65 protein-coding genes, 1 pseudogene and 1 riboswitch (1 of these 67 only partly in view) are annotated in these 57,671 nt (G+C 35.5%); of the genes and pseudogenes, 6 read left to right on the top strand and 60 right to left on the bottom strand.

Annotated features, from left to right (window positions below):
• From DET63_RS12175 to spoVFB, 19 genes and pseudogenes are all read right to left on the bottom strand, one after another.
• Positions 1 to 327 carry the 5' portion of a helix-turn-helix domain-containing protein gene (locus tag DET63_RS12175; RefSeq protein ID WP_002088056.1) on the bottom strand. 585 nt of this gene lie to the left of the window's left edge, so only the first 327 of its 912 coding nucleotides appear in the window; the start codon lies at positions 325 to 327; its stop codon lies off the left edge, out of view.
• A 21-nt stretch (positions 328 to 348) separates the two neighbouring features.
• Complete coding sequence (locus DET63_RS12170; RefSeq protein WP_000574107.1) at positions 349 to 1,134, bottom strand: DUF3388 domain-containing protein; 786 nt, start codon at positions 1,132 to 1,134, stop codon at positions 349 to 351.
• Positions 1,135 to 1,272: 138 nt separating this feature from the next.
• Positions 1,273 to 1,521: a DUF3243 domain-containing protein gene (locus DET63_RS12165; RefSeq protein WP_000114449.1), complete on the bottom strand. Its 249-nt coding sequence runs from the start codon at positions 1,519 to 1,521 to the stop codon at positions 1,273 to 1,275.
• A gap of 76 nt (positions 1,522 to 1,597) precedes the next feature.
• Entirely contained in the window at positions 1,598 to 2,311 is a 714-nt protein-coding gene (ymfI, locus tag DET63_RS12160; protein WP_113936842.1) for an elongation factor P 5-aminopentanone reductase, read from the bottom strand.
• Positions 2,312 to 2,428: 117 nt separating this feature from the next.
• On the bottom strand, positions 2,429 to 3,715 hold the full coding sequence (gene yfmH, locus DET63_RS12155; RefSeq protein ID WP_002014592.1) for an EF-P 5-aminopentanol modification-associated protein YfmH: 1,287 nt from the start codon (positions 3,713 to 3,715) through the stop codon (positions 2,429 to 2,431).
• On the bottom strand, positions 3,716 to 4,990 hold the full coding sequence (gene yfmF / locus DET63_RS12150) for an EF-P 5-aminopentanol modification-associated protein YfmF (protein WP_113936841.1): 1,275 nt from the start codon (positions 4,988 to 4,990) through the stop codon (positions 3,716 to 3,718). It lies immediately after the preceding gene.
• 210 nt (positions 4,991 to 5,200) lie between these two features.
• Positions 5,201 to 6,160, bottom strand: a complete 960-nt coding sequence (locus DET63_RS12145) for an ABC transporter permease (protein WP_002066758.1) — start codon at positions 6,158 to 6,160, stop codon at positions 5,201 to 5,203.
• Positions 6,161 to 7,219, bottom strand: coding sequence for an ABC transporter permease (locus tag DET63_RS12140; protein WP_002088061.1), 1,059 nt, complete (start codon positions 7,217 to 7,219; stop codon positions 6,161 to 6,163). It abuts the gene before it with no gap.
• Positions 7,212 to 8,744 carry an ABC transporter ATP-binding protein gene (locus tag DET63_RS12135; protein WP_113936840.1) on the bottom strand — a complete coding sequence of 511 codons (1,533 nt, stop codon included), beginning with the start codon at positions 8,742 to 8,744 and terminating at the stop codon, positions 7,212 to 7,214. Before DET63_RS12135 ends, DET63_RS12140 begins: the two co-directional genes overlap by 8 nt.
• Positions 8,745 to 8,852: 108 nt before the next feature.
• Entirely contained in the window at positions 8,853 to 9,929 is a 1,077-nt protein-coding gene (locus DET63_RS12130) for a BMP family lipoprotein (RefSeq protein WP_002066754.1), read from the bottom strand.
• Positions 9,930 to 10,019: 90 nt separating this feature from the next.
• Complete coding sequence (locus tag DET63_RS12125) at positions 10,020 to 10,745, bottom strand: GntR family transcriptional regulator (protein ID WP_002088063.1); 726 nt, start codon at positions 10,743 to 10,745, stop codon at positions 10,020 to 10,022.
• Positions 10,746 to 10,978: 233 nt separating this feature from the next.
• Positions 10,979 to 11,080, bottom strand: a riboswitch (purine riboswitch).
• A 202-nt stretch (positions 11,081 to 11,282) separates the two neighbouring features.
• On the bottom strand, positions 11,283 to 13,667 hold the full coding sequence (locus DET63_RS12115) for a DNA translocase FtsK (RefSeq protein ID WP_002014584.1): 2,385 nt from the start codon (positions 13,665 to 13,667) through the stop codon (positions 11,283 to 11,285).
• Positions 13,668 to 13,881: 214 nt separating this feature from the next.
• Positions 13,882 to 14,085 (bottom strand): YlzJ-like family protein, encoded by a 204-nt coding sequence (locus tag DET63_RS12110; RefSeq protein ID WP_002088064.1) that lies wholly within the window; start codon positions 14,083 to 14,085, stop codon positions 13,882 to 13,884.
• Positions 14,082 to 14,831, bottom strand: a complete 750-nt coding sequence (gene tepA, locus DET63_RS12105; RefSeq protein ID WP_113936839.1) for a translocation-enhancing protein TepA — start codon at positions 14,829 to 14,831, stop codon at positions 14,082 to 14,084. The genes DET63_RS12110 and tepA overlap by 4 nt, the downstream gene beginning before the upstream one ends.
• Positions 14,832 to 14,933: 102 nt before the next feature.
• Positions 14,934 to 16,604 carry a ribonuclease J gene (locus tag DET63_RS12100; RefSeq protein WP_002014581.1) on the bottom strand — a complete coding sequence of 557 codons (1,671 nt, stop codon included), beginning with the start codon at positions 16,602 to 16,604 and terminating at the stop codon, positions 14,934 to 14,936.
• A 608-nt stretch (positions 16,605 to 17,212) separates the two neighbouring features.
• On the bottom strand, positions 17,213 to 18,091 hold the full coding sequence (dapA, locus tag DET63_RS12095) for a 4-hydroxy-tetrahydrodipicolinate synthase (RefSeq protein ID WP_002014579.1): 879 nt from the start codon (positions 18,089 to 18,091) through the stop codon (positions 17,213 to 17,215).
• Positions 18,092 to 18,102: 11 nt separating this feature from the next.
• Positions 18,103 to 19,335, bottom strand: a complete 1,233-nt coding sequence (gene dapG / locus DET63_RS12090) for an aspartate kinase (RefSeq protein WP_002137918.1) — start codon at positions 19,333 to 19,335, stop codon at positions 18,103 to 18,105.
• A 23-nt stretch (positions 19,336 to 19,358) separates the two neighbouring features.
• The gene (asd, locus tag DET63_RS12085; RefSeq protein WP_002014577.1) at positions 19,359 to 20,405 is read right to left on the bottom strand and encodes an aspartate-semialdehyde dehydrogenase; all 1,047 of its coding nucleotides are present in this window, start codon (positions 20,403 to 20,405) and stop codon (positions 19,359 to 19,361) included.
• A 149-nt stretch (positions 20,406 to 20,554) separates the two neighbouring features.
• Positions 20,555 to 20,743 (bottom strand): annotated as a pseudogene (gene spoVFB, locus DET63_RS12080) (dipicolinate synthase subunit B); the annotation flags it as partial.
• Positions 20,744 to 21,143: 400 nt separating this feature from the next.
• On the opposite strand from spoVFB, the gene DET63_RS12075 reads away from it, so the two are divergent.
• From DET63_RS12075 to DET63_RS12065, 3 genes are all read left to right on the top strand, one after another.
• Positions 21,144 to 22,004 carry a hypothetical protein gene (locus DET63_RS12075; protein ID WP_181777912.1) on the top strand — a complete coding sequence of 287 codons (861 nt, stop codon included), beginning with the start codon at positions 21,144 to 21,146 and terminating at the stop codon, positions 22,002 to 22,004.
• Positions 22,005 to 22,086: 82 nt separating this feature from the next.
• On the top strand, positions 22,087 to 22,836 hold the full coding sequence (locus DET63_RS12070) for a hypothetical protein (protein WP_113936838.1): 750 nt from the start codon (positions 22,087 to 22,089) through the stop codon (positions 22,834 to 22,836).
• A gap of 172 nt (positions 22,837 to 23,008) precedes the next feature.
• The gene (locus tag DET63_RS12065; RefSeq protein ID WP_113936837.1) at positions 23,009 to 23,332 is read left to right on the top strand and encodes a hypothetical protein; all 324 of its coding nucleotides are present in this window, start codon (positions 23,009 to 23,011) and stop codon (positions 23,330 to 23,332) included.
• Between the two features lie 162 nt (positions 23,333 to 23,494).
• On the opposite strand, the gene DET63_RS12060 is transcribed toward DET63_RS12065, so the two are convergent.
• From DET63_RS12060 to DET63_RS11955, 22 genes are all read right to left on the bottom strand, one after another.
• Positions 23,495 to 24,559, bottom strand: coding sequence for an N-acetylmuramoyl-L-alanine amidase (locus DET63_RS12060; RefSeq protein ID WP_113936836.1), 1,065 nt, complete (start codon positions 24,557 to 24,559; stop codon positions 23,495 to 23,497).
• The gene (locus DET63_RS12055; protein WP_113936835.1) at positions 24,556 to 24,795 is read right to left on the bottom strand and encodes a holin; all 240 of its coding nucleotides are present in this window, start codon (positions 24,793 to 24,795) and stop codon (positions 24,556 to 24,558) included. Before DET63_RS12055 ends, DET63_RS12060 begins: the two co-directional genes overlap by 4 nt.
• On the bottom strand, positions 24,795 to 25,031 hold the full coding sequence (locus DET63_RS12050; RefSeq protein ID WP_113936834.1) for a hemolysin XhlA family protein: 237 nt from the start codon (positions 25,029 to 25,031) through the stop codon (positions 24,795 to 24,797). The genes DET63_RS12055 and DET63_RS12050 overlap by 1 nt, the downstream gene beginning before the upstream one ends.
• A 72-nt stretch (positions 25,032 to 25,103) precedes the next feature.
• Complete coding sequence (locus DET63_RS12045; RefSeq protein ID WP_002066685.1) at positions 25,104 to 25,328, bottom strand: hemolysin XhlA family protein; 225 nt, start codon at positions 25,326 to 25,328, stop codon at positions 25,104 to 25,106.
• Positions 25,329 to 25,458: 130 nt separating this feature from the next.
• Entirely contained in the window at positions 25,459 to 30,162 is a 4,704-nt protein-coding gene (locus DET63_RS12040; RefSeq protein ID WP_113936833.1) for a phage tail spike protein, read from the bottom strand.
• On the bottom strand, positions 30,159 to 31,646 hold the full coding sequence (locus tag DET63_RS12035) for a distal tail protein Dit (protein WP_113936832.1): 1,488 nt from the start codon (positions 31,644 to 31,646) through the stop codon (positions 30,159 to 30,161). Before DET63_RS12035 ends, DET63_RS12040 begins: the two co-directional genes overlap by 4 nt.
• A gap of 41 nt (positions 31,647 to 31,687) precedes the next feature.
• Positions 31,688 to 35,308, bottom strand: coding sequence for a phage tail tape measure protein (locus DET63_RS12030; protein ID WP_113936831.1), 3,621 nt, complete (start codon positions 35,306 to 35,308; stop codon positions 31,688 to 31,690).
• A 231-nt stretch (positions 35,309 to 35,539) separates the two neighbouring features.
• Positions 35,540 to 35,902: a hypothetical protein gene (locus DET63_RS12025; RefSeq protein WP_016095495.1), complete on the bottom strand. Its 363-nt coding sequence runs from the start codon at positions 35,900 to 35,902 to the stop codon at positions 35,540 to 35,542.
• A 6-nt stretch (positions 35,903 to 35,908) separates the two neighbouring features.
• Positions 35,909 to 36,502, bottom strand: a complete 594-nt coding sequence (locus tag DET63_RS12020) for a major tail protein (RefSeq protein ID WP_002088089.1) — start codon at positions 36,500 to 36,502, stop codon at positions 35,909 to 35,911.
• The gene (locus tag DET63_RS12015; protein ID WP_113936830.1) at positions 36,503 to 36,859 is read right to left on the bottom strand and encodes a hypothetical protein; all 357 of its coding nucleotides are present in this window, start codon (positions 36,857 to 36,859) and stop codon (positions 36,503 to 36,505) included. It lies immediately after the preceding gene.
• The gene (locus DET63_RS12010; protein ID WP_078177844.1) at positions 36,856 to 37,200 is read right to left on the bottom strand and encodes an HK97 gp10 family phage protein; all 345 of its coding nucleotides are present in this window, start codon (positions 37,198 to 37,200) and stop codon (positions 36,856 to 36,858) included. The genes DET63_RS12015 and DET63_RS12010 overlap by 4 nt, the downstream gene beginning before the upstream one ends.
• Before the next feature lies 1 nt (position 37,201).
• The gene (locus tag DET63_RS12005) at positions 37,202 to 37,567 is read right to left on the bottom strand and encodes a phage head closure protein (protein ID WP_113936829.1); all 366 of its coding nucleotides are present in this window, start codon (positions 37,565 to 37,567) and stop codon (positions 37,202 to 37,204) included.
• Between the two features lies 1 nt (position 37,568).
• Entirely contained in the window at positions 37,569 to 37,862 is a 294-nt protein-coding gene (locus DET63_RS12000; RefSeq protein WP_061688561.1) for a hypothetical protein, read from the bottom strand.
• A gap of 12 nt (positions 37,863 to 37,874) precedes the next feature.
• The gene (locus tag DET63_RS11995; protein WP_113936828.1) at positions 37,875 to 39,026 is read right to left on the bottom strand and encodes a phage major capsid protein; all 1,152 of its coding nucleotides are present in this window, start codon (positions 39,024 to 39,026) and stop codon (positions 37,875 to 37,877) included.
• Between the two features lie 3 nt (positions 39,027 to 39,029).
• Positions 39,030 to 39,773, bottom strand: a complete 744-nt coding sequence (locus DET63_RS11990) for a head maturation protease, ClpP-related (protein WP_113936954.1) — start codon at positions 39,771 to 39,773, stop codon at positions 39,030 to 39,032.
• Positions 39,773 to 40,918 (bottom strand): phage portal protein, encoded by a 1,146-nt coding sequence (locus tag DET63_RS11985; protein WP_113936827.1) that lies wholly within the window; start codon positions 40,916 to 40,918, stop codon positions 39,773 to 39,775. Before DET63_RS11985 ends, DET63_RS11990 begins: the two co-directional genes overlap by 1 nt.
• Before the next feature lie 8 nt (positions 40,919 to 40,926).
• A complete protein-coding gene (locus DET63_RS11980; protein WP_113936826.1) occupies positions 40,927 to 42,594 on the bottom strand; it encodes a terminase large subunit domain-containing protein in 1,668 nt (555 codons plus the stop codon).
• On the bottom strand, positions 42,591 to 42,902 hold the full coding sequence (locus DET63_RS11975) for a P27 family phage terminase small subunit (RefSeq protein WP_002088105.1): 312 nt from the start codon (positions 42,900 to 42,902) through the stop codon (positions 42,591 to 42,593). Before DET63_RS11975 ends, DET63_RS11980 begins: the two co-directional genes overlap by 4 nt.
• Positions 42,903 to 43,026: 124 nt before the next feature.
• Positions 43,027 to 43,362 carry an HNH endonuclease gene (locus DET63_RS11970; RefSeq protein WP_113936825.1) on the bottom strand — a complete coding sequence of 112 codons (336 nt, stop codon included), beginning with the start codon at positions 43,360 to 43,362 and terminating at the stop codon, positions 43,027 to 43,029.
• Complete coding sequence (locus DET63_RS11965; RefSeq protein WP_113936824.1) at positions 43,349 to 43,612, bottom strand: hydrolase; 264 nt, start codon at positions 43,610 to 43,612, stop codon at positions 43,349 to 43,351. The genes DET63_RS11970 and DET63_RS11965 overlap by 14 nt, the downstream gene beginning before the upstream one ends.
• Before the next feature lie 6 nt (positions 43,613 to 43,618).
• Positions 43,619 to 43,837, bottom strand: coding sequence for a hypothetical protein (locus tag DET63_RS11960; RefSeq protein ID WP_113936823.1), 219 nt, complete (start codon positions 43,835 to 43,837; stop codon positions 43,619 to 43,621).
• A gap of 5 nt (positions 43,838 to 43,842) precedes the next feature.
• A complete protein-coding gene (locus DET63_RS11955) occupies positions 43,843 to 44,046 on the bottom strand; it encodes a hypothetical protein (protein ID WP_113936822.1) in 204 nt (67 codons plus the stop codon).
• Between the two features lie 304 nt (positions 44,047 to 44,350).
• Here DET63_RS11955 and DET63_RS11950 point away from each other — a divergent pair, with 304 nt between their 5' ends.
• Positions 44,351 to 44,779 (top strand): hypothetical protein, encoded by a 429-nt coding sequence (locus DET63_RS11950; RefSeq protein ID WP_002192673.1) that lies wholly within the window; start codon positions 44,351 to 44,353, stop codon positions 44,777 to 44,779.
• 454 nt (positions 44,780 to 45,233) lie between these two features.
• Here the strand turns inward: DET63_RS11950 and DET63_RS11945 are convergent, their stop codons facing one another.
• The 19 genes from DET63_RS11945 to DET63_RS11855 all read right to left on the bottom strand — a co-directional run bounded on the left by DET63_RS11945 (position 45,234) and on the right by DET63_RS11855 (position 56,157).
• Positions 45,234 to 45,458 (bottom strand): hypothetical protein, encoded by a 225-nt coding sequence (locus DET63_RS11945; RefSeq protein ID WP_113936821.1) that lies wholly within the window; start codon positions 45,456 to 45,458, stop codon positions 45,234 to 45,236.
• A 304-nt stretch (positions 45,459 to 45,762) separates the two neighbouring features.
• Positions 45,763 to 46,329 carry a DUF5067 domain-containing protein gene (locus tag DET63_RS11940; RefSeq protein WP_002142883.1) on the bottom strand — a complete coding sequence of 189 codons (567 nt, stop codon included), beginning with the start codon at positions 46,327 to 46,329 and terminating at the stop codon, positions 45,763 to 45,765.
• 404 nt (positions 46,330 to 46,733) lie between these two features.
• Positions 46,734 to 46,922, bottom strand: coding sequence for a DUF4177 domain-containing protein (locus DET63_RS11935; RefSeq protein ID WP_002142884.1), 189 nt, complete (start codon positions 46,920 to 46,922; stop codon positions 46,734 to 46,736).
• A gap of 319 nt (positions 46,923 to 47,241) precedes the next feature.
• A complete protein-coding gene (locus DET63_RS11930) occupies positions 47,242 to 47,784 on the bottom strand; it encodes a site-specific integrase (RefSeq protein WP_113936820.1) in 543 nt (180 codons plus the stop codon).
• Positions 47,784 to 48,266, bottom strand: a complete 483-nt coding sequence (locus tag DET63_RS11925) for an ArpU family phage packaging/lysis transcriptional regulator (RefSeq protein ID WP_113936819.1) — start codon at positions 48,264 to 48,266, stop codon at positions 47,784 to 47,786. The genes DET63_RS11930 and DET63_RS11925 overlap by 1 nt, the downstream gene beginning before the upstream one ends.
• A gap of 314 nt (positions 48,267 to 48,580) precedes the next feature.
• Complete coding sequence (locus DET63_RS11920; protein ID WP_113936818.1) at positions 48,581 to 48,778, bottom strand: hypothetical protein; 198 nt, start codon at positions 48,776 to 48,778, stop codon at positions 48,581 to 48,583.
• A 131-nt stretch (positions 48,779 to 48,909) separates the two neighbouring features.
• Positions 48,910 to 49,119 carry a hypothetical protein gene (locus tag DET63_RS11915; RefSeq protein WP_088291094.1) on the bottom strand — a complete coding sequence of 70 codons (210 nt, stop codon included), beginning with the start codon at positions 49,117 to 49,119 and terminating at the stop codon, positions 48,910 to 48,912.
• 101 nt (positions 49,120 to 49,220) lie between these two features.
• Entirely contained in the window at positions 49,221 to 49,487 is a 267-nt protein-coding gene (locus DET63_RS11910; RefSeq protein WP_088291095.1) for a hypothetical protein, read from the bottom strand.
• Positions 49,488 to 50,735: 1,248 nt separating this feature from the next.
• Entirely contained in the window at positions 50,736 to 50,912 is a 177-nt protein-coding gene (locus DET63_RS30220) for a hypothetical protein (protein ID WP_181777911.1), read from the bottom strand.
• 36 nt (positions 50,913 to 50,948) lie between these two features.
• Positions 50,949 to 51,140 carry a DUF3954 domain-containing protein gene (locus tag DET63_RS11900; protein ID WP_000512853.1) on the bottom strand — a complete coding sequence of 64 codons (192 nt, stop codon included), beginning with the start codon at positions 51,138 to 51,140 and terminating at the stop codon, positions 50,949 to 50,951.
• A gap of 71 nt (positions 51,141 to 51,211) precedes the next feature.
• Entirely contained in the window at positions 51,212 to 51,574 is a 363-nt protein-coding gene (locus DET63_RS11895) for a cell division protein SepF (protein WP_078177829.1), read from the bottom strand.
• Complete coding sequence (locus tag DET63_RS11890; RefSeq protein ID WP_078177828.1) at positions 51,549 to 51,737, bottom strand: hypothetical protein; 189 nt, start codon at positions 51,735 to 51,737, stop codon at positions 51,549 to 51,551. Before DET63_RS11890 ends, DET63_RS11895 begins: the two co-directional genes overlap by 26 nt.
• A gap of 2 nt (positions 51,738 to 51,739) precedes the next feature.
• Complete coding sequence (gene dnaB, locus DET63_RS11885) at positions 51,740 to 53,062, bottom strand: replicative DNA helicase (protein ID WP_113936817.1); 1,323 nt, start codon at positions 53,060 to 53,062, stop codon at positions 51,740 to 51,742.
• Positions 53,059 to 54,009, bottom strand: a complete 951-nt coding sequence (locus DET63_RS11880) for a DnaD domain-containing protein (protein ID WP_113936816.1) — start codon at positions 54,007 to 54,009, stop codon at positions 53,059 to 53,061. The genes dnaB and DET63_RS11880 overlap by 4 nt, the downstream gene beginning before the upstream one ends.
• A 278-nt stretch (positions 54,010 to 54,287) precedes the next feature.
• A complete protein-coding gene (locus DET63_RS11875) occupies positions 54,288 to 54,572 on the bottom strand; it encodes a hypothetical protein (protein ID WP_113936815.1) in 285 nt (94 codons plus the stop codon).
• 182 nt (positions 54,573 to 54,754) lie between these two features.
• Entirely contained in the window at positions 54,755 to 54,976 is a 222-nt protein-coding gene (locus DET63_RS11870; RefSeq protein ID WP_016092216.1) for a hypothetical protein, read from the bottom strand.
• Between the two features lie 13 nt (positions 54,977 to 54,989).
• Complete coding sequence (locus tag DET63_RS11865) at positions 54,990 to 55,577, bottom strand: sporulation sigma factor-processing peptidase (RefSeq protein ID WP_113936814.1); 588 nt, start codon at positions 55,575 to 55,577, stop codon at positions 54,990 to 54,992.
• Positions 55,578 to 55,667: 90 nt separating this feature from the next.
• Positions 55,668 to 55,916, bottom strand: a complete 249-nt coding sequence (locus DET63_RS11860; RefSeq protein ID WP_113936813.1) for a hypothetical protein — start codon at positions 55,914 to 55,916, stop codon at positions 55,668 to 55,670.
• A gap of 52 nt (positions 55,917 to 55,968) precedes the next feature.
• Positions 55,969 to 56,157, bottom strand: a complete 189-nt coding sequence (locus DET63_RS11855) for a helix-turn-helix transcriptional regulator (RefSeq protein WP_113936812.1) — start codon at positions 56,155 to 56,157, stop codon at positions 55,969 to 55,971.
• A 155-nt stretch (positions 56,158 to 56,312) separates the two neighbouring features.
• Here DET63_RS11855 and DET63_RS11850 point away from each other — a divergent pair, with 155 nt between their 5' ends.
• On the top strand, positions 56,313 to 56,747 hold the full coding sequence (locus tag DET63_RS11850) for a helix-turn-helix domain-containing protein (RefSeq protein WP_016092219.1): 435 nt from the start codon (positions 56,313 to 56,315) through the stop codon (positions 56,745 to 56,747).
• 12 nt (positions 56,748 to 56,759) lie between these two features.
• Positions 56,760 to 57,188, top strand: coding sequence for an ImmA/IrrE family metallo-endopeptidase (locus tag DET63_RS11845; RefSeq protein ID WP_113936811.1), 429 nt, complete (start codon positions 56,760 to 56,762; stop codon positions 57,186 to 57,188).
• The last annotated feature ends 483 nt before the right edge of the window (positions 57,189 to 57,671 follow it).

Below are 57,671 nucleotides of genomic sequence, written 5' to 3'. Positions count from 1 at the left end.
CATATGATCCGCAATTGGCCATGATGAAGATTTTTGCATTGTTTCTTGTGTTTTTTGTCCAGTTGATACTTGTGGAACTTCACGTTTTTCAGACTGTGGTATCGTACTCTGATATTCTACAAGCAGTTCCTCTCCATTTAATCCAACAGCATCTGCATATTGTTTAATGAATGCACGCGCATAAAAAGCTCCTGGCAACACATCATAATTGCCTTCTTCAATCGCTACTAAATGGCGTTTTTGAATTTTTGTAATCTCATGCAGCTGATCAATAGATAAGCCTTTCGCTTCTCTTGCTTCTGTCAGCTTTTGTCCTAATTCCGTCACTACTAACACCTCAATATTTCTTTAAAAGTCGAACATAGAGAAATTGTTTTGCGTACCTTGCTCAATTTCATCTACTAAATTATATTGAATTTCTTCATCATAATCGTTACGCAATTCGATAATATAATCAAAATCATCCAATGTGTATTCTGACTGACTCACAAACACATCCGGATGTTCCACAACTTTCGTTGCAGGCAATCTCATGATTTCACGAACGAGCTGCCAGTGTCTTTCATTTGCACGCTTTGTCGACACAATTCCATCTAGTATGAAAATATTATCGTCGCTATACTCATCTTCAATCAATTGGCTACGAACAGTTTGCTTAATGAGAGTAGATGATACGAATAACCATCTCTTATTTGCACAAACACTTGCGGCAACAATAGATTCTGTTTTTCCGACACGGGGCATTCCTCGTATCCCAATTAATTTATGACCTTCTTTTTTCATTATCTCCGCCATAAAGTCTACAAGCAATCCTAATTCATCACGCACAAATCGAAATGTTTTCTTATCATCTGCATCTCGTTGTATGTACCTACCATGTCTAACTGCTAGCTTATCTCTAAGCTTTGGCGGACGATATTTCGTTACCGTTATATTATCCATCGTATTTAAAATTGATTCAAGTCTAGAGATTTGTTCTTGATTATCACACATAAGCAAAAGTCCACGTCGTGCATTATCTACACCATTAATTGTGACAATATTGATGCCAAGCATACCGATTAACGAAGAAACGTCACCAAGTAAGCCAGGTCGGTTTTTATGTATTTCATATTCAAAATACCATTCAATCATCCAAGATCACTCCCCTACGCTTACTTTACACCTACGTACTATATTATATGATTTCATCTTAATAGGGAAGCTAAATGTATAATCTATTCCTCCTAATTACTATACAAAAAAGTAGAGAGGAGCTTCTCCTCTCTACTTTTACTTATGTTGTACAAACTTCACCATTAAATTTGCAATTGTATGTTGCTCTTGTTCATCAGCAACTTTCCAAAGCTCAGACAATAATTTTTCTTGATCGTTGCGCGCTTCTACTTCATTTGCTAAATAATCACCAACACGAAATGCCATATCTGATACGGCACCACCATCAAGCCCTTTTCCCCCCGCTTGTTCTAAACGTTCTCCTAAAAAGCTCTTCCACTGATCAAAATTATCTAACACTGACATGTTTAAGCACCTCACTATTTTAGTAATAGAATCATGCTTAATTTGTACAATTTCTTGTTTTTTATGTAAGAATTTTTTAGCAATGCCAACCGCCATTCACTCCGATAATTTGCCCCGTAATATAAGAAGCTCCTGGCGAAACGAGGAAGGAGACTGTTTTTGCTACCTCTTCGGGTAGTCCTATTCTACCTAATGGAATATCTTCAGCAATTTCATTTTTATCATCTTCTGAAAATACATTTAACATTTCTGTTTCGATTGCACCTGGCGCTACCGCATTAACGCGCAATCCACTTAGAGAAACTTCTTTCGCTAAAGCCTTCACATATGAATTTTGTGCACCTTTCACCATTGAGTACAGCACCTCACAAGACGCTCCTATTTGCCCCCAAATGGATGAAATAACAACAACATTACCCCTTCTCCGCCCGATCATCGGTGGAAGCGCCATCGATAAAAGTCTATATACACTCTTCACTTGAAGCTCCACCATATAATCTAATTCTTCATTAGTAACATCTGTTACTAATCCAAATATACTCTTTCCAGCTGCGTATACAATAACATCAATAGGATGTTCGATTTGTCCCCACAATTTCTCTGCTCCATCGATAGAAGCTAAATTTGCTTGCACAGGAATCACTGCATCAAACTCCTTTTGTAACCCCCTTATCTTCTCTTCGCTTTTATTGTAATGAATATAGACTGTATAACCATCCTCGATTAACTGCTTCGAAATAGCAGAGCCAATCCCTCCGCTTCCTCCAGTTACTAATGCATACTTTTTCATAAATTCCCTCTCTTATCTTTTTATGTATAAATAAATAATACCCTCATCTTACCATTTGGCAATAACCAAACGTTAGATGAGGGATATAGATACTGCGTTTTTTATTCACATATTACTTCATTTTTTTGGTAACACTTGGCAGACACTCATTTTCTCTTCAATCAATAATGTTTTTGCTGCTTGTTGTAAGTCTTGAACAGTTAATCCTTCTAACACTGTAAGAGCATCAAATAAACTAGATTCATTAAACGCATATCGTGTAAACTGATTTGCAATATATTCAGGTGAATTCAACGATCGTAAAAATCCACCAATTTTCTTTTTCTTCACCCGTTCCAGTGCAGTCTCATCTAACTGATCATAATTCGTTTGTAGTAAAATACCTTTTAATCGCTCTGCCAATTCATCAGGGTGCTTCGTATCTCCACCAACCATTGCAAAACCGAAGTTATTTTCTTCTGTATAGTCATACGAGAACGAATCATCAATAAGACCTTCATTATATAAAGATTCGTAATGAACTGACCCTTTTCCAAATAAATAATCTAAAAGTAATGTAAGTGCAATTTCTTGTTTTAACAGAGCTTGCCCTTTTTCTTTTAAATTCGTTGCCTTAATACCAACTAAACATTTTGGAGTTTGAACAGGCATTGAAATAATCTTTTTCTTTTCATTTACTTCTTCTGGTTCCTCTTCAAAAGAGCGAACGATTTCTGGTTGATTTTCGTAATCTTTTTTCGCTTGATTTTCACGAACTAAATCCATTGTTTTTTCAGGATCAATCGCTCCAACAACAAATAATAACATGTTGCTCGGATGGTAAAAAGTCTCATAACATTCATACAGTAGGTCTTTTGTAATTTTACTAATAGACTCAATCGTCCCTGCAATATCAATTTTAATTGGATGTTTCACAAACAAACTATCGATTAACCCAAAGTATAAACGCCAGTCTGGGTTATCTTGGTACATTTGAATTTCTTGACCGATAATACCTTTTTCCTTTTCAACCGTTTTTTCAGAGAAATACGGTTCTTGTACAAAGTCTAACAACGTATTTAAATTTCTCTCTACATTTGATGTACAGGAAAAGAGATAAGCGGTTCTTGTAAAAGATGTAAAAGCGTTCGCTGAAGCACCTTGTTTACTAAACAATTGAAACGCGTCATGGTCCTCTTTTTCAAACAATTTATGCTCAAGGAAATGAGCAATTCCATCTGGTACACGAGTCATGTCTTCTTTTCCAAGCGGTACAAATGTATTATCAACAGAACCGTACTTAGTCGTAAATGTTGCAAATGTTTTGTTGAAGCCTTGTTTTGGTAAGATATATACGTCTAATCCATTCGGAAGTTTTTCATAATATAGCGTCTCTTTTAATTGCTCATACACAATTTTCTCCATTTATTCTCCCTCCGTTCCATGTAAAAAGTAGATTGTATCTAGTTCAATATTATTAGCAACTTTCACAATCTCTTCTTTCGTCACGCTTTCTATGCCCGTTAGCCATTCTTCAACTGGACGCGTACGCTCTGAAATCACCCCGTGATAAAGCATTTCAACAAAGCCACGTGGCGTATCAATTGCCTCTAAGATTTGATTTTGAATTACACTTTTCGTTTGCTTAATCTCTTCCTCTGAAAAATCACCGTTTTGCATTGCTTTCATTTGTTCTTTAATAATTTCAACAGCTTTTTCAAAGTTCTTCGCTTCAATTCCAGACATAACGAAGATCAAACCTTTATGACTTTCAAATCTCGATGCTGCATAGTACGCTAAACTATTTTTTTCACGGACATTTACGAATAACTTCGAATGAGAAAACCCTCCAAATAATCCGTTAAACAATTGTAATGCAAAATAATCTTCATCTTTATACGTAATGAATGTGCGATAGCCGATATTTAATTTACTTTGCTTTAGTTCTTGTTTTTCAACAATTTCTTTTTCTTCATTATTTCGTTTATGAAGAAGTACATTTCTCTCTTTCATAGCGCGAGGTGAAATCGAAAAATACTTATTTACAAGCTCCACAGCATCTTCTGAAATGTCACCAATGATATATAAATCCATTTCATCTTCAGCTAACACTTTTTGATAATATTGATACAAACTTTCATTTGTAATAGAAGCAACACTTTCTTTTTTTCCATTTGCACTTAAGCGATATGGTTCTACTTTGCACATTTCTGCAATTAAACGCTCGTTTGCATAACGCATTTTATCATCATAAGTAGCTTCAATTCGTTGCAAGAGTGCTCGTTTCTCACTTTCTACAATAGAAGATAGAAAACCGTCCCCTTCTGTTGCTGGATGTAAAACAATATCAGATAACATAGAAAGCGCTTTTTCAAATAACGGTGGTGCATCGCGTAAATATGTTTCATTTGCAATGTCTACATAAATAGAGATGATATGGTCTTCCCCTTTTTTACTTACATCTACCGCTAAAGAAGATCCATATAATTCTTCTAAATATTGACGAAGACGAATTACAGAAGGCAGTTTTTCTGTCGCACTTTGCAATACGTACGGCAATAGGGCACGCTCTGTCACCGTCTCCTCATTTAAAGGTGCTTTAAAACGAAATACAAAGGTATTTGTTTTAAATTTATCAGTCGGAATAATATGTACTCGCAAGCCACCTAATTCATGCAGTTGCTGTTCCATTAGTTTCATTAATAGCCCTCCTTTACGTATGTAGGAATATTCCTCTTCAATATACAGTTTTTAGAAATAAAAAATCAACTTTTCTTCCTTATTATGCTTACATTTGAGTCTTTCTAAAAACTTTAATATGTAAGGAACATAGTAAAATTCCGTATTAAATATATTCTATGTAAAAAAGCCCGCACTAATGTGCGAGCTTTTTTTATACTTTCTAAATACTCATCGTTTTCCTTTTTCATAAGGCGTTCCTAATGCTTTCGGAGCTTCAGATCGGCCTACAAAACCAACGAGTGCTAATATTGTAAATACATACGGTAATATCGTTAAGAATACACTTGGAATTTCTTTTAATATAGGAATTGTACCACCTGTTATCCCAAGTGATTGAGCAAATCCGAAGAACAGCGCTGCTCCAAGAGCACCAAGTGGATTCCATTTACCAAAGATCATAGCTGCTAGTGCCAAGAAACCTTGTCCAGTAATTGTAGCACCTGAGAAGTTACCAGAAATCGACATTGCGAAGACCGCACCACCCACTCCTGCAAACATTCCAGATATACAAACTGCAATATAACGCATTTTATATACATTAATTCCCATCGTATCTGCTGCCATTGGATGTTCACCAACAGCACGAAGACGAAGACCGAACGGTGTTTTATAAATAATGTACCAAACAACAAATGCTAAAATAATGGCAATATACGATGTTAACGGTACATTTGAGAAAAAGATTTTCCCGATTACCGGAATATCCGAAAGTCCTGGAACATCGATTTTTTCAATTCGGTATTGAATAAAATCAGTCTGTCCTTTACCAAAGATTTTCTTAATCGCAAATACTGTTAAACCGAGCGCCAAAAAGTTAATCGCTACCCCGCTTACTACTTGATCCGCGCGGAATGTAATGGACGCTACTGCGTGAAGAAGTGCAAATAATCCACTACCAATAGCTGCAAATAATAGTGCAATCCAAGGAGTCATTGCTCCCCACGTATCACCCATTAATAACGTTGTAACGATACCAGTAAATGCACCAAATAACATTAAACCTTCTAAGGCTATATTTACAACCCCAGAACGTTCACTGAACACTCCACCTAACGCCGTAAAAATAAGTGGCGCTGCCGTATATAACGTACCAGTCACAAGAATGGCTAAAATATCTATAAAGCTCATTTATTTCCCCTCCTTGCTCATGCGTGTAAGTGCCCAGCGTAAAACATAACTGCAAGCAACAAAGAAAATAATACATGCGATAATAACATTAATTAACTCAGAAGGTACATCTGCTTCAAAATTCATTTGCGGGGCTGCACTTTTCAAACCACCGAACAGTAAAGCCGATAATAATATACCAAACGGATTATTTCCTCCAAGAAGAGCTACCGCAATCCCATCGAATCCAATACCAGTAAACGATGTCATTGCCGTCATACTTTGGAATGTTCCTAGACCTTCCATTGCCCCACCAATTCCAGCAAAAGCGCCAGCAATTGTCATTGATAATACAACATTACGAGAGACTTTCATCCCTGCATATTGCGATGCATTTTGGTTAAAACCAACCGATTTTAACTCATATCCTAACGTAGTTCTATCTAATACGAACCACATTACAATAGCAATTAAAATAGCTACAACAATTCCCCAGTGCAAACGAGATCCATCTGTCAATGAAGATAGCCAATCAGAAGCTAATGAAGCACTCGCTTGTACATCATAAGATTTCTCATTACCTTCATGTATAAAACGTTTAATAAGATCATACGTAACATAAAGTGCAATGTAGTTCATCATAATTGTGACAATTACTTCATTTACTTTAAGCTTTCCTTTTAAATATCCAGGTATAAATCCCCATAAACCACCGGCAATCGCGGCTACTAAAATAGATAACGGAATATGCAAAAATGCTGGTAACGATACTGCATATCCAAACCAGACAGCGGCAAGCCATCCAACCAATAATTGTCCTTCTACCCCAATGTTAAAGAGACCTGTACGAAACGCAAATGCAACAGACAGACCAGCTAACACGAGTGGAATCATCGTACGTAGCGTCTCACCGATAGCCTGCGGATTTCCAACCATTCCTTCCCAAAGCGCTGCATACCCAACAATTGGATCATATCCACTAACTAACATTACAATGGCACCAACAAGTAAACCAAAAATAACGGATAATACAGGAACTAAAATGTTAATTGTTCGCTCCGTTAAAAATTTTTTAGCCATTTGTATTCACCTTCTCTTTCTCCGTTCCGCCAGCCATCAACAAACCAAGCTGTTGTTCATTTGTTTTTTTCGCATCGACAATTGCTACAATTTTCCCTTCATATATAACAGCAACTCGATCACTTACATTTAAAATTTCATCCAGTTCTAACGATAGAAGTAATACCGCTTTCCCGTTATCTCTCTGCTCGATTAATTTTTTATGAATAAATTCAATTGCACCTACATCTAAACCACGTGTTGGTTGTGCTGCAATTAATAAATCTGGATTACGATCTACTTCACGTGCAATGATAGCTTTCTGCTGATTTCCACCTGATAGAGCACGCGCTAATGTTTGTTCACTAGGTGTACGTACATCAAACTGTTCAATAAGCGCCTTTGCTTTCTCTGTGATTTTGCTAAAGTTTAAAATCCCCTTCTTTGAAAATGGATTTTTATAGTATGTTTGCAAAACTATATTGTCTTTAACAGAAAAATCAAGAACTAGCCCGTGTTTATGACGGTCTTCTGGAATATGACCTATTCCTTCCTCTGTAATTCTTCGAACAGGCCAATTCGTTATTTCTTTTCCTTTAATTGCAATAGAACCTGACTCAACTTTTCGTAAACCAGTAATCGCCTCTATTAATTCACTTTGACCATTTCCATCAATCCCTGCAATACCAACGATTTCTCCTGCACGAACAGTTAAGTCAAGGCCTTTTACAGCAGGTAATTGGCGTGCATCATGAACGACAAGATTCGCAACAGACAGAACCTCCTCTTTCGGTTTGGCCCCTATTTTTTCTGTTTTAAAATTCACTTGACGTCCGACCATTAATTCTGCAAGTTTATGTTCATCCATTTCCGCAACGTCAACTGTACCAATTCCTTTACCTTTACGAATAATTGTGCAACGATCGCAAACTTCCATAATTTCTTTTAATTTATGTGTAATAAGAATGATAGATTTCCCTTCTTGCACAAGCTTTTTCATAATTTGAATCAACTCATGAATTTCTTGAGGAGTTAACACTGCAGTCGGTTCATCGAATATTAAAATCTCCGCACCACGATAAAGCGTCTTTAATATTTCAACCCTTTGCTGCATCCCAACCGAAATATCTTCAATCTTTGCATTTGGATCAACAGCTAAACCGTACTGTTCAGATAATTGTTTAATTTCTTTTGCAGCCTCTTCAACAGCTATTTTCCCTTTTCTCTTCGGCTCATTTCCAAGAATGATATTCTCTGTAACTGTAAAATTATGAACAAGCATAAAGTGCTGATGGACCATCCCAATTCCAAGGTCATTTGCAATATTCGGATTTGTAATTTTTACAGGGTTTCCTTTAATTTTAATTTCGCCCTGTTCTGGTTGATACAAACCGAACAGTACATTCATCAACGTTGATTTCCCTGCACCATTTTCTCCAAGTAAAGCGTGTATCTCTCCCTGTTTTACTTGCAGCGTAATATCATCATTCGCTACAATGCCTGGGAATACTTTTGTAATATTGTTCATCTCAATTACGTATTCCATTTTGTTCCTCCTTCTAGCAGGGAACACTCCCTAATTACACTCTATTAAAAGTATTTTTATATATGCAAAGGTTAGTTCTAAGAACTAACCTTTGCTATTGCTCTATCATTATTTCTTTAGAGCAGCTTCGTATGCTTTATATTCATCATCAGTCGCAGGTACTTTAATTTCACCAGCAGTGATTTTCTTCTCAAACTCTTCTATTTTTGTTAAAATTTCTGGGTTTACTTTTTTCACATTATCAGTTGTTTTCGCAATACCAACGCCATCATCTTTTAAGCCGAACTCTTCTACTTTACCGCCTTTTAACTTACCATCTTTCGCTTCTTGCGCTACTTTTGCTACTGCAACATCAACACGTTTTACCATTGAAGTTAAAGTTACGTTTTCAGGCATGCCTTCTTGATTTTGGTCACGGTCAACACCGATTACCCAAACATTTTCACCTTTTTTCTTACGATTTTTCGCTTCTGTGAATACACCGTTACCAGTTGCACCTGAAGCATGGTAAATTACGTCAACGCCTTGACCGTACATTGCTGAAGCTAATACAGATCCTTTTTCTGGCTTATCAAATGCATCAGCATATTGTGATACAATTTCGATATTTGGATTTACTGCTTTTGCACCAGCTTTAAAACCTGATTCGAATTTTGTAATTAACGGGCTCTTCACACCACCAACAAAACCAACTTTATTTGATTTTGTTGTCATCGCTGCTACAGCTCCAACTAGGAATGAACCTTCATGGTCTTTAAATGTAATACTTGTTACGTTCGGCTTCTTTACAACTGTATCTACAATCGCAAATTGCTCTTTTGGATACTGTTCAGCCACCTTTTCAATTGATTTCTCCATTAAGTATCCAATACCAAATGTTGTGTTATAATTATCTTTCGCAAATTTTGTTAAATTTGGAATGTAATCAGCATCTTTACTTGATTGAAGGTAACGATATCCTTCATTTTTCTTTAAATCGTTGTCTTTACCAAATTTCGTTAAACCTTCCCAAGCTGATTGGTTAAATGATTTGTCATCAACGCCCCCAACATCTGTAACCATACCAACCTTAAACTCTTTATCCCCTTTTTTGTCACTATCCGCTTTATCCGAGTTACCACATGCACCTAACACTGTACTTGCTGCTAACGTTAACGATAATAAAAGACCTGTTTTTTTCTTCATACTAGAAACCCCTCCTGAAATGTTTTGTCTAATGATTCATACGCTGCTGTCCCTTACTTCTTGCTGTCACCTCCCTAAAAAGGAACTTCCCTACATACGTTTTCTTAATACGTGGAAGCTAAACTTATCAGCTCTAAAGTAATTAATAGAATATAAGATTGGCTCATCATTTTGATCATAGTGCATTTGTTTTAAAACTAGCAGTGCCGTTTCAGGTTCACATTCTAAAATCGGTGAAATTTTCGGGTGATAACCAATCGGTTCAATGTGAGCAACTGCGTATGTGATACGCTTGTGCGTATTATTATGTATTACTGTAAGCAGCGATTCCTCATTGTATCCCGATAAATCTGGTAATATCTCTTTTGCCAGTTTATCAATGCAATATACAACTGGTTCCCCATCCGCTGTACGAACACGTTCAATCATTACTGCGCTAAAAGCATCTTCACAATTAAATTTCTCTTTTTCTTCTTCTGTTAAAGTTGTTGTAGATGATGATAAAAAGATTGTTCCTGGTGTTTTCCCCACACTAGAAATCATATCTGTAATACTAGAAAGTTGCTCTATTCCAGAAGAAAATAACGGCTTCGCATTTACAAATGTCCCTACACCATGTCTACGAATAACAACATTTTCTTCTTCTAAAATACGTAGTGCTTCCCTTAAAGTTGCCCTACTTACACCAAGTTCTTTCGCTAGATCAAACTCTGAAGGTAACTTTTGTTTTTCTTTGTAAGCCCCATCTTTAATTTTTCCTTTGATGTGATCAATCACCCGCAAATATAGGTGACGACTATCGGATTTTACTGACATAAGACTCCCCCGCATTTCAATTATTCGACCTCTGATGTAAGACTTCTTCTCTCTTTTTTCAACTTACAACATAGTATAAATTACTAAATACTAAAAATAAGCGTAATTATCGAATAAATATTAATAATTTTTCAAGATGAAATTTTCACACTTTATCCCATAAAAAAAACTTTGTACCATAAACATTTCTCATATAGAGAAAAAGTTCGGCACAAAGATTCCTTACATCCTTTGTTACACACTTTTCCCCTCATAGTCTAGCAATTCATGGTTGCCAGGTAGAAACTTATGGACCTTATCTCCAAGATTATATGAGGCAGTGATTCTTTTCGAAGTAATCTTACCACTTGCTCCCATATGTGTCAACAGAATTCAACATTTTTCTACATTAAATATCGAACGTTTCGAAAACCAAAACGATAAGCATTCGTATTCTAAAGAGCTCCCTATTATGTAAGCACTTTCTTTTCTGTTGAATATAGTATATAACAAAAACAGCATATAAAAAAGCCTAATTGTAAAACAATTAGGCTTTTTTTAAGAACTTTTTTCTTGTACATCTTTAATGAGTACTCCCCTTGGTTTACTACCTTCATAAGGACCTACTACACCATTCATTTCCATGGCATCAATTAAACGAGCTGCTCGCGTATATCCTACTCTAAATCTACGTTGTAACATAGAAACAGATGCTGTTTGCATTTCTACTACAAGCTGAACCGCTTCATCATATAATTCATCTTCTACTTCCTGCTTTGTTTCAGGAACATCTTGTGGAATCATATCCTCTTGATATTGCGCTTTTTGCTGCGCAATAACAGATTCTACGACTCTCTCAACTTCATCATCTGATAAAAATGCCCCTTGTACACGAACAGGTTTCGATGCACCAATTGGTATGAATAACATATCTCCACGACCTAGCAACTTTTCTGCACCACCACCGTCAAGAATCGTTCGAGAATCTATTTGGGAAGATACAGCAAATGCAATACGCGATGGAATATTCGCTTTAATAACACCTGTGATAACATCAACTGACGGGCGCTGAGTCGCAATAATTAAATGAATACCAGCAGCACGTGCCATTTGTGCTAAACGCATAATCGCATCTTCTACATCCGAAGAAGCAACCATCATTAAATCAGCTAACTCGTCCACAATTACTACAATATATGGTAATTCAGGTTGTTTCGCTTCCGATTGGCTATTATGTTCTTTAATATAATCATTATATCCTTCAATGTTACGCGTACCGCTATGCGCGAATAATTCATAACGACGCTCCATTTCACTCACAACTTTCTTCAAAGCCTGTGATGCTTTTTTCGGATCAGTTACGACTGGTGTTAATAAGTGCGGAACACCGTTATATACATTTAACTCTACCATTTTCGGATCAATCATCATTAATTTTACTTCATGCGGTTTTGCACGCATTAAAATACTTACAATAATTCCATTAATACATACACTCTTTCCACTACCAGTCGCACCAGCTACTAATAAATGGGGCATTTTATTTAAACGTGCCAATACAGCCTCTCCTGTAACATCACGTCCAAGACCGATTAATAACTTCTCTTCTGGGTGGTTATTCGCCTTTGAATCAAGAACTTCTCTCAGCGTTACCATAGAAACTTCTGAATTCGGAACCTCAATCCCTACAGCTGATTTCCCGGGAATAGGTGCTTCAATACGAATGTCTTTCGCTGCTAAAGCAAGCGCTAAATCATCACTTAAACTAACAATTTTACTTACCTTTACTCCCATATCAGGATACACTTCATATTTCGTAACTGCAGGACCTCTATGTACTTTTGTTACTTTCGCTTTCACACCAAAACTTTGGAATGTACGTTCCAATTTACGAGCATTTTCATAAATTTCCGCATTTTCATTTGTAACTTGCTTATTTTGGGGAAACTTTAATATATCAAGCGAAGGAAGCTTATAATCTTTATTTTCCACATTAGAAAATTGCATAGGAGGTGCTTTCGTTTCACCTTCTAGCGATTCAACGATTTTTTCTCCTCGTTTCTTGTGAGGTTGTTCTTCTGGCGCAGGCGGAACTGCCTCTTCAATAAACGGAGGAGTGATTAAATCATTTTCTTCTATCTGCTTTTCCGTCTCTTCACGTACTGGATAATTCTCAGTAAAATTCGAAATAATTGGTGGACCAATTTCTATTTCTTCTACTGGCTCAATAGCTTCTTCTTGTTCAGCAACACGTTCACGCCTCTTGCTTCTTGTTGTTTTTTTCTTTTCAGTTTGCTCGGCGACCCTTTGAGATTTCCAATCTTTATAATCCCCTTGCATGACTTGAAACTGACTTCTAAGAATTCTCCCTACCGGAGCAAGTACTTCTCCAATATGTTTATTTGTTATACAAAGTATTCCAAGAATAACTAAAATAATTCCAATGATATATGCCCCTACTTCGTCAAATAAGAAGTAGCACGTTGCGAACATCAGTGCACCGAACATACCACCACCTAAATGAACACTATCCGGGCCCTTTTTCATTTCAAGGAAGAAGTAATCTTTTGTACTAACAATTACAGAAGTATTTTGCACAGCTCCATCTTTCGTAAGCAGGTTAAATAATGTAATATGACTAAACATTAATATTGCTAGTACAATTAAATAAACACCTATTAGCCGTTTATTTAAAAGGTTGGGCCATCCCCGCTTTATTACAAACGCAACAGATAAAGCTATTACACCTAATACACCAATTATGTACCACTCACCAAAGAAGAAGCGAAAAAATAACACAAACGATTTCCCTACAACACCTAGCTGTAAAATCGTAATAATCGAAAGTGCAAAAAGAGTCAACCCGACGATTTCATAATACAAAGTTGGCTTTATCGTACGTCTTGCCTTAGCCTTCGTCCCTCTTTGCTTTTGTTTTGCCATTTCTTCACCTCGTGTTCTAAAAATTAAGTACAACTTTCTTATAAAAAAGCTCTACTTACATGTCTTTCTCTCTATTTTTCAGGTCTTTATATCTTCTATTTTTACACTTCTTGTAAAATGTTAAATAAACAGAAGAAAGCAGCCTACTCATGGCTGCTCAACCGTCTTGTTTTTTATATTATACCATAGCTCCTAAACAAAATCCTTCTTTTTGCTAAAAGGTAATTTTCTGTCCAGGCTCAAACTCTAGGTAGTGAGACGGATTCGTACTTAATACACGTACAATAGAGTAACATTGATTATCCTCCTCAGAAACCACTAATTCCACGCCATTTATATTCACAACTTTTTGGCTTTCGCATTGTGAATAATCGGCCGGATACACAAGTTGCTCTGGCATAATTGTATATAAAATCATTGTAGCATTGTCCCTTCTGTACTATTATCCTTGTGTTCATCAATTAATTCGTTTAATTTTCGAAGTGCGCTACCAATACCACCGACACCATCTATAAGACCATACTTCACTGCATCTCCACCTATTACATTCGTCCCAATATCTCGCGTCAAATTCCCTTTTGCAAACATAAGCTCTTTAAAACGATCTTCCGTTACTTTCGAATGCTTTGTCACAAATCGAATGACTCTTTCTTGCATTTTATCCAAATACTCAAATGTTTGTGGCACACCTATAACAAGACCTGTTAAACGAATCGGATGAATTGTCATCGTCGCTGTTTCGGCAATAAATGAATAATCAGTTGAGACCGCAATCGGTACACCGATTGAATGCCCTCCTCCTAAAACAAGAGATACAGTTGGCTTTGAAAGCGAAGCCACCATTTCAGAAATCGCTAATCCAGCTTCAACGTCACCCCCAACTGTATTTAATATTAACAGTAAGCCTTCAATTTTTGGATTTTGTTCAATCGCGACAATTTGCGGAATGATGTGTTCATATTTTGTTGTTTTATTTTGTGGTGGCAACTGAATATGACCTTCCACCTGCCCAACAATTGTTAAGCAATGAATACGCGATTCATTCATTTGTGGTACATTTGTCTGTCCAAGTTGCTGAATTTTCTCCACTATAGAAGCCTCTTTTGGAACTTCTTTCGGCTCAGCTTCTTTTTCTTCATTTGTATAACGATCACGTTCTGTCATATCGCATCCCCTTTCACTCGTATATAACTATTATTTCTTAAGTTATGAATTTCATTCGATAGGGTTAAAAAAGAAAAAGATCACCTGTAAAGGTGACCTTCCTTATACTTCCATAATAATCGGTAAAATCATTGGCTTTCTCTTCGTTTCTTCGTACAAGAACTGCCCTAATAATTCACGAATATTTTGTTTCAACATAGACCATTCAATTGTATATTCTTTAATTGATTGTTCAACAATCATACGTACAATATCTGTGGATCGTTCGATTAATGCTTCTGATTCACGAACATATACAAAGCCGCGTGAAATAATTTCTGGACCAGAGATTATTTTCTTTTCATCCTTACCTAGTGTTACAACAACAACTAAAATTCCATCTTGAGATAACATCTTTCTATCTCGAAGAACGATGTTACCGACGTCACCTACACCTAATCCATCAATTAAAACATTACCAGCTTGCACTTTACCAGCTAATTTTGCTTCATCGTCACCAAAAGCAATTACATCGCCTTTTTCTACGATAAAGATATTCTCTCTCGCAATACCTACATCTTCCGCTAAATACGCATGTGCTTTTTGCATACGGAACTCACCATGTACGGGTACAAAATACTTCGGCTTCATTAAATTTATCATCAGCTTTAATTCTTCTTGGCTACCATGACCTGAAACGTGAACTTTTCTTTCACCGTAATAAATAACCTCAGCACCAGATCTAAATAACAAGTCAATAATTTTTGATACAGATACTTCATTCCCTGGAATTGGAGAAGCTGCAATAATAACAGTATCACCTTTACGAATTGAAATTTGTTTATGAGCTTGCTTCGCCATTCTAGAAAGGGCTGCCATCGGTTCCCCTTGACTACCAGTCGTTAAGATAGCTACCTTTTTTTCCGGGAAATTGTCTATTTCTTGTAATGAAATAACCATACCTTCTGGAACATCTAAATAACCAAGACGTCTTGCAATATCTACCACTTTCACCATGCTACGTCCTACTACCGCTACTTTCCTTCCAGTTTCAGCAGCTGCATCAAACACTTGTTGAATACGATGTACATTGGAGGCAAATGAAGCAACAATAATACGCCCTTCTGAACTATAGAATACTTTAGAAATCTCTATACCAACTTCTTTTTCCGAACCTGTATAACCAGGACGTTCAGCGTTTGTACTATCAGATAACAAGCAAAGTACGCCTTCATTTCCAATTTGCGCCATTTTCCCAAGATCTGCTCCACTATTTCCGATTGGAGTTTGATCAAATTTAAAGTCTCCTGTATATACTACAGCACCTTTTGATGTATGGAAACAAACACCCACAGAATCCGGAATACTATGTGTCGTTCCGAAGAATGACACATTTGTTGAATTAAACTCTACTGTTGAATTCGAGTCAATTGTTTTTAAGTCTACACGGCCTAACATTCCTGCTTCGCCAAGCTTTTCTTGTATAAGTCCTACCGTTAATTTCGTCGCATATACTGGAATAGATAATTTACGAAGCACATAAACAATTCCACCAATATGATCTTCATGACCATGGGTAATAAATAGTCCTTTTACTCGCTCTTGATTTTCTACTAAATATGTAATGTCAGGAATAACAATATCAATCCCAAACATTTCATCTCCCGGGAACATCAATCCTGCATCTACAATAAAGATTTCAGAATCAATTTCAACACAGTACATGTTTTTACCGATTTCACCTACTCCGCCAAGAGCAAATACTTTAACAGACTCATTCTCTTTTCTCTTCATGTTGTTGCCTGGTTTAAAAATCTTGCAAACACTGATTTCACTAAAATTGCAGAGACACCAGGGGAAACTCTACAACCACCATATATTCACCGTCCAAGACGAATGTCCTTACCGTTATGCGATATCATGTCCTTGTTAATTTTTTAAACCAGGTTTCACCTCTCTTTCATTATATAAATCAAATATCTTATTCGATATGATATGAAAATTTCATTAAATCGTAATTTTTACCAATTTTGCTAAGCATACCCGTACTAAGCTACTTAGCCATATTATAACTGATACAAGAAATAGAACACAAGTTAAATTATGCGAAAGACAAGAGAAGACACTAAAATGAGATTATAATTTAAGAGGGCAAAATTCATATCGGTTTTACTATTTTCCCTACGTAATAAGAGTTTGATGGAAAAATATTCATGTAAATTCTTTACATAAACATGAAACGATATTCACTAAAAAAACCTTATCTCTGTAATCAGTTTCTTACTAATTCTCCCCCCTGCCATCCCCTTCTTATTACAGCCTATTAACTATAGCTAATTTTCATCACTTACATATAGTTAGTCAAAATAAAAATGACCTAGTTTCACACTAGGTCATTTTTATTAACGAGGAATAGATTGCATTACGGATTGTAACGTTATTCTTTCTTCTTCCGTTAATGGAAGAAGTGGCAAACGTACAGAACCTACATCTAATCCCACCATTTGTAATGCTGTTTTTACTGGTGTTGGGCTCGGCGCCATAAATAGTGCATCCGTTACTTTTACTAGTAATTGATGTAATTTCTGCGCTTTTTTGAACTCTCCAGCTTGGAATGCAGCAATCATTTCTTGCATTTCATTCCCGATAACATGAGATGCTACAGAAACAATACCTTTTGCTCCAATTGCCATAGCTGGTAATGTTAAACCATCATCACCGCTGTATACTGCAAAGTCGTCCGCTGTTTTTTCAATGATTTCTGTCATTGTTAATACATCGCCGCCTGCATCTTTAATCGCAACAATGTTTTCTATTTCTGATAAACGAACAACTGTATCAACGGAGATTTGTACAATAGATCGTCCTGGAACATTATATAGCATTACCGGAAGCGGAGTGCTTTCAGCGATTGTTTTAAAGTGCTGGTACATCCCTTCTTGACTCGGTTTATTATAATACGGTGCCACTAGCATAACTGCATCAACACCAACTTCAGTTGCCTTTTTTGTTAAATCAACAGAAGCATGCGTATTATTGCTACCTGTTCCAGCGATGACGGGCACCCTTTTATCGACAACAGATACGACATGGCGATATAACGCTACTTTTTCTTCTGATGTTAATGTAGGAGATTCTCCAGTCGTCCCTCCTACCACGATTGCTGTTGTACCGTTATCAATTAAATAATTTACCAATTTCGTTGTCTTTGCAAAATCGATATTACCATTTTTATCAAACGGTGTTACCATCGCGGTTGCAATTGTCCCAAAATCTATCATGATCTCACTCCTTATTGTTCCAGTTGCTTTTCTTTTGAAAGCTCAAATGCACTATGTAATGCATTCACAGCCTCCACTAAATCGGCTTCTTTTACAAGAACCCAAATTGTCGTATGACTATCTGCTGATTGCAGAATTTGAATACCTTTTTCCGCTAAAGCTGTGACAATTTTCGCTGTAACCCCTGGAATACCTGCCATTCCAGCACCAACGATAGAAACCTTCGCACAATGCTCTGTCACAACTGGATCATATCCAAGTTGCTTTAAAACCTCAACTGCACGCGCTGATACACTATCCTTTACTGTGTAAGCTACACCGGTAGGAGAAATGTTAATTAAGTCCACACTAATCCCTTCATTAGCCATTTCTTTAAACACGTGTTGTTGTAAATCATATGCAGTTTCTTTTGCAAGCACCTTAATTTGCGTTACGTTTGACACATGGGCAATCCCTGTAACAGGACGTTCTTCTACATCCTGCCCTTTTGTAGCACCATCATATGCCGCAATAAGCGTACCTTCACTATCCGAATACGTAGAACGTACACGAAGTGGTACTTTTGCATGCATCGCAATTTCAACCGCACGCGGATGAACAACCTTCGCACCCTGATAAGCCATGTTACAAATCTCGTTATATGTTACAGTTTGAAGATGACGTGCATCTTTTACGATACGAGGATCCGCAGTCATAACACCTTCAACATCTGTGAAGATATCGATATATTCAGCATGAAGCGCAACACCTAATGCTGAAGCTGAGGTATCACTACCTCCGCGTCCAAGTGTTGTCGTATCTCCATTTTTCGTTTGACCTTGGAATCCAGTCACGACGATAACATCTACATTTTGTAACTCTTCATGTATACGATCGCAATTCATTTCAATAATCTTAGCATTCGTAAAGTCATTATTCGTTACAAAACCAGCTTGCGCACCATTTAATGCTGCTGCTTTTATACCATTCTCATTCAACATGTTAGAGAAAACAATTGCTGAGATTAATTCTCCGCATGATAATAATAAATCTTGCTCACGTTTAGAAATATTAGATTCCTCTTGATTTACAAGACTTAATAACGTATCAGTTGCATACGGTTCACCTTTACGGCCCATTGCTGATACGACAGTAACTACTTTATAACCAGCAGCTAACGATTTTTTTATATGGTGAAGCGCATGCTTGCGCCCATTGTCATCACGTACTGATGTACCACCAAATTTTTGAACAATAATTTTCATATTTTGCACCTTCTCTTAGCCGTTTACACTAATTGTAATTTTACTAAGCGCTCTGCAATTTGAACAGAATTCCATGCAGCGCCTTTTAATAAGTTATCAGATACGACCCAAAGGTGGAATCCTTTATCATTATTTAAATCTTTACGGATTCTTCCAACGAATACTTCATTTTTACCTACTGCAGTAGCTGGCATTGGATATAACTGCTCTGCTGGATTATCTTGCAGTACAATACCTTCTGCATTTGCAAGTAAGTTTTTCATTTCTTCTACTGTTACGCCTTCTTTATCTACTTCAATGTACACAGACTCGGAATGACCCGATACAACTGGTAAACGTACACATGTCGCAGCTACTTCTAATTCAGGCATATGCATAATTTTTTTCGTTTCATTAATCATTTTCATTTCTTCGAATGTAAATCCATTATCTTGGAATTTATCAATCTGTGGAATAGCATTAAAAGCGATTTGGAAATGCTTTTCGTCACCTGATACAGGTAAAACATTCGCCTTTACTTCTTCGCCATTTAAGATTGCTTGTGATTGTTCATGAAGTTCTTCAATAGCTGCCGCACCAGCACCTGATACAGCTTGATATGTGGAAACGATTACTCGTTTTAGACCATATTGCTGGCGAACTGGTTCAAGAGCTACTACCATTTGAATTGTAGAACAGTTTGGATTTGCAATAATACCATTATGTTCTTTTAAATCATTTTCATTTACTTCAGGTACAACAAGTGGCACGTTTTCTGTCATACGGAATGCACTTGTATTATCAACAACAATTGCACCGCGCTTTGCTGCTTCTGGCGCTAATTGTTTCGATACAGATCCACCTGCACTAAATAGTGCAATATCTACTCCTTCAAAACTTTCAGGAGTTGCCTCTTGAACTGTAAATTCTTCGCCTTTAAATACAAGTTTCTTACCTGCAGATCGTTTAGATGAAAGTAACGTTAACTTCCCAATTGGAAATTCTCGTTTCTCTAAAGTATTTAACATTTGTTCACCAACTGCGCCGGTTGCTCCAACTACAGCGACATGAAAAGTTTTTTGCTTTTCCATCACTATGCCCCTTTCTAGATACCAATCCTTCTATAACTTAGAATTAGAAGGAGCTTACAATGCCCCCTCTAATCTTAATAACGTTAATTTTATCATATTCTACAGTAAGAATGATGGTTTCATCAAAAATTGTACGTTTTTTTCGTTTTTTAATTCATATATCTGAATTTTTCTACAACAACAGGTTGTAATTGTTTTCCTTGTAGCGCTTCTAATACTGTATCTTCAAGTAACTCCATACGAGCTACCATTGAGTTCGGTTTTTTCTCTGGTGCATCTTGGCCAAATGGTACAAAGTAGATGTCTTTTGTAGCCATTAGGCGCATTAGGTTGACGCCAACAGGGTGATGACAATATAAATATTTCTTCTTTCTTCTATTATATTGCCATTTCACATCCTGTAAATTTATTTTCATTCCCAAGCATATATATCATACGTTTTTTATTAATACAATAAACGAATTCAACAGTATTGTATTAATTTGGTTGGCAAGTTCTATTTCGATAGTGAGTTTATGAAAGCATAAACTGCCCCCAAACGTTGAGGATCGGATACGGTGTAATTTTTTCAAAAGCATACGGAGCGGGATTCTCTACAACCGTAATACATGTTTTCATATTGTTAAAACGCTCAAAACCCCTCTTAAGGATGCGATATTCGTATATCTTATTTATGTAATTTATGTTATGGTTTCATATGTTAATTAATTACGATTCATTTAAAAAGGAGGATACATAATGAAAGCAAAGAAACTAATAGCGTTAGCTTTACCTGTTATGTTATTAGTAGGATGTACAACGGACACATATGGACTTACACAGTCAGAGTTCAGAAAAGTGGACAAGGAATTTAAAGCAGATGAAATGATAGAACACATGAAGAAAATGCACTATAAGGACGAAGAGATAGAGAAACAGCTAAGAGGTGCATTAGCGCAATTGGAGTATGAAGAGGAACAAAGAAATGAGAAGAAGTCTAACAAGAAATCAACAAGCGAAACAGAAGTAGATGATAAGGAAGAAAATGCTATCGTGAAGGAAAACCAAGCAGGGTATGGTTCAAAGGGGTTAAAGTCACCGTTATATGTTTCTGCAACAGAATTTCCTGATATGATGTTTAAAGAATTAATAGACCTTAAATACGAAATGAGAGACTTAATTAAAGAATCAAAGGCAATTTCAGAAGATAGATATGAAGGCTCACCAAAGGATACCGTAGTAAGTATTCGTGGTCGGTTAGACGAGTTAGATAGGGTTGTAATACCTAAAAAGTATGCAGACTATGAATACATAATTAAAGAAGGTATAGAAAATATGAGAGACTCTTTACCTAAGATAGAAAAAGCGATTGATAAGTATGAAGATCCTAGTAAGGATAAGAAAAAAATAAAAGAAGAAGTAGACGATGCAATAGATGGATTAGATAGTGGAACTTATACTTGGCAACCCTTCTTTGCCGATATGAATGAGAAAGACCCTACTGCATTAAAAAGAGCAATTAAGTCCAAACAAGATGGTAGCAAGAAGGCTCATGATTCATTTGGAGAAGGTACATCAAGCACAACAGACGAGTCAATTAACTATACACCAAAGAAATAAAAGACCCTACTTGTATGTTTGAACTAAATAATAAGTATAGGCTATAAATAATAGCACTATTAATATTAAAGGAGTATGAGGTATGAAAGCAAAGAAACTAATATGTTTTTTAGCATTTCCACTTATGCTAGTAGCATGGGTAGGATGTTCTAAAGACAATTCAGAAGAGAAGAAGACTGATAATGTAAAAGTTGAAGATTATAAAAAGACTGACAGTGTACAAGATGCAGAGTCAGAAGATAAGAAGGACTCTAAGACAGTAGAGCTACGAGATAAGGATTTCATGAAGACTGTAGATGAAGAAATAGATAAAACACAAGATGCAGAGTCAGTAAGTAAGAAAGAAACTGGTGAAGATAGTAAAGAGGTAACAAGTAAAGAAAAATCAAAAACCGATAGAACATTAGCTGAAGAGCGAGCAAGTGAAGACAAACAAGTAATAAGAGAGGTTAATCCTCCTGTAACTCTAAAACAGTATCAAGAAAATATAGATGAAACTGCTAAAGAGGTAGCAAAGGAGTTACAAGCTACAAAACCAATATTTGCAAAAGATGAAACTTTAAAAGAAAATCAAGTTGAATTAAAGCAACAATTAGGGGTATTCAAGGAAAAGCTTGACAAACTAACAGCTATAGAGCCGCCGAAGGATTATGATTACTATCGAACACAATTAAGAGACGACGTGAAAGTAATTAAACAGTCAATAGACCAAGTATTTGTAGGTTTAGATGAAAATGATATAGAAAAAGCCGAAGCAAACTTAGGGGCTATGTTTGGGTATATTGACACGATGGGTTCTACATTAAATGAGATAAGAGACACACAAAATTAAGTATTCAAAGGGGTATGTGACAATAAAACGTAAAATGGGAGCTTTAGCATTACCTGTTATGTTGTTAGCAGGTTGTACAACAGAGACATATGGACTTACACAGTCAGAGTTACGAAAAGTGGACAAAGAATATTAATCAAGTAAGCTAACGATATAACAAGGAGGTTATTTCATGAGTTATGATACTATTGCATCGCTACAACGTATGCAACAACTACAGCAATCAGAAGCTGCCGCTGGAAAGAGAATTGTCTTGCAACGAATGTTTACGGGATTAGATATAATGTTGTTTATTATGGCATTAATCTTAGGCATCCCTACCTTTTCAATATCTTGTATATTATTTTTAATTTATTATTTCTCAATAACTAAAACATACTTAGTAAAGAATGTAGCTACTGGTGAAAAATTTAGAGTTAGCAAACAAGATTTCAAGCAATATAAAAGAGAATTTAAAGCGAAGGAAAAAGAAGTTAAAAAAATATCTGATTTATAAAGTGTGAAAGTAGGTGTGTTAACTTTATGAAAGTTGTGCGCTCTATATTTAACGGATTTCGTATATTAAGTAAAATCTTTAAACCTATATTAAAGGCATTATCTAAAAGTAAATTTTAATAGTATATAAACAAAAAAAGCCGCCCAACAGGACGGCTTTTTTTTACTTCACATACACATAGGCTTCATTTGTTGTTACATAGTATGTTTTACCCTGGCTGTTGTGTACTTTATATTGTGACGATCCATTGACACTTACTTTCGCATCAATTGTAAATCCTAACCCTGCATCCACAGAACCAGCAACATCTTTATCCTGCCAAGAAGCAGAATCATAGAAACGTAGGTTATCTACTTTAGAAACAACACGCTTTCCTACAATAGATGAATCTACTGTACTTTTCTTATTAAACTTCACATAAGATGGATCGTTTTTAATCCATTGCTCACCACCTAAGTTAAGCCATCCGTCCTTTTCTCCCCATACTTGATACGCTTCTGGTTTATTTAACTGACGAATCTTAGAATAGCTTGTACCAGGTCCTTTACGTAAATTAACGTTGTAACCTTCTATATAAGCAATACCATCTGTTACAGCTGTCGGAACTTCTGCTGGCTTAGATGGCTTATCAGGAACTGAAACATCTACACTGGAATTATTGTATGCACGTTGTACATCTGCTCTAAATTGAGCTTCTGAAATGCCATGAGACTTTAAGTAGTCAAGTGGATCTTCATGATCTGTACCACCAAGGTATTTTGTTACATCGTAGTGAGTCCATAATCCTTTTTCTACAGATAAACCACGGTCACGAAGGATTTTAGCAAGTAACTTCACGTATTTATCATAGCTGCGTTTGAATTTCTCGTAATCTGCTGTTTCGCAAAGCTCTACGTGTACAAAGCGTTTGTTTGCACCTGGTCCCCCACCATAAGCAATATATTTAGTATCAGCAATTTGAATCGTTTCATTCCAGTCTACTGCATAGTGAACAAATGCATTTCTCCATGTACGAGTTTCGTATTTTTGAATATTAATAGCTGGAGCTTCTGGAGTTGCTGTAGAATGTGCTACAACGCCCTCATAAGCACCTACACCATTACGGTATGGTTGTTTAGGTAAATCAGGAATAATAAGTGTTCTATCAGCAAAAGCACTTGTAGCAAAAGAACTAGCAAGTGCTAGAATCATAAGTAATGAGATAATATGTTTCATTGTCTTTTTCATTTAGCATCAACATCCTTTTTTATAATTTTGGTGTGGTCAAATAATCCACTTGCTGAGAGTCCAATGATGATTCCTTGAAATACATTCACTTTGATATCTCCGTCCAAAAATAAAACGCCTAGCACAATGCCAAGCGTTAAATTTAATAACGGAACGTATTTTGTTTGTAATCCAACTGTTTTTACAATCTGTGAAAGACCTACTACAATTCCAATCATCATGGCTAAACTAACCATTACATACCACCCCCCTTCAATAACAACGTAAGAACAGCTCCTACAATCCCACCAACAATAAGTCGCAAAATCCAAGTAGTATTTGCACTGATCTTATCTAGCTGCTTATTGATATTGATGATGTCTTTTTCATTACCTGTCGTTCGCATTTCTAAACTTTTAATCTCTAAACGAATGTCCTTAATATCTTGCTTGATTTCTTGAACATCGCTTCTTACTTCTTGTAATCCTTCCACTTTGACCACCTCATTTCAAAATAAAAAGAGAGACTCTTGTCCCTCTTTCGCAAATACTTTTATACTCACACCCTAAATTCCACCTTTGAGTATCAATCCCAAAACTGCCATAACTATAGCGCTAATAACAAGTCGTAAAATCCATGTGGTATTCAGACTGATTTTTTCTAATTGTTTATTGATTGTAGAAATATCTTTTTCATTTATAGTTGTACGGGTTTCTAGGTTACGAATATCTCGCATAATTTCTTTTTGTTCTGCTTTTAGGCTGTCGATTTTTGCATATACGTCTTCCATACATTCACATCCTTTTTTCGAAAAATCTTAATAAAGCAATCTCTACATCCTATGAGACAACCCTATTCGTTGTGAATTTATGAAGGACATTTTTATACCAAAGCCGTATTTTGTTCAAAATAAAAACAGCTTATAGCTGCTCTGGTTTCTCATTTATTAATTTTTGGACTAACTCTTCTAATGTTGCTATTTTGTTGTTCATTAATGTAATTTCTTCATTATGCTTTCTCTCCATTTCTTGTATTCTCTCATTTTGATTTTCTTCATGCTCTTGTAAAGCTTTTATCGTTAATGATACGTATGAATACAAGTGAATTCCTTTCCCACTTTCATCCACAAATGCTTCATCAGATTCATCTACAATTGCACCGTAATACGTTTTGATATCTTCCTTTGTCAATGGAGGATCATAAGGATCTTTTTCTTCTCTCATACGGTAAAGCTCGTTTACCGCATTCTTGTAGTTGAATTGTCTGATTCTAAGGTTTCTAATTTTTTCTAAAGCGGAAAATGCTACGTCACGAATATTAGATTTATATTCACGTAGCGAAGGACTCATAAAGTTTCCTTGAACGGCGCCCCATCCGTTTTGAGTAACAGATGACTTAACTTGGAGAACTCCGGTATATCCTGCTACACGGCTATTACGTAATGTGATATTAGGTAATCTTAAATCTGCATCTGAGCTATTATCTTCGATTGCTAATGTAGATTGATATAGACCACTTTTTCCTCGTCTGAAATGCCAGTTTCCATTTCCAGCATAAAGAGCATGATAGTCGTTTGCGTGTAGAACACTAATTCCGTTTCTGTTAAGCTCCCAAAACACAGATTTTCTTATCTCACTATCAACTATGTCATCAGTAATGCCAATGTTCGCACTAGCCTGAGGCCATCCGGTCCCCATTTGAGATATAAATAAAGTACCTTCAGGAGCGCTAGTTTTTTCATCTGATCCTAAGATGAAAGTGGGTTGTACTGCACCGTCCCGTCTTCGGTAATATCCAAGGAACGCTCTAGGAACACCACTTTCATATAGACGTAGAAATTGGTCGTCTAGGCTTACATAGTTATTGGTATTTGATGTTCTAATTTGGCAACCACTTAACAACCCAGCTTTAATCCAATCTGCGTTAACTTTGCCAACTAAATCTATTCTTGCCGCATTTAGCTTAATATTTTCTTTACTCATATTGAACGCTGCAATGACATCATTTTCTTTTACTGATATGCTAACGCCCTTTTCAGTTAGCTGAAGGCGACTTTCCATATCTCTTACATATCCTGAGGTAGCAAATTGTCCATTCGCTTGTTCTTTTGTATATACCTCTGTTGTTTTGGCTGCTGCATTAATACCTCTCTCATTGATAATAAAACGATTATCAATTTGAGTCACTTTCTGATTGAACTGCTCAGTTGCTAGTTTGTTCGCTAATTCTGCAAGTAGATCTTCTTTATTTTTATTAACCGTATTCTTTAAATCAGGAATCTTAAATCCAGCAACATAATCTTCAACTTGCTTAATCTCAACTTTACCTTCAAGTGCTTTTGCAGTATTTTCCCATCCCGCCTTTGCTTCTTGTAATTGTCTTCCTTGCGCTGTCTGTGTATCTTGTAATAAAGAAACATTTTGTTTAATGGTAGTTGCATCTTTTTCTACAGTAGCAACACGTTTATCGAATCCACTTTGGTTATTTTCTACTTTTGTTATTGTTTCTTTGATGCCATCCACACTTTTTGTAATTTCATTTGTTTTCTTCGTAAATTCATCATTTGTTACTTGGTTTTCTGGGGCTGGCGTCCAATCCTGCGGTTTGTTCCCCTTATACAAGGCAACCCATTCCACAATAGATTTTGTGGTGCTATTTGGAGAGTTATATAAACTTAACTTTCGTTCGTTCCCACTTGTAGCCGTAACAGCTTTGAAGGTTACATAAGTTATTCCATTAGCGTAAACACTTGTTGCATATCCAACATTACTTGAACCGCCATTCTGCCAAATCCCAAATTTTTGACCTGCAGGTACACTCCCTTTAATTACAAAAGTATATTCCTCACCTACAACAAAATTTTCAGTTAGAGAAAATACATTGATTAAATAATCTGTTTTTTCGTATTTAGCATTTGAATCTAATAACAGATTACGTCCACCAGCTTTATCGCTATTAACCTTTGTTTCTACAGTTGTTAATTTTTCACTAATCTTTCCTGCTTGTTCTTTAACTTCAGTTGTTGTTTTCTTAAGATCAGTTGTTGTTTGCTGCACATCAGAAATAGTCTTTTTTGTACCTTCCACAGTTATTTCAACCGTATTTAATTTATTACTAATTTCAGTATCTTTTTTAGTTAACGATTCAATAGAAGTTTTAAATCCATCAGCGGTTTGCTCTGATTTGGCAACACGTTCTGTAAGCTTTCCCTGTTCATTTTGAACATTAGAAACAGAAGTATTTATACCTTTAATAGTAGTATCAATTTCTACTGTTTTTTTAGTGAAATCAGAAATAGCAACTTGGTCTTCTAGTGCTGGTGTCCATGCAGTCGGTACTGTGCCAATTTCTAATTTAGGCTTTTCAATTAATGTGTCCCCAGTGAAATCACGTGCTAAAGCGTAAACTGAAATTTCTTTAATAGTCTTATCCATAACTACAGAAGTAGCTGTGAATCTTTCTTGATTATATTGTTTACCTAGTATTAGACGGCTTTCTACGCGGCAACTCGGATAATGAAATGTATTGTCTGTGAAAGTAATCTTCACTTCAAAACCAGCCCATTTATTTGTTGTACCCCATGCAGTAACTTTACCTGTAAACAGAAAACTCATAGCAAGATTCTTCCCCTGCATTAAAGTAGCTGCATCCTTCGCTACATCAAAATAGGTATGTGGCTTGTTTTCCCCAGTCTTAACCGAATGCGATTTAATAGCTGTATCTAGTAATAGATTTCGGACACCAATTTCCGTATTATCAACTTTTGTTTTTAAATCAGTAAGGGTCTGTTTCGTACCATCTGCCGTTGTCTTAATCTCATTCGTTTTCTTTTCAAGTTGAGACAAACCGTCATTCGTTTTCGTGAGCTCTGACGTCTCGGCTTTCTGTGTAAGAGCTTCGTTTGTTTGACCAATAGATGTATTAACGTCCTTGAACTTCTGAACATTCCCTTGTTTATCAGTTTCATAAATTTGTTTACCTATGAAACCATCTTTAATTTCATCTTTTGTGAAAACACCGGATTTATCAGCCTTATCTTTTAATTGGGCATTAATCCATGTCTGATCTACTTTGCCACTAACCTGCTTTTGAACATCAACTATTTGCCCAGCTATTTCTTTCGCTTTATTTTCTACAGTTTGAACCTTTTGATTTAACTCTGTTTTTGTGGACTCAATATCTTTGTTGACCTGTTCTAATGTTTCTTTCTTCACCTTTTCAACATCAGGAACTACCGGGTCCCAAATACCATCTTTCCAGAGTTTTAAAATACCAGGCTTACCGTTAGAAATATCTAACCATAATGTCTTTCTATCTTTAAGACCTGTTGTCGGTGGATTCTTTGCTTCAATGATTTCCACAGTGTTATTTTTTATGTTTTCTTGAACCTTTTCAGCAAGTGTCTTTGCTGCTTCCGATTCCTTCTTAGCGTTACTAGCTGTTTCATTAGCTTCTTTCACTAATTTATCTAGCTGATCTATCATTTCTTGCTTATTGCCTAATGAACTAAGAATCCGATTGTAAATCTTTCTTGATTCTTCATTTGGATCAACAATCTCACGATAGTCACCAAACACATATTTATCTTGTGTAGGATCAGTAAATGATTCATCACCAGCAATGACACGAGCTTCAAGATATAATTTAGGCGTAAAGCCTGTATCTTTTATTTTGATTGTATCGCCTTCATTAATTAGTTCATGCGCTAATCCAAATACTCGCCCGATGCTTTGTGCTCCAACTTCATACAAAACTGATGTATTTACACGCTTTTTTAACTCTGTATTCATAAGAGTCATTAAACGTTTTGGATTCATATCTTGGTCTTCTGTCTCTGGACTATAGAAACCGAATTTATGCTGTCCTTTCTCATTCCATCTTTGGTAAGCATCACCGTCCACAAGATAAGGGACACCGTTATTTATTTCTGTAATAGTAACAAACTCTCCGCCTTCTTTTTTCACGAAACCCAATAAGGCTGTACAAATATTTTGAGAGTTTTCGATCCGTTTAATTCCCATCAAATCTTTGCCGAGAGTTACTTCTTTTCCTGTTTCTCGACCACGCTTCTTAATCATATCAACATAACGACCAACGACTTGAGAGCCTATGACCTCTGCGCGATATTGGATTTCTAATTCAAACAATGAAGCTATCTTTTTAAGGAGAGTCAATGGATCAATAAATTCATCAATAGTCATGGAACGGAAACTAGCATATTCCAAATTCCCTTTCTTCCACTTCGTACCTGCAAGAGCGATATCCACCATTTCAATTACTGTCTTACCTTCTAGTTTTTGTGGAGGGATAATACCAGCTTTAGCAAGTTGAACCCATTCACCAGATGCATAAGCGATTACTGATCTATCATCAGAATCCTTTTCAATTTCAGTAATTACATAAGGAACAATACGGCCATCACGCACTTCTTTTAATACTAAGTTTTGCTGCATAAGTGTGGCTGAATGCCTTGTATTATCAAATACTCGAAACTCTAATGTATCAATGTTATTTTTGATTTCCCAATGTCTTTTATCATCCCGAAAATCTTTAGGTTGAATAGATGCTACAATTTGTTCTGTTTTAAAATCAACAACATGCAATTCACCACTTGGCGTTCTCATCTGTATCTCTCCCTGTAACTGATTGTCGCTGTAACATCTGGTGGCATAATATCAATACGATTATCTCCACGTATGATCTTAGGAAACTCACTAAAAAAATCTTTTAAGTTAATCGCATCTATTCCGTTGATTGTAACTAAACTTCGTTCTGTATCGATAATCACTTTATCTCCTGTATCGAAAATAAAGGGCTTTGTATTGGAAGGGACTTTGTTTATCTTCCAAATCTTTAAATCATCAATTTGCATGGTATAAACAGGTGTATTTCTATCCCACCGACAAATGGCAATCATGACTTGTGCAATCTTTCTTTCCGTCATCGGATTCCCTGTTTCGTCAATCCAACGTTCAACAAGTGAAGCATCGTCTATTTCTGTACCATCTCTAAAACGTGCCACATAGACAGACCATTCTTTCCCACGTCTTGCAATACGTAATCTTCCATTGAAATTATTAAATGTATTAGGATGAGCACCAGTTGTATCAACTAATTTCCTTATACTATTTGGCGTTCCATTATTCCCAACTCTCATATATGCCTTTGTAATTTCAGCATCCGTATATAAATCATTCATATTAATACGAGCTACAACATTACTCGCTTCATCTAAAAGAAGGACTTCAACACGCCCCATTTGATCTATATTTTTAGATTGCAAGTGAACTCTGGCTTCCATTTCGAAATCTTGAATAGGTCCACCAGGTATACTTTTCTTTGCAATACCGCCATGAAATTCTTTCGTACCTTCTGCACCGTAATATGGACAATAAATCGCTGTTCCATCTTTCACCTTTAGTTCGCCTGTACCCTTCATTTCTTCCACTTGTCCAGTAACAGGAGTCCAACCTACAACGGATGACATTTCATCCCACAACACGCGTTCACGCTCTTGTACAGTTGATTCTTCCACAGTTAATGGATAACCAATACGGAAATAGTTTCGCTCTAAAGGATATGCACCAAACCATACATCTAAAAAAGTGCTTGGTTTTTTCACAATCATTTCAATTATTGGTGGGGCTTCTACGCTTCCTTTATTAGTAAAATTAGAAGTTATTTCTGTAGACCAATTTTGCACAAATGGATGAGTTTGTACTTTTCCTAATTTATAGGGCATCGGACAAATGAATTTCAAAGTACCTTTGCCTAAGGTAACAAAATCATCGGGATTAAATTCTTCGTCAATAACAGCTATATATGTTCTGTCTGGTTTTGCATCAAAAGTTAGCTCGGCTGCTTGTTCAGTAATAAGCCATTCTGCTATTTCTTCTTTTAATGTTTCTAAATCCGTTCCATCTGGAACTATAATTCCAACAGGTACAGGAAGCGGACGGGGATCTGTATCTGTATTTAATAATCTGGCACCTGGATATCCGGGAACCTTTAGAAAATTACGCTTCAAAGGTGCCCATGTTGGCGGACTCCATCCTTTTTCTATTTGAATGCATTCCTTACGTTGATTGTTAAATGTAAAAGAACTCATGCTAACACCTCATTTCTTTATAAAATAAAAGAAACCCAAACCTAAAAGGTTGAGTTTCTTTGTTCTTCTCGTTCTTGATATTCTTTTGTATATCGATAAGTACCGCGCGCCACGTCTCGACCTTCTAAAACAACAGGAACCTCAACAACTAAATCACCACCAAGCATTGGAATTATTCCACCGCTAGATGCTCCTGACGAATAATTAAATACTTGATTCGAAGCACTGTTTGTCATAGCTTGTCTGCTATTTGACATACTTCCATACACACCACTCATAACAGTCTTTAATCCGGATAGTTGGCTCACAGAACTAGCCATCATGCGACTCATGTCACCCATTAATTGATTTATGTCTCCTGATATACTAAATTGTTCTCGTGGCATGGCTGCTACGATTCCAGCACCAATAGCTCCAAGTGTCTTTTTGTTTAAAGGTAAAACGGCTTCATCCCCAGCTTCACCAGCACCTTGCAAGTTTCCGCCATTCATACCAAATATAGTTGGTTTAGTGAAAATACCACCTTTTGCACGCCAATCAATATTGAGTCCAGATGGGAATGTAATATCTTTTCCTAAAACGTTTTTCGTACTAGTTTGTAAGCTAAAGTGTGGAAGAGGTGGCATTTCAGGTTTTGGGATTTTCAACTTTAAACCTTCAAAGAATCCCTTGATTTTATCGATGAATCCCTTTACCCCGTCAACCGCATCTCTTATTGGGTCCATAATAAATCTTTTCGCTGCTTCAAATTTTTCTTGTGCAGCATTCTTTACAGCATCAAATTTCTCACGCGCAGAATTATACAAACTCTCAAACTTTTCTTTAGCTGAATTATAAACCTCTGTAGCTGGTTGAACTACATATTGCTTCACTAAATTCCAAGCTGAAAGTGTATAGGATTTTATTTTTTCCCAATTTCCTAATATCCAGTTTGCTAAATCTCCAAGTTTTTCTTTCGTTGTATTCCACAATTCTTGCACTGGCTGGATAACATACTGTTTTACCAGGTTCCATCCTGCCAACGTATAAGACTTAGCCAGCTCCCATTGTGAACTTAACCAAGAAACTAAATCACTGAACTTTTCTTTCACTAAATTCCAGGTTTCTTGAACTGGTTGAATGATATATTGTTTAAATAAACCCCATCCAATTTGAGCTGCGGCCTTTGCTATTTCCCATTGTGTACTAAGCCAGTTAACTAACTCGCCAATTTTTCCGCTTACCCAATTGTAAGCTTCTTGTATTGGTTGAATAATATATTGACTGATTGCCGCCCAAGCAATTTGCACTCCAGCTTGAATCAGTAACCAACCAGCTTCTAAAACAGTAGAAACCGCCGAAATAATTGGATCTAAAACAGTAAGAATAGTATTCCAAGTTTCTTCCCAAGCTTGTACGAGTGTTCCCCACAATTCGGATGCCGTTGTAACTAAAGAAGACCACCAGGAAGAAGCTGTTTCAACAATTCCAGACCATAAGCTGCTAAAGAATTCACCTATTGGATCAAAGAAACTATGCATCATTTCAGTAAATGAAGCCCAAGCACCTGAAAAGAATTCAACAATAAAATTCCATGTACTACTACATATTTCGCCAATCCCTGTCCATAAATCACTAAAAAACTGACCTATTGGATCAAAGAATGAGTGCATGGTTTCTAAGAAAGAAGTCCATGCTTCACTAGAGGATTGAACTATCCCATCCCAAAGTTCTATCAAATATTCTTTAATAGAATTCCAGGCTTCTATGGTCCAATTTTTTATATCGTCCCAGTTTTTATAAATGGCAATTCCTATAGCTGCTAAAGCTGCTATAAGAAGAGGAATACCGGCAACAAGTCCAGCTGCTGCTAAAGCTCCAATCTCAAAGAAGCTCATGACTGTCATGACTATAGGAGCAAGTGCCATAATTGCACCTGAGATTATACCAATAGCCATTGCAACAGCTGTTAATGTGGCTGCTAATTTAGGATTGTTAGAAATCCATTCAGCTACTTTGGAAATAACATCAGCTATAACACTAAGAACAGGTTTGAGTGCAACTTGTAAATCTTGCATTGCTTTTTGAAACTTAACTGCTGGACTTGCATCCATTTTTTTTATGGATTCATTTAATTTATCCTGATTCTTCTGGAAGTCTACTGTTTTTTCTGAAGCGTTTATTAAAGTATTAGTTAGATTTTGTCCTTGGTCTTCAAACATAGTGGCTAGAACTTTAACCCCTACTTGATTCTTTTTAACAGGATCTTCTATTCCTTCTATCGCTTTAGCTACTTCCACCATAGCTTTCGAACCGTCACTTCCACCTTTAGCGACAGCTGCACCCCATTTTTCTATTTGTTCAGTTGCAATGCCTGACCCATCAAGTGCTTCTTTTAAAGCTTTATCCGCACCTTGAGCAAATTCAGTTAGTTGGATTCGCCCCTCCTTCAGCCCATCTAACATATTGTCGATATTCCAACTACCCGTTTCAACCCCCGCTTCCATAATCGCTTGGACTTCTTCAGCTTTAAAACCTGCACGAGTCAGCTGACTTCCGTATTCGGCAATGATATCTAGTTGCTCTGGTGGGAATCCCATTTTTAACAACGCATCAACCATACCAAGAGCACTTTCTTGAGTTATCCCTAATTCACTACCTATTTCGTATGTTTCTTGAATTAATTCTGTAAAATCTATTCCTTCATAGGATTGCGCGATTGTTGCTGCTCCCTTTACTATAGATGCATTCGCTTCATCACTAATGTCTTTATTTAAAGCCCATTGTCTACGTACACCAGCAAGCGATTCTTCAGCATCCACCCCATAAGCGGTTACGCCTCTTATTGCTTCTTCCACTGATTTTTTAGAGGACTCTGGAACATCGAATGTTATATCAATCTTAGTTTTCAACTTTGACATATCCATTGCTTTTTCAATCGCAGTTGCAATACCACCACCGGCAGCCATACCACCTATGACGTTTTCTAATCCTACCTTTAGTCCTTCAAACTTCTTCTCTGTTCTTCCGGCTTCTTGTTGTAAATCTCTTAACTCATTTCGTACTTGTTGTATTGAGTTTCCAGCATCCACAGAACGAAGTGCCCTTTGTAATTTTTCAATATCAGCTTCTGTTCCTAATGCTTCTCGCCCAATAATCCCAATTGCTTGTTCTAGCTGTCTACTTGTAGCCGTTCCACTTTTAATTGCATTCACAAGACGATTACCTAATGCACTAGCAAAATCATCAACGCTTTTCCCTGTAGCGTGGAATAAAGTTTCTAACTGCCTGGTTGAACTTGCTACACTTTCCTGTTCGGCTTTCATATTACCAAGTTTGTTTTTTAAGCCATTAAGTGACCCTTCTGTAAATTCAATTTCACGCCTAAACGCACGATATTGTTCTTCAGAAATCTTACCGTTTTGAAATTGGGCCTGTACTTGTTGTTCAGCAGCCTTTAACTTATCTAGTTTTTCAGTTGTATTCTCAATTTGTTGTGTTAATAATTTTTGTTTTTGCGCTAATGCTTCCACATTACCTGGATCAAACTTTAGCAACCGTTCAACATCTTTTAGTTCTTTTGCCAAAGAATCACTTTGCTTATTAACATCTTTTAGAGCATTTTGTAACGGTTGAGTATTCCCACCGATTTCTATCGTAATCCCTTTAATTCTTCCTGCCATATTTTCACCTCATTTCTTAGAAAGAATCGTAATCTTTTTGATTCGCTTTTCTTACTTTTTCTTTATCTGGATTTTCCATTTCAGCAAATTCAGCAATATAATCAAAGCAATCGCCGATTGTCATGGTTTCTAAATCCCAATACGTTAATTTTGCTTTATAACAAAGAGCAAGGAACAAATCAGTGGTTAATTCTTCATCACTGAATGTCCCTTGCTTTTCATCATTTCCTGTTATTTTTTTTTTGCTCCCATAGTGACTTGAACTAATTCCATGATTTCTGGCATGATTTCTTCAATTGGGAATTCTTCAAATTCATCCAACCACGTCATAGGATCAGAAATATTTGAATCAGCCGTTTTAGCGAATAACCAAGTCAAGTCATAAATAAGTTCAAAGTCCACTTTACTTATATCAACATTAGACATATCAATAGGTTGTTCTGATCCATCTGGCGTAGTTAACGCATTAATTGCTCCTAACCCCATCATATCTGCAAATAAATTACGTCTGAATTGTGCTTTATATCGTTTAACTGTTGCCGCTGTGCTTTTTAATCGAACTTGTTTTCCATCTATAGTAATTGTCTTTTCCATTTATAATTACGCTCCTTTTGGTGCTGCCGGTGTTTTTACATATACTTTTTTGTACCAGTCGTTATAAATTGCTTGTGTTGTTTTAGCAGTCGTTTTCGTTTTAACCATTGGTCTTCCACCAGGCGCTAAAACAATTGGACTAGAAACAAACTTCAGTTCATTTGTATTTGGTTCAGCAGAACTTGTTTTTGTTTTAGATGCAATCGTTGGACGACTTGCTGAACAGTTATACATAACATGACGGGTTGCGTTCACATCACCATCAAACTCAAATAATAAGGCGAATGGTTTTCCTTTTGCATCAGCTAATTCATTTAATACGCCATCTGTTTCGTCTAATTCCTCACCAAGTGCATCAATAGCAAATTGCTCTGGAATAGTAGCAATATTTAATGCTCCATCGTAACCTTGGTTATTACTTGCCGCGTAATAAAGCATGTCATCTGCATAGAATTCAATTAAATCACCGCGTGGCTCAAAAGTTAGTTCAACTCCACCGGGTAATGGAATTGGTGTCCCGAATTTAACTAAAAAATCCTTAGTATCTAATGGCACATAATGTACATTTTTCAAACCGAATGTTACCTTATTTTCGTTCATTTACATCAACCTCGTTTCATAAAATTTTTGATATATTTTTTCTGTTTCAATAATCCCTTCGAATGGCGAATCATATGGTATTTCATGATCGTCCAGGACTTGTTCAAGCTTGGCTTCTGCAACTGAATCTTTTCTATTTGTATAAAGCTCTATATTTAAATCATTTATCTTGTGATAGACCTTATTATCAGCCATGAGATTGGCTGAACCGTCCACAAGAAAGCAAATATAAGGTGGTGCTGGAACAGGATTAGTTGGTGTTGCTGGAACAGGATTAGTTGGTGTTGCTGTGAAATGCGAATAAGCCACAGGATAACCTGTAGCTTCAAGAATTTTTGTTAGTTCTCCTAATGTCATTGTTGAACCGCCCTTTCGATACGTTTTGGCAATTCATCAATTACATACTCTTCAACTGGACGAATATGAACTTGTGCTGGAACTCGACCACCACCGACTTTCGCATGTCCCTTTTCTAAAAGATGCGTTAATTGTCCTTGCGTATTATGAAGGACAACACCATTACCTTCTTTTTTCTTACGCCATCCTTTACGATAAGCACCTGTTTTTTTAGGACTATTTTGCTTTAATTTACCTACAGCAATATCGCCCACTTCATCAATTTCATTTTCTAAGTTTTCTTCCACAACATTTGCATACCTTTGTAATTCTCTAGCAATCTCACTAGTAAAATCATTCATATTAAGTATGCTCCTTTGCGATAATGGTCAATGTTTGATACATTTCATCATCATTCATTGGCGGTTCGATTATATCGAAGGTTCTATGTCCTGTTTTATCCTTCAAAATAATTCTCATTAATTCTGTAATTCCCGCTGTGTAAGGAATTACAAACCGATAAATTCGCGTGGACTGTGAAGCCGAAGCTTCAATGTACTCTGAACCTTTTATCGTTTTTATCATCGCCCATACTGTTTTAACTTCTTGCCAATTACCAGTTTCAATTTCTTGATTTAATTCATCTTTTATTACTTCAGGCTGCTCAAAAATAATTCGATTTCTAAAATCACCTGTATTCAGTGGCTTTTTATACTGAAAAGGACGCATTTTATTCACCGCCCAACTTAATTTCTTCTAAAGCCTTTTCAATGCTTAAACTATTAATCTGACTTAAAAAATTCTTGTCAAAATACTCTAGAGCATCGTTATAAACATAACGAGAGCGTTCAAAGACTAATTCCTTGAACACCTCGTCTTTATTAAGGTCGTAATTACCACAAACCCTAATTAAATCTTTATTAGATGCAAATAAGATGCGTCTTAGGTTGTCGTCTTCATCATCGCCTAATCGCATCCTATCTTTGAATTGCTGTAATATTTCATTTGAAATTACTGTTTCCATTCACATCATTCCTTATTTAGTTGCTGGTGGTGTTTCCTCAAGGCTTAATGTGTAAACTTGTGAAGTATATTTGTCCTTCGGCTTACCCGTAGCATATTGTTTTGCAATATAAAGTGTTGCATCTTCTAAAGCTAATGTTTCTTCATACTTTTTAATTGGTTCAGCTCCACCCATCGCTGCAATATACTCTCCTTTAATAAAAAACAGCACCTTACCTTGAGGTACAAACACTGATTCTGTAGGAGTTGGATTGAACGGTAAGCTTGTCACATACACTCCAGCTGCATTTTGAATTGTTGCATTTGCTTGGATATCAAAAGTATCAAACGGATTTGTTACCATAACTACTTTCCCAGCAATATTTTTTGGTCTGTCTGCATCAGTTTTAGCATCAGGATTTAGCTTTTTAGCCAGTAATTTAACAACTCCTTTTAATTCATTGATTGTTTTTCGACCTGGTTCAAATGTTAAAGTCCCTGCTGTTTTTTTATCTGGATATACTCCTCCAACAACACTCCCACTTGGATCTTTTAACAATCCGATAGGTTCATCTTTACCTGTACCAATTACAAATCCACGTTCTAAACCTACAGACATAGCTTCTGAAATCATTGTACGAACATAGCGTTCCACCCACACTGGACCAAGTTTAAGCATGTCATTCGCCAATGGGATAAATGCCGTTAATTTAAGTTGAGAGATAGACTCTTTTCGGAATGTAGCATTTAGTTGCCCTTTAATATCACCGAATAATGGTCCCCATACAGCTGCACCTTCTGGATCTCCATAGATAAATTCTGTCACAGCACCTAAGTTTTCTAATCCGATATGTTCTAACAACGGATGACCTTGAACTAAATCATCAAAAATCCGTTCTTGTGTTGTCTTAGGTAATGTTTCAGTATCTTTAAATCCACCATCTTGAACAACTGCATTAAAGAATTTCATTTCCTCACTTGTTAATACATTAGAACCACGAGACTGCATAATAGAACGGTCTACAATAGATTCATTGACTTGATTCAAGATATCTGAGCGGACATCTGTAGCAAGTGCCTCAATCATGGAGTTCAATGCTGCCGATTGTTCTTCCGCTGTACCATCCTGTGTTGCTTTCGCAAATGCTATTTTCTTATCTTCAAAATTATTAAATTTAATCACCATGTTTTATTTTCCTCCTAGATTTAAAAAGAGCGTACTCAGATTCTGTTTTGTATTAACAGGCTCTTGAATAGGCTCTTTTGGATTTTGATTATTTGGTTGTTTCGTATACTTTGCTATTAAATCTTCTTTGAAATTTTCTACAATTTCCTCTTCTTCATCTTCTTGCGTATCATCAATTTCAATTTCATCAGCAATTTCATCAGCTAAACCAAGAGCAACTGCTTCCTCTGCTGTTAGCCAAGTTTCATCTTTTAAAAGCTGTTTTAATTCTTCGTCTGTTCCAACAAAACGTTTTTTATAAGATGCCGCTAAAGCTGAATCAATCTTTCGTAAATCTCGTGCTGTTTTTTCAAAAAAATCTGCATTTCCATATTCAAAGGTACTGGCTTGATGAATCATCATCATGGTATTGCTAGGCATAATGATTTTATCACCTGCCATAGCAATTACAGATGCGGCACTAGCTGCCCAACCATCAATATGAACTATAATTTCTGCATTGTGCTGCTTTAACTGATTACAAATTGCTACACCATCGAACGCGGAACCTCCACCCGAATTAATATGAACGTGAATTTTTTCTGCTTTAACATCTTGAATTTTTCTTCTTACTGCTTCAGCATTATTTTCACTAAACCATCCACCAATTGATCCATAAACAGTTAATTTATACTCATTTTCTCTTTTAGCTTCAAAACGAATATCTCGTTTTAAATTTAAAAGCTTATTCATATTCACATGTTCCATCATTTCTCACCTCCTTCAGATTCATCTAATCTTGTATAGTTTTTCGTAATGTGATGAACATTTAAGTTCGGATCATCCGAATCTTCATAATCTACTTCTGATCTAATCTCATTTCCTGTAAATGCACTTGAAGAAATGAGTTTATCAATACTTGTTGCAAGATCAAATATACTTTGGTAAGAAACAGCCTTAACTTCAATCTTTTGTCCTGAAAGATATTCATTCATTTCAAAGAATTTAACATTTGCTTCATCAGATAGCTTTTTTAATAATGGCCTTACTGTGAAAAGCATGTAATTTTTCGTTTGCTTCTCTACATCAGCCATTTCCCCATATAATAAAGCTGTTGGAATACCGATAGCCATTGCTACTTGATTTAAAAAGCCACTGGTTACTTTGTTGATTTCTTCCACACTTGGTCCATTCGCAACACCATTATATATTTCGTTATAATTAATACCCTTTTGTTGCGGAACAATAGCTATATCTTTTGAACCAATTGACTTATACATGTTGTCTATAAACTCTTGTAACTTCGCTATTTGTTCTTCTGTTTTGGCACTAATCATATCCATATCAACTGTGCCACGAACTTGATTTTTACGCTTCTGTGAGTTTAATATCCTACCAAATAAATCTCCGTAATCCGCAAATAACCCATCGATAAGTGGAGATAATTTATCGTTCCGATACTTTAAGTGAATTACTTCGCTTTGTTTAAAATTTCTCTTAAACGTGTAATCTTTTACTATTACATCGGTAAAAGTATCTTCAAACACAGCATACTCATTATGTCGAAATCCATCGACAATAAGTAAATCACCATCATCAGCTTGTATGACTAAACATTCATTATCATAAATAAGTTTACGAATAAATCTTTCCCAGAAAGTGCTTGCTGTCATGTTTTTGTTCGGTCTAACGTTTAATCGATAATATAGCTCATTCTTTTCAAATACTTTACCGTTTCTTACTCTGAATTCAGATTGACTAATCGTTCTTCCTAGAAAAGATACGCATGTATCAAGTGCTAATCGTTTCATATGAAGCCTGTTTGCTGTATCGGCAATCAAATCCAGATCTAGCATAAATTCTAGCTCTTTATTTCTTTTAAATACTGAACCTAACCATCCAATGGTTACCACCCCCTTTATTAAAATTTAATATCGCTTAATATGAAATCTGCTACTTCTTGTATTTCATCTGCTCGATAAAGAGCATGAACAAAACTTTGGAATCCATCAGTTTTTCTTCGCACCGGTTCTTTCTTTTCATATATTTTATTTCCGTCACCTTTGATAACAACCAATACGTTTTGCGTGTACCAACGCATAAGAGGGTTATCGCCGAAAATAATCTGCTCATTTGCAAATGCCATTTCAATCCGTGGTGCTAATAAACTATGAATTGCTTTAGGATTTCTTATAACTTCTATTTCGAATCCTTCCGCAACTAATAAAGGTCTGATTGCTTCCATCCGGAAGTTATCAGCTATAATTTTCTTAATACCATATTGTTCACGCATTTTTACAAACCAATTAACGATGTGTTGAGGATTGATGGTCGGCTCGTCCACAACAGTTAGTAAACCGTGCTCTTCCCATTCTTTTATTGGCGCAAACTTCTGTTTTTTGAACTCGCCTGCTTTTTTGGAATATCCATAATAAATATCAACAAATTCTTTTCGTACAAAGGAATGTGTTTTGAAAAGATACTCACCAGATTGTCTAAATAAAAGACCACACGCTGCGAAATCTCGGATACTTGCAAAGTCTAATGAACCAATGCATTCTTGTCCGTGTAAATCTGGAAACGGTCGGTCTGTAGCAAGAATTTCTGACCATTTTGCAACAGAGCGTTCTAAATTAGTAACAGGTAAGTTCATACGCTTTGTCATGAACTCCTCTCTATTACTAGGGTCGTCTTCTAAATCTTCATATTCTTCCTTAATTGTTTCAAGTAACCCTTCAGCATACTCACTTAAAGGCTTAGATAACATGGGATTCGCAAGCTCCCAATTATCAAGATCATCTACTTCAGTTTCGTCATTCAATTTACAAATAAAAGGAAAGACAGCATTCGGACGTGCTTCGCCGTTTAATACCTTCATTGCCTTTTCTTTTTGTTTATCTAAGAAACCGTCACGAACATATCCATCTGTACCAATGTAAAATTCACGTGGGTTTTTCTTTTTCCCTAAACCACTGATATGAACACGGACATCTTTATTGCTTTCGTATTGATGTATTTCATCAAATACAACCGCACCATCACGCAAACCATCTTTTGTATCTCCATTTGAAGTTCTAAACTTCAGTACACTTTCAGTAGCCTTTGAAACTGTTTGAGTTAACGTTGTTTTAAAGGCTCTTTTCAAGACCTCATTCTTCTTCACACATTTATGAACTTCGTCAGGGCTTGTTTTTGCTTGTTCTTCACTATTCGCTACAACTGAAATGTTATACTCTGGAATGCCATGTAATTCACTAATTAAAAAGTGAATTATAACAGAAATCAGGCCGTTTTTACCGCCACCACGTCCTAACATCCATAGGAATTTACGATAAAATACACGTCCATTTTTCTTATAAAATAAAAAGACGAATGCTATTAAGAATTTTTGAAATGGCTGCAATGGAAAATACCACTTCTCGCCGAAGTTGATACAATCCTCAATCATTTCATCATCAAAATACAAATCGTCTCTGTTTAAAACATATTTTTCTAGATATTCAATTAACCGTTCTCTTTCTTTATTGAACTTTACTTTCCCACTTCGATAAAGTTCAATATATTCTTCCACATACTTTTGCTTAATCATGTAAGATCACTTTTGCTATAACCTGCATTAGGGATAGTGTTCTTAACAACAAACTTTATATCTCTCCCTAATGCAATTAAAGAACTGTTAATTTTATTCCTCTCACCTATAAGAGGGTGGGCTTTAACAAAAACTTGAGAACCGTTTTTTACTGTTACGGACTCGCCTTCTTTATTAATAGTTTTATTTATTTTTCTAAATGCTTTGACAAGATCAATATATCTTTCTACCTTCTCAACTTCTACTAAATCTGTAATATCAATACTATTCATGAGCTGTTCTTTTAACCTTACAATACTAACAGCCATCTACCCACCCCCCCTTACGTGCGTAATTTCGAAAAAAACCTGACAGTTAACCCCCTCCTCCGGTGCCCCTTATACGAAAAATTGATGAAATATTTTAAGGGGGGGGATTGTTTCTGAATCATTTTTACCACATTTCATCGTGTTCCCATTTATTCTGTTTCTTTTTGAATGTCCTACCGTGTTCTTTATTATGGCAATCCACACAGACTGTTTCAAGATTATCTATTTCTAATGCAAGTTCTGGATGATGTTCGAGTTCTTTTATATGATGGACAACGAGTTGTATCTTCTTACGCTTCGCACTCTCACTGTACTCATTGGTATCGATGCGAACATGACCTTTACGCTTGCACTCTTGGCACTCATAGTTGTCACGCTTCTTTACTTGTTCACGTAATTGTTTCCATTCACCACTGTCATAGAACTTACGCTTCTGTTGTTTGGTTTTATATTCTTTCATCCGTCTTTACCCAACGCATTTGATTCTCTCTATCTCTTTCTAATAAATCTTTTATTGGTGTTTGTATGAGATATTCAATAGAGTAAAGCATGTGTTTCTCTCCATACAGCTTATAATACTTGAATCGATTAACATCTACCCCAGCCTTCTTGTATACTTTCTCATTAGGTTTAAGGTATTTGTTATATGCTTTCTTATCGATAGGTATAAGACCAAGTACAGCAATCTTACCTTTTAAAACACTATCCATCTATCCTCACTCCTTACTCTTTAGGAATTCATCCATTGTTTTATCTAGTAAACTAACCATCGCTTCTCTTCTTTGCTTTGGTGTTGTGTCATCTTCCATTGCATTAAAGACTGGAATCGCACTTTCTAATTTTTGTTTATCGATACGTTCGTTTACAAGGTCCTGTCCAAGTAATGGAATTAATGTACCAATTACAACCGCTTGTTCTTGTTTAGTTAGTTTCATTTAGCTCACTCCTTATCACTGTCTACATACTCACGTGCTTCAGAATCCCAAACCTCACAATAGTCGAAACGTTCTTTTTCTTCTTCATACCATTTAATCGCTTCTTGTTTAGAATCAGTACTTTTCAGAATGTCAGCAAACCCACCGTTAGGATAATATTGATCAAATCCAAAACACCAATATCTATGGTTTAAATCAATTTCATCCATCCTTCATCCTCCTCCAAAATAAAAAGCACTCCATAAGGAATGCTTTCAACAATTTGCTGTTAACTTATAATCCTAACTTTTCACCAACAGACACAAATAGACTTCGCTTTTCTTTTGAATCCCAATACTCTGTACCTGATATTGTTTTTCTAATTTCAGTAATCATTTACATTCACTCTCCTTGTTTATTTTAAATAGCCTTTTCATATCTTACAAAATAACCCTATTTTTGAAAATTAATTAAATCCATAAAGATTTTATATACTCATAGTGCAATAATAAAAGATAGAAAGGAGGTGACATCGTGCATGCTATTAACAATTTATTCATGCGTTCAGTTCACTTCTTTTATGAACATTTTATCTTATACTTAATCGCCCTAGCTCTTAATGCAACATTCAGCGTTATGCTCATGGATTTTACGCATGATATCCCTACTAGTAAAGGAGCAATTGGCTACCTATTTACTAATCCTGAATATATTATCACCTCAATCCTACTTTCATCTAGTATTGGATTGGTATGGATAATACTTTCGTTTTTACCACTTGCAATTGCTTATGATAGTACAGATAAACTTGCTAAATTGGTTAGAATTTTTCTGGTGGCTATTGGAGTTGCTTTAACAATTACAGGATTCATGTTTATTTGCCGAGCAATCAGCTTTTTCGGTCTCTTAATTATTGGTGGTCTTATGGTATTCTTTGCCCTAAAAGCGATATCAGAAGATTAATAATCATCTTATTCAAAAATACTCAAAAGTAATTTATTCCTTATAATACCTTTTGGGTATTTCTTTTTATCTACCGCCTATGTAATTTTTGCATAATAAAAGAGCAACCATGCATCAGTTGCCCTTTCGTCAAAACTTATGTTATTACTATAAATACGGTAAATGAAGTTTTGTCCTTCTTCCAATCACCTAATATTACGCACCAATCTGTTAATACATTATTAAGTAGCTGGAAGAAGAGCAAAAGCTCTCCCTAATAACGGTATCATTCAATCATTACCATCTGCTGGTTACGGATTTTATGTGCCATCATTATGAATCGTTTAGACAAAATATATAGGAATCTTTATAAGTTGTGTTTTCCGCCACTTCTCACAATACAAATATAACACGATAATTCCAAAACAACCGGCACATTTCCTGCCAAAAAGCGGTCACGACTCTGCCAACTTTTTCACAGCTCAAATTTTCCCACTTCGTCTGTTAGCTTAGCTGCCACTCCAAATAAACTAGTTTTCTTTTCTGCTTCTATTTCTTTCTTTTTAATAATCCACTCTGGATAGTTCAATTCTTCTAGTAAATTTCTAAAATACGCTGGATTTACTTGTAAGATGTCGGGGTTTTTCCCCTTCATCCTTCGATATTTAATTAGCGCTTCTAATAATTCTTCATTTAACATGTATTATATTTCCTCCCCTTAAATTCTACATTTATTTGTATGCATTATTTTATAACATGATTCCAGTAAATGAGTTACCCATATGTTCTATTGTGTGTAACTGCCCCCTTCGCTGAATCCCTTGGTATCATTGATTTCATTTAACTTTCTCTTTTGGGTTACACAGTACGAAAATTATGAGTAACTGTATAGGGATACCACCAGCATTTTGCAAAATAACCTACGCTATGCGGAAAAATAAAATAAGCTGCCCATGTGGACAGCTTATTTACATAATTATCGAAACCGGAAGTTAAAAAAACGTTTATTTAATATTAAAAGTTTGTTCACTTAATTTATCGCCACCAATGCCTTGTGTAGCAATTAATTTTACAGGTGTTTCTAAATCATCTAATTCATAAGCTATTGCATTTTTAACTGTACCATCTTTTTTAATTGTTTCTAATTGAGAATCGAGAAATTGGTCATCTGGAAGTCCACCAACTTCAAGAGTATTGACTGCATTAGGATTATTGTCTTGTACTGCTTTAAATACTGCCATCCATCCAGTAGTAGGGTTAATTTCTTTATCACTTAAATTAGTTGTTTCATACCAAATCGCAAATACAGGTTTTTTACCATATTCATTTCCTTTTTCACCAACTTGAATAACTTTAGTTTCTGTAATTTTAATTTTTAAGTCATTTAATTTTGCTTCATTATCTTTGAAATAAACTTTATTATTCGTCTCTTTTTTTTCATTTGTATTTTCTGTAGTTGCTTCTTTATTTGCAGAATTAGAACCATTTTTTGTTCCTTCGTCTTGATTGCTACAACCAGCAATTATAGATAGTGTTAGTGCAGAAGTTAATATTAAAGCTTTTTTCATCATTTTACATTTCTCCTTATGTTTTAATTTGATTATTATTAGTATAACTTATTTTACGAATATAGCTTTAATGTTTTCTATATTATTCCACCTTTTTTGTTGTAAGTAATTTCCTGATATTGCACCCAAGAATAGAGTTATCTGCGATTAGTTGAATAAGGAATAATGCATATTGTATTCATGTTCGGTTGACATAACGTCTCATTATCGGGATTCAACGTATTTAGAAGACTATTAAAAGTCCTCCAGATTGTTTAACTGGAGGACTCCAGTGTTCACATAATATAACGTTATTGGAAGTTGATTAATATTAGCTTATTTGTCTTATAAGTTAAATCGAGAACAATTAGATCCCCAAATATTTCAGTTCTTTTTGTATGTTATTTAAGGCAAACCTCTTTCATCTTTTAAAGAAGTTCTTTGGTTCGTTTGAAGATAATCTCCAAAGAATTCGTGTATCCTGAGATTGTTAGAGTAAGGACTTGAACAAATTCCCAACCATCCTCAGCATGTTCGATAATAATACGCTTATAATCTTCTTTGGGTTGCCCTTTCCATCCATCAATTTCGACTTTCACAAATTTGTAATCATACATATTCTCTCCCCCTTTTTTCCTAATTGTACCATTTGGAAGAAGCGATGTATTGTACTTTTTTGACTGTATACTCTATACACGTTTGGTTAACATAACGTCTCATTATCGGTAGCAAGGAAAAGAGAGGAAACCGTACTCTCACCAAGGGACCTTCTTTTTTTGTTCTATGGATCTATGTATTTTTTTATACATTCCTATCCTAGCGCGGTTTTAGGGTTCTTGTTTGTTACTAGAACTGTATAAAATCTTTCATACTTTTAGCGTGAGTTTTTTCCAAAATGCTGCAATACCCCTAGATTTAAAAAGAAATAAGCAGTAATTAGATTTTAAACCTAGTCATTGCTCTATCCATTGCATCTTGATTTACCCCTATATAACGTAGTGTGACCTTCTCTGATGAGTGATTGAATATCTCCATGAGTAATGCTATGTTTTTCGTTTGCATGTACATGTGATACCCGTATGTTTTTCTTAACGTATGTGTTCCTATTTCATCTAACCCGAACTCTGCCGCTGCTCCGCTTAATATCTTATATGCCATGCTACGACCAATCGGACGATTCTTACCTTGTCTGCTTTGCAATAAATACTCATTGTCTTCTCTTTCTACAATAAACCATTTGAGTTCTCTTTTCAGTGCTGCAGTAATTTGTATTCGTTTCTGTTTCCCTGTTTTCTTTTCCCTCATAGATATATGACTACCTTTAACATCCCCTACTTTTAATTTCAAAATATCGGATATTCTGAGACCTGTATTAATGCCCATAATGAAGAGAATGTAATTACGTAAGCTCTTCTCCTTAAAATACTCTTTTAGCTGCCGTATTTCTTCTGGATCACGTATTGGCTGAACAAAATTCATTATTCATTACCTCCAGTCTCTTCTGTCTCGTAAACTTCTAATCCAAGTGCAAAAGCAAGTTTATAAAACGCTTTAGACTTCCAACGTCGATAAGTACGCTCCGACATTCCTATTTCGTTATAAACCATGTAATCACATACATCCTCTTCTTCTAAATAACGTTTATAAATAATATCTCTTTGGATACTTCCTGCACGTCCATTTCCTAATCGGTTTAGAAACTGATCAATACGTAATGACATTCTTTCAAGCCACTCTTCTCGTTTACTTTGTTGAATATTCGCTATGGCAACATCTTCTAACGGCTTACCAACTGCATGTGTAGGACCGTGCTCACGCATTTCATAAGAAGGAGTGACTTTCATTTCTTTACGCATCATCCCGAACTGTCTATATATACGTACACTTTCAAGAACACCCTCTAACTTCTCTTGCGTTGCTGTTCTATCGATTTTTGGTAAGAAAGATAATTGTTTAGTCATGTAAGACCACTCCTTTTTATTTTTTAATTACTTTTGTCTTAAAGCTCCACGTCTACGTTCATAACGTGGTCCACGAATCCCCATTAAATCTTCAATTTCACGAGTGCTTAATTTCTCTTTTTGTTTTTTCTTGTTTTTCTTTTCCGCTTGTTTTGATTGCTTATTTCACTCACGCAATTGATCCCTTAGCCCCTTCATTTCCCCATCTCCCTTTTCAAAATAAAAAGGACACCTATTCCTAAAACAGCTTTAATTGCTGCTCTAAAGAATTGGTGTCCTCTAGTTTTCTAGCCGGACTTAATTCGAATGTTATTTTAAATATCCCAATAGTCACTATTAACGTCATTAGTATATTTACTGATTTCCTTCTCTTTTCCACACTTTTCACATTTATAATAACTAACTATCCCCATCTTACCAGTTTTAAAATCTTCACTGTCTTGGCTTTTAATAAGTTTATATCTATGTATACATTTAGGTTCTTTTAATTTATTCATCCACTTTCCTAACATAAATTAATCACTCTCCTCTTGAAGATATTCCTTCTATTCCCGTACCCTTAAGAATACATTGGAAAAGATTCCTAATCAATGGAGCATAATATCTTATTTTTCTATATACAAAAAGATTATTTTGTTAAGTTTTATAACGCTCTTTTCTCTCTTAGTAACTGAATGTTATTAATTACAACCGTATGAGCATTGCATTTTTCTTTTAACAGATCCATTAAATCCAGGACATTTTTTCTACTATTTAGTTTCGAACGACTATTAAATAAATACGTACAATCAGCATTACCGTTATTTTGGTAGTACTTATAAGAAATTAAATACTCAAATCTACGTGGTCTCATTTCCCTCTACCTCCTGAATAAAACTCAATATTCCGTTCATACTATAGATAACCCATCTTTAATGTGCTGTAACCATTTAGATTTCCTTCAAGACTGAGCAGTTAGCTTTTGCTAGCTGCTCTTTGTTTTTCGTCCTGTCTCTTTAGGAAATCCTTTGCGTTCTTAATCGCTTCGGCTCTTGTCTGTCCTTCAGCTATCCCTTTCAACGCTGTATCATCCTTAATGCAGATCATCTTCTTTGTACCATCTTCCATAATGACCTCCACTTTTGAATAATAGGCACTATGCAATTTATCACCTTCAATTAAGAAGCTCATAAACTCTGTTCCAACCTTGCCTGTAAAATCTTTAACTTTACTCATATCCATTCCCCTTTTCTACAAAATGAAATTTCTATATTGTTTTTCGAAAAATATCCACATTTCCTAACATTACGTATAAATAGTATCTTAGTATTAATACTAAGATACTTATCAACTAATTTTTATGCCCTAGTCTTGCACCATGCTAGGGCATATTTATTTTTAAGAATTTAATACTCTTTTCTTTTTAAATAGCATTTTTATTCCAAATGATGACCTTATCCATTTGGACACATTTACCAGTATTTTTACCAAAAAATTCATGATATGGTTATTTAGTCGAGTACGTCATTACTTGACGATTACCCTTAGAAGCCCCGCAGACAATCGGGGTTTCTTTTATTTAAATAACGATTTTGTTCACTTTTATAGCTTGCTATTCCTCATAGTTGTGTTTTTCTTCTAGGACTTTTATAAAGTTAAAGTGTCCATCGAGATAACAATCATTGATATAACCCCAAAAATATATTTCATTAACTTCGATTATAGTAAAATATTCATTTTTTCATTCAACCAAGTTCATAACATATTCTTTTCCTCCGATAAAATAATGATTAGGTGCCCTAAGTGCATTTTATCCACTGGAAATAATACCTTTTACGTACTTACCTATTAGAAACTTCATTTCTGCTTCTTCTGCAATAGCAATTTTGTTCACTTTTTCGATACATTTATGAAACATTCACATGTTATCTTCAATACGTTCGATCCTTTTTATAAAATCGTGTGAGATATACCAAAACAAGAAGCCCTAGAACCCTAACTCTAAGGCTTCTTGTTTTAAATAAGGATTTTGTTTAATTTCCATTAACCGTTTTGATTCATTTACATACATTACTATCACATGGAATTTCATAGGTTTCTCTGGACCAGTTACCTTGTATTCCTTGTGAACCTTGTGGAAAGAATCCGTTTATGACTAACGGGTTCTTTTATTTATTTTTCATACAATAACTATTTTGTTTGATTTTCTGGCCTTCCCCTACATTACATCGTTAAAATAAGATATAATAAACTACATAGTTACAACATTTTATTATTAGGAGGTGTAATTATGTCATTTGCAGCATGGAGTGCAATTTTCATGACTTTAATCGGTGCAATGTCTGGTGCGATTTTTGGTACAATTTCTTCTTGGAATAAGAGCAAAAACCCAAATTAAAAGCTTAATAATAAGATTTAATAACTACTCTATTGGCAGCTGATTCATCCTTGACTTTTCAGCTGCCATTTTCTATTCAAATAACGCTTTGGTTAAAAACCTTTTGTCCAAGCAAACATTAACAATGATTTTTCTATTGATGGTCCATATTGATTTTTTATATCTTTATCAAAATATTTATCTTCCAGATGATGCTCGGCTACGTTTTGTACAATCTCAATAAATTCATAATCAGAGATTTCTTTCAAAATTACTGATTCTTGATCCATCTTTATCACCTCGTTTTATACAAAATTCAAATTTGATTAAAGTAACTGTGTTTTTCGTTCTTCCATACGAATTACTTTTCCACTTTGATATACAAATGATTGTTCACCAAATCCACCTTGAGGTGGTTCTATTAGTTGGACTTGACCATTTTTAACGACATATATTCCGTTTATTTTCAAATCTATTTCAGCTGTCATTTCTACAAGATTTTCTTTTCTAATTCCCACCAAGATCACTCCCATATGTTATAATTACTTTGTCGAAGTGAGTCGGGAGCAGTCTCGGCTTTTTTGTTTGTCTACAAATATCGCACAACATTTTCTGGAACAAATGATTGTTCAAGTGATAAATGAAGCCGTATTGGAATCGGCTCTTTGCTATCCCTTGCTCGCTTACACATTTCTTCTGCTTCTTCCCAATCAAATTGTTTATCCTCCACTCGCTTATAACGCCAAATTCCAATTGTGTAATCTTCAAATAACTCATAACGCTCATCAGGCGCTGCCGTTGGTTTTAATTCATCAATCGCTTTGGCTTGACGTGGTATTTGCACAACCACATCTGCATACCGTAATTTTGAATTCAAACGGTGAATATGAGCTTTCTTAGGATCAAATGATACAACTGGTTCCACTTCAAAAATTGTTAATTGCTTTGGCATTGTTTTTCCCCTCCAATACCTGCAAGCTTGCAATTAAGATTCCTTCAAGCTGCGTTAACGTTAGTTGATCTAATGTTTGTCCGTTAATTTCAGTTAATCCTAATCCCAATAGTTTACGAATGATTGCTAGTTTTCTATGTTCTACTTCCTGACGTAACAACATGATTAAGCCTCCTGTTGATGATTGAACTTTCTCTCTAAATTTACAAACTTACTAAATTCTTTAATGAATGCTAGTTCAACAACACCAACTGGGCCATTCCTCTGTTTCGCTAAAATAATTTCCGTTATGTTTTTATTTTCTGTTTCGCGGTCGTAATAATCTTCACGATATAAGAATGCAATCAAATCCGCATCTTGCTCAATTTGACCATTCTCACGTAGGTCTGAGAGTAGCGGCCTTTTATCTTGCCTACTTTCAACAGCACGACTTAACTGCGATAATGCAACCACACATACATTTAGCTCTCTTGCCATAAGTTTTAGCTTACGACTAATCTCACCAATCTCTTGCATACGATTTCCTCTATGTTTTGTGTCACCTACAATAAGCTGCAGGTAATCTATTGCGACTAGCACCTTTTTGTCTGGATATTTGCGCTTTAGTTTCCTAGTCTTTGCGTAAATCTCTTGCATCGTTACATTGGCTTTATCGTATATTTCTAACGGCAAATCATTTATTAACCCCATTGCTTGGCTAATCTTTTCCCAATCCTTTAAATTACATAGTTTTTTAGGATTCTTTAATTTTGTAGCATCTATATTTCCGGTACTTGAGATCATCCGCTTAAGCAACTGTTCTTCTCCCATCTCTAGCGAAAAGACGCCTGTTGCTGTATGAGCACTCGCTGCATGGAAAGCAATGTTTAATACAAATGCTGTTTTCCCCATCGAAGGACGGGCACCGACAATAATTAAATCGCCTTCTTGTAGTCCTGCTGTCATTCTGTTTAAGTCGTCATAACCAGTTGGTATACCGGTTAAATCTCCTACATCAATTTGCATATTCTTATACAAATCAACAAGTGTGTCTTTCAAGTTAAATTCATCTGAATAACCTGTTTCTTCAATGGCACTTAGTTCATCAATTGATGTACTAATAGCACTCATATCCCTATCTTGCTGAAGACGGTTATATAAATTACCAGCAACCTCTTGAGCATGTCGCATCTTCCAAGCTTCAATCACTAAACCTTCATGATACGAGAAGTTTTTAGTTGTTGTTACAACTTCTGTCAGGTTTACAAAGAATTCAATTCCGCCAATCTGATTCATAAAGCTTTCATCGAATTTCCCCATGAGAGCGACAAGGTCTATTGGAACCTCAGCATCCTCTAACTCTCTCATCGCTTTAAAAATCACTTGGTGTGTTGGTAAAGAAAACTGTTTTTCCTTTAGCTGGCAATCTTTAATTAAATCGCCTTCTTGGATAATGCTACCTAAAACACTTTGTTCAGCTTCTGTGTTACGAATCATATCGTTACTCATTGAACCATCCACCCACTTTTTTGATTAAGCGCTGCAAGTTCTTCATCCGTTGGAATGTTTTGTTCCCATGATTCTTGCTGTTGTATTACGTTTTTAGTAGATTCCGATAAGCCTTTTTGTTGATAAGGTACTTGTGTTGATTGTTGCGGTTTTGCTAATCGTTGAGCACGGAATGCTTTATCAGCGGCTTCAACGTCTGCTACTGTTTTCAATCCCTTAAGGTGCCAATCTCGTAAAATTGTATTTACGTAATTCATGTTTCTTGTATTCTTCTCTAAAGCAATTTCCATAGCTTTCACAACGAGCTCTGCATTTAAATCATCTATCCAAGCGTGAATACCATCTGCAATAAAAGGTGTAATCAGTCCGAAGTTTTGTTCGTAAAAAGAAATCGGATTAACCTCAACAACTTCTTCCGCGCTTGCGCGTTTTTCTTGTTGTTGTTCTTTTTCTTTTTCTTCTTCTTTTTCTTCTTCCTTGCTAGGGTCTTGGAAGCCCCTTATAAGCCCCTCCAAACGGACTGATAAATACTCCTTAATACGAGGAATTTTAAAATCTTGCTCTTTTTCTAATTGCAAACATGTTTCATAAAAATCAACCAGAAAATCTTGATCTTTTACAGATTGAATTTCTTTTAAAACACACTTTTCAATGTTTACATTTTTAATTGGATTGAATTTCAACCAGTTGATTAAGAACAACTCTTTTGTTTTTTGGTTGTAATTAATTTTTCCATACTCAACAAAACGTTCTAATAGCTTCATAACAGTTTCACGGTTATATCCTGTATCGGTTTCAATAATACGAAGTGGAAGCTCATAGATTCCTGATTGAGACGTCTTACTGTTTGTCATCAAATATAAGTAGAAATACTTCTCCTCCGGTGTAAGATCTAAAACAAATGAATCCTGCCAAAATGAAACGTGTACTGGTCTATAAACTGCCATATTATTCATCCTCCCGTTTACATATCGCGAATCCGTCCTCTACACGTAATAAGCGATAATTCTTGTATCCTGTTTTGAGATATTGGTTTACTAAGTAAATTAGGTGTTGCTCTGATGTCGCTTGCTGAAATACCTTAGGGTTCAGCAACACTCTATGTAACGTTTTGTCTAGAATCATGCAACACACTCCGTTGTTATACGAATGCTAATTTGATATAATTAATCCTAAGATCTTTTGCAAAACCATTTATCTATCACTCTGCCAAGTGATAGATTTTTTATTTTCTACGTGTTACTAAAGAGGCGTTAACTCCTCTTGCTCTTAAATCTTTAATCACTACACGATAACTCATCGATGCCTCATGTTCTTCTTTTGTATCACGAAGCATTTTAAATTCTTTCATACATCGCTCCAATTCTTCTTCCCAGTGATTTGATTCTTCGGTTGATTCTGCATTAAACATGTTATGAATACATGCAGCCATACAGTTATGAAGTTTATTCGCGAATGAAAAATCTCCTGGAAGAACTAGATCATGAAGATGATTGTTTTTATCGTTCATGAATTACATCTCCTTTCTAATTAAATTGATGCTGTACGCATCGTTACAACCAGAAAGGAACATTGTAGAGGTATTGGGAGGAACAATCCCTTTCTGGTCATAACGACAAGCACAGTGCTTGTCCAAATGATTTATAAAATGTTATAATTGCTTTACAATATTTTTGTTAGAGCTACTGTTGTCTAGGCGGTAGCTTTTTCTTTTGCCCATTTATGTTTTAAAATGAATGATGCTTCGATAATTTTGATTCGAATCCCCACTAACTTTTTCTCTTGCTTTAACTCAACTGACTTTGAATCCTCACCAAGTGTTTTTGCTATTTTAATTTCACCAGTTAGTTTTGCATCATAGCGTATTAGTTCCTTATATTCTCTTAAACTTGGTTTCTTATAATCTACTGTCATTTTTCTTCCTCCTTTACAGCATCTTTGTTAAAGTCATTAAGCTATCCACCGATTGAATAATAACGTTCTCCGCCATAGCCTTTTGCAACCAACTTCTTTGTATTTGTTCCATAATGCCAAAATGAACCTGCTCAAGAGCTTGTACTACACATTGAGTAGCTTGGATTGTATCGAAGATTTCTTTTGCATGAACTGCGTATTCATGTTTCTTTTTTTCATCAAGCTTCCATGACCTTGTTGCAACTTGTAAGTTCATGATTTCCTTTGCTGCCACAATCCCCTCTTCAGCTTGTTTAATGTAGTTCATCAATTGTAGATTTACATCTTGAGTTAATCGTGGATCTGTAGGAGGTAATCCAACACCATAAATATGTTTAATCGCTTGTTGATTCAACTTTGCTCCTGTTGCTTGGCACCAATCCATCGCAAGCTCAAATTCTGGTTTAGAAAGTCCAGATTCAATACGGGTTAATCTTTCATGTGTAATACCAAGATACTTAGATAACCCTTTCTTCGTTTTCAGCTGAACATTATCACAACATTCTCTAGCATTCTGTAATAATTCCCCTATTGCTGAATTGCAGTATATGCTTGTTCCCATATCTGTTCGCCTCCATATTTAGTTTTCAAATGGTTACAATGAATTTAGTACATACGTAACTTGTCTATTATTCATGTAAAAAGAGAGGAACTATTCCTCAATGTTTTCTTTCACTTGTATTTCTTTGATGATGGCCCAACCAGCCTTGTAATATGCTTGAAGGAGTTTATCAATATCCTTTTGCAATTTTGGCTCAGGAGCCACAACATAGACTTTCGTTTTTCCAAATTCATAAGTCGCTGCATATTCTTCTTGTTGGCTCATGGTGTCACCTCTTGAAGTACTTTCTATATGTTTATGCAGCTGATCTGTTGGTACTGCCATGTTAGTTGATGGCATTTTCTCACCTACTTCCTAGTCAAAAAGTATAAGATTCTTGTACTAACATACATCAAATTAAATCTTTTACATCACACCCAAGAATAGCAGCCAACCTTATAGCTTTTTCAAGATTTGGATTACTATGGCCATTTTCCCAATTACTTATTGTAGATTTTGTAACTTGCATTCTACCTGCAAGATTTTGTTGCGTTAACTTACTTTCTTTCCTGGATCTAATTAACTTGATATTTTTGTTCACTGTCTCGCTCCTTGTATAAGTTATTTGTACTTTTATTATAAGTATAAGATTCTTGTACGTCAATGCATTTGTACAATTTTCTTGTACAAAGTTTGATGTTTCATCTATATAATGTACAATATATTTGTACTTTTTATTAACGGGAGGTGCTAAAAATGTTGAAACAAAGATTAAAAGAAACACGTAAAACACGTAAACTCACTCAACAAGAATTAGCCAATAAAGTAAATACAACTAAAGGCACCATTAGTAACTATGAGAATGGTCATAGTACTCCCTCAAACGAAATGCTAAAAGATTTAGCTAATGTTTTAGGAGTAACAACAGATTATTTATTAGGAAGAGAAGATGAATCAAGAGTATCCAATACACTTCCTGACTTAACAAAAAAAGATAGTCGTGATATTGCACGTGACCTAGAAAAAACATTAAAGGATTTAGAAAACAGTGATGAAGCGTTAATGTTTGATGGAGAACCAATAGACGACCATACAAAAGAAATGATTCGTATTTCTCTGGAGAACTCAATGCGCATGGCAAAACAATTAGCAAAACAAAAATTCACTCCAAACAAGTATAAAAAAGATTGAACGGGGCGAGAAATGGAAATTAAAGAATACGCACTCAAAATCGCAGAAAAGCATGAAACAACAAATCCGTTTGAAATTGCTAGACGAAAAAATATTATAGTGTTGTTTGAAGACCTTGGGAATACTCTTGGTTTTTACAACACATACAAACGCTTTAAATTCATTCATATTAATAATAAAATTGATGAAACTACTCAACGTTTTGTGTGTGCTCATGAACTTGGACATGCCCTATTACACCCAAAAGCAAATACTCCATTTTTAAGAAATAAAACTCTGTATTCTGTAGATCGGTTAGAGATTGAAGCAAATACATTTGCAGTCGAGCTCTTATTAACTGATGAAATGATTTCTGAATATCAAGATACTAATCTATCAATTCAAGAAGTAGCTGAAATCTATGGGATTCCAGAAAATTTTGCTCGTTTAAAAACCTATTAATATGAATTTAAAATACAACTTTATAAGTTAGGAGTTACATAGATGAAAATATTTTTCTCATTTCTATTTGCAATAGCAATGATAGCCACGTTCATTTTACTAATTACATCATTGGTATTTCGTTTAAAAAAGAAACCAACCACTAAGAAATACTTTAAGCTTACAGGTATAGCTTTTGTTTTATCTATCATTTCATTAATTGTAGTTAACATGAACATGACACCACAAGAAAAACAAGAAATTCTCGCTAAACAAAAAGCTGAAGAAAAGCTAAAAGCTGAAGAGAAACAAAAAAATAAAGAACAAAAAGAAGCTGATGAAAAACTAAAAGCCGAAGAGAAACAAAAGGCTAAAGAGCAAAAAGAAGCTGAGGATAAGCTAAAGGCCGAAGAGAAACAAAAAAATAAAGAACAAAAAGAAGCTGATGAAAAACTAAAAGCCGAAGAGAAACAAAAGGCTAAAGAGCAAAAAGAAGCTGAGGAT

This window comes from Bacillus sp. DB-2, from assembly GCF_003315125.1.
GTDB lineage: Bacteria > Bacillota > Bacilli > Bacillales > Bacillaceae_G > Bacillus_A > Bacillus_A mycoides.
Note: the sequence above shows the minus strand (reverse complement) of the source record. Positions and strands in the feature narration are given on the sequence as shown.

Coding starts and splice junctions, on each gene's coding strand:
- DET63_RS12170 (WP_000574107.1), bottom strand. CDS start 1,134: ATGATTGAATGGTATTTTGAATATGAAATACATAAAAACCGACCTGGC.
- DET63_RS12165 (WP_000114449.1), bottom strand. CDS start 1,521: ATGTCAGTGTTAGATAATTTTGATCAGTGGAAGAGCTTTTTAGGAGAA.
- ymfI (WP_113936842.1), bottom strand. CDS start 2,311: ATGAAAAAGTATGCATTAGTAACTGGAGGAAGCGGAGGGATTGGCTCT.
- yfmH (WP_002014592.1), bottom strand. CDS start 3,715: ATGGAGAAAATTGTGTATGAGCAATTAAAAGAGACGCTATATTATGAA.
- yfmF (WP_113936841.1), bottom strand. CDS start 4,990: ATGAAACTAATGGAACAGCAACTGCATGAATTAGGTGGCTTGCGAGTA.
- DET63_RS12145 (WP_002066758.1), bottom strand. CDS start 6,160: ATGAGCTTTATAGATATTTTAGCCATTCTTGTGACTGGTACGTTATAT.
- DET63_RS12140 (WP_002088061.1), bottom strand. CDS start 7,219: ATGGCTAAAAAATTTTTAACGGAGCGAACAATTAACATTTTAGTTCCT.
- DET63_RS12135 (WP_113936840.1), bottom strand. CDS start 8,744: ATGGAATACGTAATTGAGATGAACAATATTACAAAAGTATTCCCAGGC.
- DET63_RS12130 (WP_002066754.1), bottom strand. CDS start 9,929: ATGAAGAAAAAAACAGGTCTTTTATTATCGTTAACGTTAGCAGCAAGT.
- DET63_RS12125 (WP_002088063.1), bottom strand. CDS start 10,745: ATGTCAGTAAAATCCGATAGTCGTCACCTATATTTGCGGGTGATTGAT.
- DET63_RS12115 (WP_002014584.1), bottom strand. CDS start 13,667: ATGGCAAAACAAAAGCAAAGAGGGACGAAGGCTAAGGCAAGACGTACG.
- DET63_RS12110 (WP_002088064.1), bottom strand. CDS start 14,085: ATGATTTTATATACAATTATGCCAGAGCAACTTGTGTATCCGGCCGAT.
- tepA (WP_113936839.1), bottom strand. CDS start 14,831: ATGACAGAACGTGATCGTTATACAAATGAAGAAAAAGAAGCTGAGCCG.
- DET63_RS12100 (WP_002014581.1), bottom strand. CDS start 16,604: ATGAAGAGAAAAGAGAATGAGTCTGTTAAAGTATTTGCTCTTGGCGGA.
- dapA (WP_002014579.1), bottom strand. CDS start 18,091: ATGATAGATTTTGGGACAATTGCAACCGCGATGGTAACACCGTTTGAT.
- dapG (WP_002137918.1), bottom strand. CDS start 19,335: ATGAAAATTATTGTTCAAAAATTTGGTGGTACATCAGTACGTGATGAC.
- asd (WP_002014577.1), bottom strand. CDS start 20,405: ATGGAAAAGCAAAAAACTTTTCATGTCGCTGTAGTTGGAGCAACCGGC.
- DET63_RS12075 (WP_181777912.1), top strand. CDS start 21,144: ATGAAAGCAAAGAAACTAATAGCGTTAGCTTTACCTGTTATGTTATTA.
- DET63_RS12070 (WP_113936838.1), top strand. CDS start 22,087: ATGAAAGCAAAGAAACTAATATGTTTTTTAGCATTTCCACTTATGCTA.
- DET63_RS12065 (WP_113936837.1), top strand. CDS start 23,009: ATGAGTTATGATACTATTGCATCGCTACAACGTATGCAACAACTACAG.
- DET63_RS12060 (WP_113936836.1), bottom strand. CDS start 24,559: ATGAAAAAGACAATGAAACATATTATCTCATTACTTATGATTCTAGCA.
- DET63_RS12055 (WP_113936835.1), bottom strand. CDS start 24,795: ATGGTTAGTTTAGCCATGATGATTGGAATTGTAGTAGGTCTTTCACAG.
- DET63_RS12045 (WP_002066685.1), bottom strand. CDS start 25,328: ATGGAAGACGTATATGCAAAAATCGACAGCCTAAAAGCAGAACAAAAA.
- DET63_RS12040 (WP_113936833.1), bottom strand. CDS start 30,162: ATGAGAACGCCAAGTGGTGAATTGCATGTTGTTGATTTTAAAACAGAA.
- DET63_RS12035 (WP_113936832.1), bottom strand. CDS start 31,646: ATGAGTTCTTTTACATTTAACAATCAACGTAAGGAATGCATTCAAATA.
- DET63_RS12030 (WP_113936831.1), bottom strand. CDS start 35,308: ATGGCAGGAAGAATTAAAGGGATTACGATAGAAATCGGTGGGAATACT.
- DET63_RS12025 (WP_016095495.1), bottom strand. CDS start 35,902: ATGGAAAAGACAATTACTATAGATGGAAAACAAGTTCGATTAAAAAGC.
- DET63_RS12020 (WP_002088089.1), bottom strand. CDS start 36,502: ATGAACGAAAATAAGGTAACATTCGGTTTGAAAAATGTACATTATGTG.
- DET63_RS12015 (WP_113936830.1), bottom strand. CDS start 36,859: ATGACATTAGGAGAACTAACAAAAATTCTTGAAGCTACAGGTTATCCT.
- DET63_RS12010 (WP_078177844.1), bottom strand. CDS start 37,200: ATGAATGATTTTACTAGTGAGATTGCTAGAGAATTACAAAGGTATGCA.
- DET63_RS12005 (WP_113936829.1), bottom strand. CDS start 37,567: ATGCGTCCTTTTCAGTATAAAAAGCCACTGAATACAGGTGATTTTAGA.
- DET63_RS12000 (WP_061688561.1), bottom strand. CDS start 37,862: ATGGAAACAGTAATTTCAAATGAAATATTACAGCAATTCAAAGATAGG.
- DET63_RS11995 (WP_113936828.1), bottom strand. CDS start 39,026: ATGGTGATTAAATTTAATAATTTTGAAGATAAGAAAATAGCATTTGCG.
- DET63_RS11990 (WP_113936954.1), bottom strand. CDS start 39,773: ATGGAACATGTGAATATGAATAAGCTTTTAAATTTAAAACGAGATATT.
- DET63_RS11980 (WP_113936826.1), bottom strand. CDS start 42,594: ATGATTAAGCAAAAGTATGTGGAAGAATATATTGAACTTTATCGAAGT.
- DET63_RS11975 (WP_002088105.1), bottom strand. CDS start 42,902: ATGGCTGTTAGTATTGTAAGGTTAAAAGAACAGCTCATGAATAGTATT.
- DET63_RS11970 (WP_113936825.1), bottom strand. CDS start 43,362: ATGAAAGAATATAAAACCAAACAACAGAAGCGTAAGTTCTATGACAGT.
- DET63_RS11965 (WP_113936824.1), bottom strand. CDS start 43,612: ATGGATAGTGTTTTAAAAGGTAAGATTGCTGTACTTGGTCTTATACCT.
- DET63_RS11960 (WP_113936823.1), bottom strand. CDS start 43,837: ATGAAACTAACTAAACAAGAACAAGCGGTTGTAATTGGTACATTAATT.
- DET63_RS11955 (WP_113936822.1), bottom strand. CDS start 44,046: ATGGATGAAATTGATTTAAACCATAGATATTGGTGTTTTGGATTTGAT.
- DET63_RS11945 (WP_113936821.1), bottom strand. CDS start 45,458: ATGTTAAATGAAGAATTATTAGAAGCGCTAATTAAATATCGAAGGATG.
- DET63_RS11940 (WP_002142883.1), bottom strand. CDS start 46,329: ATGATGAAAAAAGCTTTAATATTAACTTCTGCACTAACACTATCTATA.
- DET63_RS11935 (WP_002142884.1), bottom strand. CDS start 46,922: ATGTATGATTACAAATTTGTGAAAGTCGAAATTGATGGATGGAAAGGG.
- DET63_RS11930 (WP_113936820.1), bottom strand. CDS start 47,784: ATGAATTTTGTTCAGCCAATACGTGATCCAGAAGAAATACGGCAGCTA.
- DET63_RS11925 (WP_113936819.1), bottom strand. CDS start 48,266: ATGACTAAACAATTATCTTTCTTACCAAAAATCGATAGAACAGCAACG.
- DET63_RS11920 (WP_113936818.1), bottom strand. CDS start 48,778: ATGTTAGGAAAGTGGATGAATAAATTAAAAGAACCTAAATGTATACAT.
- DET63_RS11915 (WP_088291094.1), bottom strand. CDS start 49,119: ATGAGACCACGTAGATTTGAGTATTTAATTTCTTATAAGTACTACCAA.
- DET63_RS11910 (WP_088291095.1), bottom strand. CDS start 49,487: ATGGATATGAGTAAAGTTAAAGATTTTACAGGCAAGGTTGGAACAGAG.
- DET63_RS30220 (WP_181777911.1), bottom strand. CDS start 50,912: ATGGATCAAGAATCAGTAATTTTGAAAGAAATCTCTGATTATGAATTT.
- DET63_RS11895 (WP_078177829.1), bottom strand. CDS start 51,574: ATGCCAAAGCAATTAACAATTTTTGAAGTGGAACCAGTTGTATCATTT.
- DET63_RS11890 (WP_078177828.1), bottom strand. CDS start 51,737: ATGTTGTTACGTCAGGAAGTAGAACATAGAAAACTAGCAATCATTCGT.
- dnaB (WP_113936817.1), bottom strand. CDS start 53,062: ATGAGTAACGATATGATTCGTAACACAGAAGCTGAACAAAGTGTTTTA.
- DET63_RS11880 (WP_113936816.1), bottom strand. CDS start 54,009: ATGGCAGTTTATAGACCAGTACACGTTTCATTTTGGCAGGATTCATTT.
- DET63_RS11875 (WP_113936815.1), bottom strand. CDS start 54,572: ATGAACGATAAAAACAATCATCTTCATGATCTAGTTCTTCCAGGAGAT.
- DET63_RS11870 (WP_016092216.1), bottom strand. CDS start 54,976: ATGACAGTAGATTATAAGAAACCAAGTTTAAGAGAATATAAGGAACTA.
- DET63_RS11865 (WP_113936814.1), bottom strand. CDS start 55,577: ATGGGAACAAGCATATACTGCAATTCAGCAATAGGGGAATTATTACAG.
- DET63_RS11860 (WP_113936813.1), bottom strand. CDS start 55,916: ATGCCATCAACTAACATGGCAGTACCAACAGATCAGCTGCATAAACAT.
- DET63_RS11850 (WP_016092219.1), top strand. CDS start 56,313: ATGTTGAAACAAAGATTAAAAGAAACACGTAAAACACGTAAACTCACT.
- DET63_RS11845 (WP_113936811.1), top strand. CDS start 56,760: ATGGAAATTAAAGAATACGCACTCAAAATCGCAGAAAAGCATGAAACA.